General features: G+C 66.7%; 51 protein-coding genes (1 of these 51 only partly in view). 24 read left to right on the plus strand and 27 right to left on the minus strand.

Annotation, left to right across the window (positions count from 1 at the left end; all coding sequences use genetic code 11):
- The first annotated feature begins 62 nt into the window (after positions 1 to 62).
- Together KH389_RS02925 and speA are read left to right on the plus strand one after the other, a co-directional pair.
- Complete coding sequence (locus KH389_RS02925; RefSeq protein ID WP_043860455.1) at positions 63 to 434, plus strand: translation initiation factor Sui1; 372 nt, start codon at positions 63 to 65, stop codon at positions 432 to 434.
- A 149-nt stretch (positions 435 to 583) separates the two neighbouring features.
- Positions 584 to 2497 (plus strand): arginine decarboxylase, encoded by a 1914-nt coding sequence (gene speA, locus KH389_RS02930; protein WP_043860454.1) that lies wholly within the window; start codon positions 584 to 586, stop codon positions 2495 to 2497.
- A gap of 100 nt (positions 2498 to 2597) precedes the next feature.
- Here the strand turns inward: speA and KH389_RS02935 are convergent, their stop codons facing one another.
- Complete coding sequence (locus tag KH389_RS02935) at positions 2598 to 3938, minus strand: MATE family efflux transporter (protein ID WP_054916714.1); 1341 nt, start codon at positions 3936 to 3938, stop codon at positions 2598 to 2600.
- A gap of 147 nt (positions 3939 to 4085) precedes the next feature.
- Between KH389_RS02935 and KH389_RS02940 the strand changes: the two genes are divergently transcribed.
- Positions 4086 to 9035, plus strand: a complete 4950-nt coding sequence (locus KH389_RS02940; protein WP_054916713.1) for an alpha-2-macroglobulin family protein — start codon at positions 4086 to 4088, stop codon at positions 9033 to 9035.
- 80 nt (positions 9036 to 9115) lie between these two features.
- On the opposite strand, the gene KH389_RS02945 is transcribed toward KH389_RS02940, so the two are convergent.
- Entirely contained in the window at positions 9116 to 9409 is a 294-nt protein-coding gene (locus tag KH389_RS02945; RefSeq protein WP_043860925.1) for a hypothetical protein, read from the minus strand.
- A 104-nt stretch (positions 9410 to 9513) separates the two neighbouring features.
- Between KH389_RS02945 and pbpC the strand changes: the two genes are divergently transcribed.
- The 3 genes from pbpC (at position 9514) to KH389_RS02960 (ending at position 15491) form a co-directional block, all read left to right on the plus strand.
- Entirely contained in the window at positions 9514 to 11856 is a 2343-nt protein-coding gene (gene pbpC / locus KH389_RS02950) for a peptidoglycan glycosyltransferase PbpC (RefSeq protein WP_043860926.1), read from the plus strand.
- Positions 11857 to 12142: 286 nt separating this feature from the next.
- Complete coding sequence (locus KH389_RS02955) at positions 12143 to 13708, plus strand: collagen-like triple helix repeat-containing protein (RefSeq protein WP_338053203.1); 1566 nt, start codon at positions 12143 to 12145, stop codon at positions 13706 to 13708.
- A 109-nt stretch (positions 13709 to 13817) separates the two neighbouring features.
- Positions 13818 to 15491: a ShlB/FhaC/HecB family hemolysin secretion/activation protein gene (locus tag KH389_RS02960; protein ID WP_043860928.1), complete on the plus strand. Its 1674-nt coding sequence runs from the start codon at positions 13818 to 13820 to the stop codon at positions 15489 to 15491.
- Between the two features lie 92 nt (positions 15492 to 15583).
- Here KH389_RS02960 and KH389_RS02965 read toward each other — a convergent pair whose 3' ends face one another.
- Positions 15584 to 15991: a response regulator gene (locus KH389_RS02965; RefSeq protein WP_043860929.1), complete on the minus strand. Its 408-nt coding sequence runs from the start codon at positions 15989 to 15991 to the stop codon at positions 15584 to 15586.
- A gap of 15 nt (positions 15992 to 16006) precedes the next feature.
- Complete coding sequence (locus KH389_RS02970; protein ID WP_043860930.1) at positions 16007 to 16192, minus strand: Flp family type IVb pilin; 186 nt, start codon at positions 16190 to 16192, stop codon at positions 16007 to 16009.
- Positions 16193 to 16516: 324 nt separating this feature from the next.
- On the opposite strand from KH389_RS02970, the gene cpaB reads away from it, so the two are divergent.
- From cpaB to KH389_RS03010, 8 genes are read left to right on the plus strand one after another with little or no spacing between them, the layout of a single operon-like run.
- Positions 16517 to 17458 carry a Flp pilus assembly protein CpaB gene (gene cpaB / locus KH389_RS02975; protein WP_054916709.1) on the plus strand — a complete coding sequence of 314 codons (942 nt, stop codon included), beginning with the start codon at positions 16517 to 16519 and terminating at the stop codon, positions 17456 to 17458.
- A 21-nt stretch (positions 17459 to 17479) separates the two neighbouring features.
- Positions 17480 to 18775, plus strand: coding sequence for a type II and III secretion system protein family protein (locus KH389_RS02980; RefSeq protein ID WP_054916708.1), 1296 nt, complete (start codon positions 17480 to 17482; stop codon positions 18773 to 18775).
- Positions 18772 to 19962: a CpaE/TadZ family protein gene (locus tag KH389_RS02985; protein ID WP_043860933.1), complete on the plus strand. Its 1191-nt coding sequence runs from the start codon at positions 18772 to 18774 to the stop codon at positions 19960 to 19962. The genes KH389_RS02980 and KH389_RS02985 overlap by 4 nt, the downstream gene beginning before the upstream one ends.
- Positions 19963 to 21237, plus strand: a complete 1275-nt coding sequence (locus KH389_RS02990) for a TadA family conjugal transfer-associated ATPase (protein WP_043860934.1) — start codon at positions 19963 to 19965, stop codon at positions 21235 to 21237.
- Positions 21238 to 21272: 35 nt separating this feature from the next.
- On the plus strand, positions 21273 to 22121 hold the full coding sequence (locus tag KH389_RS02995; RefSeq protein ID WP_213607490.1) for a type II secretion system F family protein: 849 nt from the start codon (positions 21273 to 21275) through the stop codon (positions 22119 to 22121).
- 1 nt (position 22122) lies between these two features.
- Positions 22123 to 23007: a type II secretion system F family protein gene (locus tag KH389_RS03000; protein ID WP_078481558.1), complete on the plus strand. Its 885-nt coding sequence runs from the start codon at positions 22123 to 22125 to the stop codon at positions 23005 to 23007.
- Between the two features lie 14 nt (positions 23008 to 23021).
- The gene (locus tag KH389_RS03005) at positions 23022 to 23705 is read left to right on the plus strand and encodes a tetratricopeptide repeat protein (protein ID WP_213606858.1); all 684 of its coding nucleotides are present in this window, start codon (positions 23022 to 23024) and stop codon (positions 23703 to 23705) included.
- Positions 23702 to 23959, plus strand: coding sequence for a DUF3613 domain-containing protein (locus KH389_RS03010; RefSeq protein WP_213606859.1), 258 nt, complete (start codon positions 23702 to 23704; stop codon positions 23957 to 23959). Before KH389_RS03005 ends, KH389_RS03010 begins: the two co-directional genes overlap by 4 nt.
- A gap of 240 nt (positions 23960 to 24199) precedes the next feature.
- Here the strand turns inward: KH389_RS03010 and KH389_RS03015 are convergent, their stop codons facing one another.
- Entirely contained in the window at positions 24200 to 24979 is a 780-nt protein-coding gene (locus KH389_RS03015) for a response regulator transcription factor (RefSeq protein WP_043860938.1), read from the minus strand.
- Between the two features lie 134 nt (positions 24980 to 25113).
- Positions 25114 to 25584, minus strand: coding sequence for an A24 family peptidase (locus KH389_RS03020; protein WP_043860939.1), 471 nt, complete (start codon positions 25582 to 25584; stop codon positions 25114 to 25116).
- A 75-nt stretch (positions 25585 to 25659) separates the two neighbouring features.
- On the opposite strand from KH389_RS03020, the gene KH389_RS03025 reads away from it, so the two are divergent.
- Together KH389_RS03025 and KH389_RS03030 are read left to right on the plus strand one after the other, a co-directional pair.
- A complete protein-coding gene (locus KH389_RS03025) occupies positions 25660 to 26103 on the plus strand; it encodes a TadE/TadG family type IV pilus assembly protein (RefSeq protein ID WP_043860940.1) in 444 nt (147 codons plus the stop codon).
- Positions 26100 to 28775 (plus strand): PAS domain-containing sensor histidine kinase, encoded by a 2676-nt coding sequence (locus KH389_RS03030; protein WP_213606860.1) that lies wholly within the window; start codon positions 26100 to 26102, stop codon positions 28773 to 28775. Before KH389_RS03025 ends, KH389_RS03030 begins: the two co-directional genes overlap by 4 nt.
- Here the strand turns inward: KH389_RS03030 and KH389_RS03035 are convergent.
- The 9 genes from KH389_RS03035 to KH389_RS03075 form a co-directional block, all read right to left on the minus strand.
- Entirely contained in the window at positions 28760 to 30709 is a 1950-nt protein-coding gene (locus KH389_RS03035) for a pilus assembly protein TadG-related protein (RefSeq protein ID WP_244988676.1), read from the minus strand. The two genes, KH389_RS03030 and KH389_RS03035, sit on opposite strands and share 16 nt — an antisense overlap.
- A 105-nt stretch (positions 30710 to 30814) precedes the next feature.
- Positions 30815 to 31384 carry a DUF4136 domain-containing protein gene (locus KH389_RS03040; RefSeq protein WP_054916641.1) on the minus strand — a complete coding sequence of 190 codons (570 nt, stop codon included), beginning with the start codon at positions 31382 to 31384 and terminating at the stop codon, positions 30815 to 30817.
- Positions 31385 to 31403: 19 nt separating this feature from the next.
- The gene (locus KH389_RS03045) at positions 31404 to 32033 is read right to left on the minus strand and encodes a DUF4136 domain-containing protein (protein WP_058540783.1); all 630 of its coding nucleotides are present in this window, start codon (positions 32031 to 32033) and stop codon (positions 31404 to 31406) included.
- A 30-nt stretch (positions 32034 to 32063) separates the two neighbouring features.
- Entirely contained in the window at positions 32064 to 32813 is a 750-nt protein-coding gene (locus KH389_RS03050; protein WP_100632880.1) for a methyltransferase domain-containing protein, read from the minus strand.
- Positions 32810 to 33115 carry a MazG-like family protein gene (locus KH389_RS03055; RefSeq protein WP_043860945.1) on the minus strand — a complete coding sequence of 102 codons (306 nt, stop codon included), beginning with the start codon at positions 33113 to 33115 and terminating at the stop codon, positions 32810 to 32812. Before KH389_RS03055 ends, KH389_RS03050 begins: the two co-directional genes overlap by 4 nt.
- A 122-nt stretch (positions 33116 to 33237) precedes the next feature.
- Entirely contained in the window at positions 33238 to 33828 is a 591-nt protein-coding gene (locus KH389_RS03060) for a LysE family translocator (RefSeq protein ID WP_104572955.1), read from the minus strand.
- Positions 33829 to 33877: 49 nt separating this feature from the next.
- A complete protein-coding gene (locus KH389_RS03065; RefSeq protein ID WP_213606861.1) occupies positions 33878 to 34711 on the minus strand; it encodes an AraC family transcriptional regulator in 834 nt (277 codons plus the stop codon).
- Positions 34712 to 34751: 40 nt separating this feature from the next.
- Positions 34752 to 35624, minus strand: coding sequence for a MaoC family dehydratase (locus KH389_RS03070; protein WP_088514183.1), 873 nt, complete (start codon positions 35622 to 35624; stop codon positions 34752 to 34754).
- A 2-nt stretch (positions 35625 to 35626) separates the two neighbouring features.
- Positions 35627 to 36979 (minus strand): 3-oxoacyl-ACP reductase, encoded by a 1353-nt coding sequence (locus tag KH389_RS03075; protein ID WP_058540781.1) that lies wholly within the window; start codon positions 36977 to 36979, stop codon positions 35627 to 35629.
- A gap of 124 nt (positions 36980 to 37103) precedes the next feature.
- Here KH389_RS03075 and KH389_RS03080 point away from each other — a divergent pair, with 124 nt between their 5' ends.
- The gene (locus tag KH389_RS03080) at positions 37104 to 38381 is read left to right on the plus strand and encodes an acetyl-CoA C-acetyltransferase (RefSeq protein WP_043860950.1); all 1278 of its coding nucleotides are present in this window, start codon (positions 37104 to 37106) and stop codon (positions 38379 to 38381) included.
- Here the strand turns inward: KH389_RS03080 and KH389_RS03085 are convergent.
- Entirely contained in the window at positions 38368 to 39384 is a 1017-nt protein-coding gene (locus tag KH389_RS03085; RefSeq protein WP_213606863.1) for a bile acid:sodium symporter family protein, read from the minus strand. The two genes, KH389_RS03080 and KH389_RS03085, sit on opposite strands and share 14 nt — an antisense overlap.
- An 85-nt stretch (positions 39385 to 39469) precedes the next feature.
- Here KH389_RS03085 and KH389_RS03090 point away from each other — a divergent pair, with 85 nt between their 5' ends.
- On the plus strand, positions 39470 to 40261 hold the full coding sequence (locus tag KH389_RS03090) for an AraC family transcriptional regulator (protein ID WP_088514185.1): 792 nt from the start codon (positions 39470 to 39472) through the stop codon (positions 40259 to 40261).
- Positions 40262 to 40453: 192 nt separating this feature from the next.
- Entirely contained in the window at positions 40454 to 41347 is an 894-nt protein-coding gene (locus KH389_RS03095) for a PA4780 family RIO1-like protein kinase (protein WP_043860953.1), read from the plus strand.
- A 4-nt stretch (positions 41348 to 41351) separates the two neighbouring features.
- Here KH389_RS03095 and cueR read toward each other — a convergent pair whose 3' ends face one another.
- Genes cueR through KH389_RS03110 form a run of 3 tightly spaced genes read right to left on the minus strand, consistent with a single transcriptional unit; the run spans position 41352 to position 44593 of the window.
- A complete protein-coding gene (gene cueR / locus KH389_RS03100) occupies positions 41352 to 41753 on the minus strand; it encodes a Cu(I)-responsive transcriptional regulator (RefSeq protein WP_043860954.1) in 402 nt (133 codons plus the stop codon).
- Positions 41750 to 44152, minus strand: a complete 2403-nt coding sequence (locus tag KH389_RS03105) for a heavy metal translocating P-type ATPase (RefSeq protein ID WP_058540777.1) — start codon at positions 44150 to 44152, stop codon at positions 41750 to 41752. The genes cueR and KH389_RS03105 overlap by 4 nt, the downstream gene beginning before the upstream one ends.
- Before the next feature lie 54 nt (positions 44153 to 44206).
- Entirely contained in the window at positions 44207 to 44593 is a 387-nt protein-coding gene (locus tag KH389_RS03110) for a hypothetical protein (protein WP_213606865.1), read from the minus strand.
- A gap of 136 nt (positions 44594 to 44729) precedes the next feature.
- Here KH389_RS03110 and KH389_RS03115 point away from each other — a divergent pair, with 136 nt between their 5' ends.
- Positions 44730 to 44930 (plus strand): heavy-metal-associated domain-containing protein, encoded by a 201-nt coding sequence (locus KH389_RS03115; protein WP_213606867.1) that lies wholly within the window; start codon positions 44730 to 44732, stop codon positions 44928 to 44930.
- 252 nt (positions 44931 to 45182) lie between these two features.
- Positions 45183 to 46364: a multidrug effflux MFS transporter gene (locus tag KH389_RS03120; protein WP_043860958.1), complete on the plus strand. Its 1182-nt coding sequence runs from the start codon at positions 45183 to 45185 to the stop codon at positions 46362 to 46364.
- Here KH389_RS03120 and KH389_RS03125 read toward each other — a convergent pair.
- Both KH389_RS03125 and KH389_RS03130 read right to left on the minus strand, forming a co-directional pair.
- Positions 46348 to 46512 (minus strand): sensor domain-containing protein, encoded by a 165-nt coding sequence (locus tag KH389_RS03125; protein ID WP_116052671.1) that lies wholly within the window; start codon positions 46510 to 46512, stop codon positions 46348 to 46350. The genes KH389_RS03120 and KH389_RS03125 overlap by 17 nt on opposite strands.
- Positions 46513 to 46626: 114 nt before the next feature.
- Entirely contained in the window at positions 46627 to 47640 is a 1014-nt protein-coding gene (locus tag KH389_RS03130) for a zinc-binding alcohol dehydrogenase family protein (protein WP_043860959.1), read from the minus strand.
- A 112-nt stretch (positions 47641 to 47752) separates the two neighbouring features.
- Here KH389_RS03130 and KH389_RS03135 point away from each other — a divergent pair, with 112 nt between their 5' ends.
- Together KH389_RS03135 and KH389_RS03140 are read left to right on the plus strand one after the other, a co-directional pair.
- Positions 47753 to 48673: a LysR family transcriptional regulator gene (locus tag KH389_RS03135; protein ID WP_043860960.1), complete on the plus strand. Its 921-nt coding sequence runs from the start codon at positions 47753 to 47755 to the stop codon at positions 48671 to 48673.
- Positions 48674 to 49029: 356 nt separating this feature from the next.
- Positions 49030 to 49758, plus strand: a complete 729-nt coding sequence (locus tag KH389_RS03140) for an ArsR/SmtB family transcription factor (RefSeq protein ID WP_043860961.1) — start codon at positions 49030 to 49032, stop codon at positions 49756 to 49758.
- A 58-nt stretch (positions 49759 to 49816) separates the two neighbouring features.
- On the opposite strand, the gene KH389_RS03145 is transcribed toward KH389_RS03140, so the two are convergent.
- Positions 49817 to 50770: an adenosine deaminase gene (locus KH389_RS03145; protein ID WP_054916632.1), complete on the minus strand. Its 954-nt coding sequence runs from the start codon at positions 50768 to 50770 to the stop codon at positions 49817 to 49819.
- 146 nt (positions 50771 to 50916) lie between these two features.
- Between KH389_RS03145 and KH389_RS03150 the strand changes: the two genes are divergently transcribed.
- Positions 50917 to 52002, plus strand: a complete 1086-nt coding sequence (locus tag KH389_RS03150; protein WP_043860963.1) for a calcium:cation antiporter — start codon at positions 50917 to 50919, stop codon at positions 52000 to 52002.
- Positions 52003 to 52006: 4 nt separating this feature from the next.
- Here the strand turns inward: KH389_RS03150 and KH389_RS03155 are convergent, their stop codons facing one another.
- The 5 genes from KH389_RS03155 to KH389_RS03175 form a co-directional block, all read right to left on the minus strand.
- Entirely contained in the window at positions 52007 to 53362 is a 1356-nt protein-coding gene (locus tag KH389_RS03155; protein ID WP_213606869.1) for an 8-oxoguanine deaminase, read from the minus strand.
- Positions 53363 to 53477: 115 nt separating this feature from the next.
- A complete protein-coding gene (locus tag KH389_RS03160; protein WP_043860965.1) occupies positions 53478 to 54164 on the minus strand; it encodes an SDR family oxidoreductase in 687 nt (228 codons plus the stop codon).
- Between the two features lie 361 nt (positions 54165 to 54525).
- Positions 54526 to 55110 carry an IMPACT family protein gene (locus tag KH389_RS03165; RefSeq protein WP_043860966.1) on the minus strand — a complete coding sequence of 195 codons (585 nt, stop codon included), beginning with the start codon at positions 55108 to 55110 and terminating at the stop codon, positions 54526 to 54528.
- Positions 55111 to 55119: 9 nt separating this feature from the next.
- Positions 55120 to 55779 carry a TetR/AcrR family transcriptional regulator gene (locus KH389_RS03170; RefSeq protein WP_043860967.1) on the minus strand — a complete coding sequence of 220 codons (660 nt, stop codon included), beginning with the start codon at positions 55777 to 55779 and terminating at the stop codon, positions 55120 to 55122.
- Positions 55780 to 55879: 100 nt separating this feature from the next.
- Positions 55880 to 56172, minus strand: partial view of a LysR family transcriptional regulator gene (locus KH389_RS03175; RefSeq protein WP_043860968.1) — the 3' portion only. The gene runs 625 nt beyond the window's last position; only the last 293 of its 918 coding nucleotides appear in the window; its start codon lies beyond the right edge, outside the window; the stop codon is at positions 55880 to 55882.

Here is a 56172-nt window from a genome sequence, read left to right on the forward strand (position 1 = left end):
CGCGGTCGGTACCTCGCCCCGGGGCATCGACCAGTTTTTGTCCTCAACGCAGAGGATCAAAAGTGGCCAAGAAAGCCGCATCATTCGCCGCCCTCGGTGGCCTGGTGTTCTCCACCGATGCAGGCCGGCATTGCCCGGACTGCAGCAAACCCGTCGATGCCTGCATCTGCAAGCAGACACTCATCCCCGAAGGCGACGGCATTGCCCGTGTGCGTCGTGAAAGCAAAGGCCGTGGCGGCAAGACGGTGACCACCATCAGTGGCGTACCGCTCCCCCTGGATCAACTCAAGGAACTGGCCACCACGCTCAAGCGGCGTTGTGGTACGGGCGGCGCGTTGAAAGACGGCGTCATCGAGATCCAGGGCGACCACGTCGAGTTGTTGCTGGCCGAGCTGATCAAGCAAGGCTTCAAGGCGAAAAAGTCCGGCGGCTGATGGCCGCTGCGAGGTTTTTCCTGCAGCACTTCTAAACTCGTTCCCTGGGCAGGGGTCTATGCCTGAACAGGGAGAATCGTCATCTTCATTTTCTACACTGGCCAGCACGCCCTGGCCGGTGTTCACGACTTTCTTTATAGGGGACTTCGATGTCCGTACGACGCACACGCAAAGACGATGGCAGCCAATGGACCGTGGCCGACAGCCGCAGTGTTTACGGCATTCGCCATTGGGGCGCGGGTTACTTCGCGATCAACGAGGCCGGGCGCGTCGAAGTACGCCCCAACGGGCCGGACAGTGCGCCGATCGACCTGTACGAGCAGGTCGACGAGCTGCGCCAGAGCGGCCTGTCGCTGCCGCTGCTGGTACGTTTCCCCGACATCCTGCAACACCGCGTGCGCCAGCTGACCGGCGCATTCGACGCCAACATCGCGCGCCTGGAGTACCAGAGCCAGTACACCGCGCTGTACCCGATCAAGGTCAACCAGCAGGAAGCGGTGGTGGAGAACATCATCGCCACGCAGAACGTGTCCATCGGCCTTGAGGCCGGCTCCAAGCCCGAGCTGCTGGCGGTGCTGGCGCTGGCGCCCAAGGGCGGCACCATCGTCTGCAACGGCTACAAGGACCGCGAGTTCATCCGCCTGGCGCTGATGGGGCAGAAACTGGGTCACAACGTGTTCATCGTGATCGAGAAAGAATCCGAAGTGGCACTGGTGATCGAGGAAGCCGCCGACCTCAAGGTCAAGCCGCAGGTCGGCCTGCGCGTGCGCCTGTCGTCGCTGGCTTCGAGCAAGTGGGCCGATACCGGCGGCGAGAAGTCCAAGTTCGGCCTGTCGGCTGCGCAGCTGATTTCGGTAGTGCAGCGCTTTCGCGATGCCGGCCTGGACCAGGGCATTCGCCTGCTGCACTTTCACATGGGCTCGCAGATCGCCAACCTGGCGGACTACCAGCACGGCTTCAAGGAAGCCATCCGCTACTACGGCGAGCTGCGTGCGCTGGGCCTGCCAGTGGACCACATCGACGTGGGCGGCGGCCTGGGCGTGGACTACGACGGCACCCACTCGCGCAATGCCAGCTCGATCAACTACGACATGGACGACTACGCCGGCGTGGTGGTGGGCATGCTCAAGGAGTTCTGCGACGCGCAGGGCCTGCCGCACCCGCACATCTTCTCCGAGAGCGGCCGCGCGCTGACCGCGCACCACGCGATGCTGGTGGTGCAGGTAACCGACGTCGAGAAGCACAACGACGAAGTACCCGAGATCGAGGACAAGCAGAGCCTGCCCGAAACCGTGCAGTGGCTGGCCGACCTGCTGGGCCCGACCGACATCGAGATGGTCACCGAGACCTACTGGCGTGCCACCCACTACATGAGCGACGTGGCCGCGCAATACGCCGACGGCAAGATCACCCTCGCGCAGAAGGCCCTGGCCGAGCAGTGCTACTTTGCCGTGTGCCGCCGGTTGCACAACTCGCTCAAGGCGCGCCAGCGCTCGCACCGCCAGGTGCTGGACGAGCTCAACGACAAGCTGGCCGACAAGTACATCTGCAACTTCTCGGTGTTCCAGAGCCTGCCCGACACCTGGGCCATCGGCCAGGTGCTGCCGATCCTGCCGCTGCATCGCCTGGGCGAAGAGCCGCTGCGCCGTGCGGTGCTGCAGGACCTGACCTGCGACTCGGACGGCAAGATCAACCAGTACGTCGACGAGCAGAGCATCGAGACCAGCCTGCCGGTACACGCCATCAACGAGGGCGAGGACTACCTGCTGGGGATCTTCCTGGTGGGCGCGTACCAGGAAATCCTCGGGGACATGCACAACCTGTTCGGTGACACCGACTCGGTGAACATCTACCAGAACCCCAACGGCAGCGTGTACCACGCCGGCATCGAGACCCACGACACCATCGAGGACATGCTGCGCTACGTGCACCTGTCGCCCGAAGAGCTGATGACCCACTACCGCGACAAATGCGCCAGCGCGAAGATCACGGCGCGTGAGCGTACCCAGTTCCTGGATGCCTTGCGCCTCGGGCTGACCCGCTCGTCCTACCTGTCCTCCTGACCGTAATCGCGGGTCAAGCCCGCTCCCACAGGTTTTTCATCATCCTTGAAGCTGATGCAGTACCTGTGGGAGCGGGCTTGACCCGCGATAGGGCCGGCACTTACACCACAAACCACCCGTCACGCCGCTGCAACCGCCACCCCATCACCCCCAGCGTCACCGCCCGCAGCCCCATGAACAGCAGAAAGCCCAGCCACAGCCCGTGGTTGCCCAGCCCGCTGGCCGCATAGGCGAACGGCAGTGCTATCGCCACGCTCAGCAGCATGCCGTTGCGCATCTCCCGTGCCCTTGTCGCGCCGATGAACAACCCGTCGAGCAGGTAGCTCCACACCGCCACCAGTGGCAGCAGCGCCAGGTATGGCAGGTACTCGAACGCCGTCTCGCGCACGCTGGGGATATCCGTCTGCAACTGGATGAACCAGTGCCCGCCCAGCAGGAACACCCCGGCAAACCCCAGGCTGACGATCAACGACCAGCCACACGCCACCGTCATCGAACGGCGCAATGCGCCGCGGTCCCCGGCGCCGATCGCATGCCCGCACAGTGCCTCCACCGCATGCGCCAGGCCGTCCAGTGCATACGCGGTCAGCAGCAGGCCGTTGAGCAGCAGCGCATTGGCCGCCACCGTCGCCTCGCCCAGGCGCGCACCCTGCACGGTGATCAGGAAGAACACCCCCTGCAACGCCAGGCTGCGAATGAAGATGTCGCGGTTCACGCTCAGCAGCGGGCGCCAGCTCTGCCAGCGCCTGAGCAGCGCCCAGGCCACCTGCCCGGGGTAGGCGCGCAGGGCCGGGCGCGTGAGCGCCAGGCCGAGCAGCGCGGCCGACCATTCGGCGATCACCGACGCCCGCGCCGAGCCCAGCACACCCCAGTCCAGCCCCAGCACGAACCACAGGTTGAGCACGATGTTGAGCAGGTTGGTGGTCAGCAGGATCGCCAGCGGGGCACGGGCGTTCTGCGTACCCAGAAACCACCCCACCAGGGCAAAGCTGGCCAGCGCTGCCGGCAGGCCGAGCAAGCGCGTGTGGAAGAACGCCAGGGTGTTTTCCTGCAGCGCGGCACTCGGTTGCATCAGGCCCAGTGCCAGGTGGCTGAAGGGAATCGCCAGTGCCCCCAGCAGCACGGCGAACAGCAACGCCAGCAGCAGCCCCTGCACCAGCACCTGGCGCAGCGCGGCGCCGTCGGCGCGCCCGGCCGCCTGGGCGGCAAAGCCGGTGGAGCCCATGCGCAGGAAGCCCATCAGAAACGCCAGGAAGGTATACAGGCTGGCGCCCACCGCCACGGCGCCGAGCTGGTGCGCGTGGGGCAGGTGGCCGATCACGGCGCTGTCCACCAGCGCCACCATGGGCACGGAAATGTTGGAAAGAATCATCGGCGCGGCCAGCGCCCAGACCCTGTGGTGGGTCGGGCGGTCGCGCCAGTCGCTGAGTAGTCGGGACATGCAGGCTCCTTGAGAACCGGCATTGTAGCCGCCCCCGGCACTAAAACTGGTGAACGCTGTCTCACGCCGGGCGCCTCGATCAGCGATGCCCGCGAGCTTGCTATATAGTGCTCGTCTCAGACCCTGCTACCGGAAGAGTTACCCTCCATGCTCAACAAAGGATTGTGGCTGGCGTGCGCCATGGCGCTGCTCAGTGCTTGCGACTCGTCTACTGATAAACCGGCCCCGGCCCCCGCGCCAACGGAACAGGCCGCCCCGGTAGCCCCGGCGCCGGCCCCCGCCGAACCGGCCGCGCCCGCAGCTGCACCGGCCCCGGCGGCGACCCCGGCGCCCACCCAGGCGAGCCTGGGCGAGCGCTACGCCGGTCGCGAGCTGACGGTGGTAGACGTTTCCGAAGTGCAAGTCGACGGTGCCAGCGCCTTGTCGGTGACCTTCTCGGTGCCGTTGGACAAGGACCAGAACCTTGCCGAGCGCGTGCACCTGGTGGACACCACCCGGGGCAAGCTCGACGGCGCGTGGGAGCTCAGCGAAAACCAGATGGAGCTGCGCCTGCGCCACCTGGAGCCGCAGCGCAAGCTGGTGCTGACCGTGGATGCCGGCCTGCTCGGGGTGAACGGCAAGAAGCTCCCCAGCGAGTACGTCAGCCGCCTCGAAACCCGCGACATGCAGCCCACCGTGGGCTTCGCCAGCCGCGGCTCGCTGCTGCCCACGCGCCTGGCCGAAGGCCTGCCGGTGATCGCGCTGAACATCGACAAGGTGGACGTCGAGTTCTTCCGCATCAAGCCCGAGTCGATGTCCAGCTTCCTGGCCAGCTGGGGCCGCAACACCTCGCTCGAGTACTACAACTCCGAAGAGCTGTTGAGCAAGGCCGACCTGGTGTATGCCGGCCGCTTCGACCTGAACCCGGTGCGCAACACCCGCGAAACCCTGTTGCTACCGATTGCCGGGATCAAGCCGTTGCAGGAACCTGGGGTGTACCTGGCGGTGATGCGCGCCTCGGGCCGCTACAACTATTCGCAGCCGGCCACCCTGTTCACCCTGAGTGACATCGGGCTGTCGGCGCATCGCTACACCAACCGCCTGGACGTGTTCACCCAGGCGCTGGACGGCGGCAAGGCCCTGGACGGGGTCAACCTCGAACTGCTCGACCGGGAAGGCAAGCTGCTGGCCCAGGCCAAGACCGACGGCGATGGCCATGCGCAATTGCCGATGCCGCCCAAGGCCGATGTACTGCTGGCCAAGCAGGGCGTGCACACCACCTTGCTGCGCCTGAACAGCGCCGCGCTCGACCTCTCCGAATTCGCGCTGACCGGGCCGCAGGCCAACCCGCTGCAGTTTTTCGTGTTCGGCCCGCGCGACCTCTATCGCCCGGGTGAAACCGTGCTGCTCAACGGCCTGCTGCGCGACCAGGACGGCAAGCCGGTGAAAGCCCAGCCGGTCAGTGTCGAGGTGCGTCGTCCGGATGAACAGGTCAGCCGCAAGTTCGTGTGGGAGGCCGATGCCAACGGCTTCTACCAGTACCAGTTGCAACTGGCCAGCGAAGCCCCGACCGGGCGCTGGCAGCTGGTGTTCGACCTGGGCGGCGGCAAGAAGCAGGTGTTCGAGTTCCTTGTCGAAGACTTCATGCCCGAGCGCCTGGCCCTGGAACTCAAGGGCAGCGCGACCCCGCTGAGCCCGGGCGAAACCGCTGAAATCCATGTCAATGGCCGCTACCTCTACGGCGCCCCGGCCTCGGGCAACCGCCTCAGCGGCCAGGCCTACGTGCGCCCGCTGCGCGAAGCGGTGCCGGCCTTGCCGGGCTATCAGTTCGGCTCGATCACCGAGGAAGACCTGAGCCACGACCTGGAACTGGACGAAACCACCCTGGACGCGTCGGGCGATGCCACGCTGCAGATCGAAAGCCGCTGGTCCGAGGCGCATTCGCCGCTGCAACTGAGCGTGCAGGCCAGCCTGCAGGAGTCCGGTGGCCGGCCGATCACCCGGCGCCTGGAGCAGCCGATCTGGCCGGCCGAGCGCATGCCCGGCCTGCGTGGGCTGTTCGACGGTGAAGAAGTCGACGGCAACACCCCGGTCGAGTTCGAACTGCTGATGGCCGACCGTGATGGCCACAAACTGGCCGCCGACAACCTCAAGGTGCGCCTGATTCAGGAGCGCCGCGACTACTACTGGAACTATTCCTCCAGCGATGGCTGGGATTACAACTACAACGAGAAATTCCTGCTGCAGTCCGAGCAGCCGGTCAGCATCAAGGCCGGCAGCACTGCCAAGCTGAGCTTCCCGGTGGAATGGGGCCCGTACCGTGTCGAGGTCGAAGACCCGAGCACCGGCGTGACCAGCAGCGTGCGCTTCTGGGCTGGCTGGCGTGCCCAGGACAACACCGACGGCGGCGCCGTGCGCCCCGACCAGGTCAAGCTGGCGCTGGACAAGCCGGCCTACGCCGATGGCGCCACCGCGCAGATCACCGTGACCCCGCCGGCTGCCGGCAAGGGCTACCTGATCGTCGAGGGCAATGACGGCCCGCTGTGGTGGGAAGAAATCGACGTGCCTGCCGAAGGCAAGACCTACGCGGTCAAGCTCGACCCCAAATGGGCCCGCCACGACCTGTACGTCAGCGCCCTGGTGATCCGCCCCGGCGAGCGCAAGGCCAATGCCACGCCCAAACGTGCCGTGGGCGTGCTGCACCTGCCGCTGGATCGCGCCGAGCGCAAGCTGGCGCTGACCCTCAAGGCCCCGGAAAAGATGCGTCCCAAGCAGCCGCTCACCGTCAAGGTGCAGGCGCGCAATGCCGATGGCAGCATCCCCAAGCAGGTGCAGGTGCTGCTGGCTGCGGTGGACGTGGGCATTCTCAACATCACCAGCTACGCCACCCCCGACCCGTTCACCGGCATGTTCGGCCGCAAGGCCTACGGCGCCGACCAGCTGGATATCTACGGCCAGCTGATCGAAGCCGGGCAGGGCCGCCTGGCCAGCCTGGCATTCGGCGGTGACGCAGCCATGGCCAAGGGCGGCAAGCGTCCCAGCACCAGTGTGACCATCGTGGCCCTGCAGAGCGCCCCGGTGACCCTGGACGCCAAGGGCGAAGGTCAGGCGACGGTGGACATCCCCGACTTCAACGGCGAGCTTCGGGTGATGGCCCAGGCCTGGACCGACGAGCGCTTCGGCATGGCCGAGGCCAAGACCGTGGTCGCCGCGCCGCTGATCGCCGAACTGTCGGCCCCGCGTTTTCTGGCCGGCGGCGACCGTACCGAGCTGGCGCTGGACCTGTCCAACCTGTCGGGCAAGGCGCAGAAGTTCACGGTCAAGGTGACCACCGAGGGCCAGTTGAACCTGCTGACCCCGTCCGAGCAGCCACTGAGCCTGCGTGACGGCCAGCGCGTGACCTCGCTGCTGGGCGTGCAGGCCGTGGGTGGCCTGGGCCAGGGCAAGGTCAAGGTGCAGGTCAGCGGCCTGGTGCTGCCGGGCGAACCGAACACCGCCTTCACCCGCGAGTGGACCCTGGGCATTCGCCCGGCCTACCCGGCGCAGCTCAGGCACTACCGCGCCGCGCTCAAGGACCAGCCATGGACCTTGCCCGCCGAGGACCTGGCCGCGTTCGAACCCCAGGGCCTGGAGGCGATGCTGTCGCTGTCGAGCCGCCCGCCGCTGAACATCGCCGAGCAGATCCGTGCCCTCGAGGCCTACCCCTATGGCTGCCTGGAGCAGACCACCAGCGGGCTGTACCCGTCGCTGTACGCCGATGCCGAGACGCTCAAGCGCCTGGGCATCAAGGGTGAAGAGCCCAAGGTGCGCCAGCGCAAGATCGAGATGGGCATCGAGCACCTGCTCGGCATGCAGCGCTACAACGGTAGCTTCGGCCTGTGGAGCGCGGACGACAGCGAGGAGTACTGGCTGACCGCCTATGTCACCGACTTCCTGCAGCGTGCCCGCGAGCAAGGCTATGCGGTGCCGCCCGAGGCGCTGAAAAAGGCCAACGAACGCCTGCTGCGCTACCTGCAGGAACGCAACCTGATCGAGCCGTACTACACCAGCAACGCCGAGCACAGCCGCTTCGCGGTACAGGCGTATGCGGCGCTGGTGCTGGCGCGTACCCAGCAGGCCCCGCTGGGTGCCCTGCGCAGCCTGTTCGAGCGCCGCGCCGATGCACGCTCGGGCCTGCCGCTGGTACAGCTGTCGATCGCACTGGACAAGATGGGCGACAAGCCGCGCTCGGCGCAGGCCCTGCAGGCGGGCCTGGCGGTCAAGCGCCAGGACGTGTGGCTGAGCGACTATGGCAGCCCGGTACGTGACGAGGCGCTGATCCTGGCCCTGCTCGAAGAGAACAAGCTGGCCACCGACCAGCTCGACCAGCGGCTGTTCGAGCTGTCGGACAAGATGGCCAGCAGCTCGTACCTGTCCACCCAGGAACGCAATGCGCTGTTCATGGCCGGGCGTGGCATGCTCAAGCAGCCTGAAGGCCGCTGGAGTGCACGCCTGGACAGCGCGGGCGAGCTACGCGACCTGGGCCCGACCCAGGCCGGGCTCAAGCTGGAGGGGCCGTTGCTGGCCTCGCCGCTGACCGTGACCAACACCAGCGACAAGACCGTGTACCAGCAGTTGACCGTGTCGGGTTACCCGCGCTTCGCACCCCGTGCGGTGGGCACCAACATGAGCATCTACCGCGAGTACCTGGGCATGAATGGCCGGGCACTGAACATCAAGTCGCTCAAGAGTGGCGACCTGGTGCTGGTGCACATTGGTATCCGCGCCAACGAGCGGGTGCCGGACGCGCTGATCGTCGACCTGCTGCCGGCGGGCCTGGAGCTGGAAAACCAGAACCTGGCGCAAAGTGCGGCCAGCCTGGACAACGCCAGCAGTGCAGTGAAGGAATGGCGTGAAGCGATGCAGAACGCCAACGTGGTGCACCAGGAGTTTCGCGATGACCGCTACGTGGCGGCGATGAACGTCGACCCGTACGGCGTGACGCACCTGCTGTACCTGGCCCGTGCGGTCACGCCGGGCACCTACCGCGTGCCGCCGGTGCAGGTGGAGTCGATGTACCGGCCCAACTGGCAGGCGGTGGGCGAGAGCCCGGGTGACATGGTGATTCTGGGGCGCTAGTCAGGCCCCATCGCGGGTCAAGCCCGCTCCCACAAGGGTCGCAGTAATCCCTGTGGGAGCGGGCTTGACCCGCGATGCTGTCACCGCACCACCCAGCTCAACACCCACAACCCCAGCATCAGCCAGATGATCCCCATGATGATCGAGGCGCGCATGAACGCGCGCACCGCCGAGTACAGCAACAGCAGGCCGATCACCAGCATCAGGATGCTGACCAGCGAGGTGTCCATGCCCAGTGTGCGTGCCAGGCCGTCGATGAAGTTGCCGCCGGCATTGGCCAGCAGATTGAACAACCCGCTCAGGGCATCCACCACGAAGCGGATCACCGCGCCGAGCGCTTGCCCCAGCCATTCGAAAAAACCTTCTACATGCATAATCGCTTCCTGATCGACGCTACGGCGCAGTCGCCGTGCCCAGAGCTTTGGCCATCATCCTGCCGGCTCGGTTCCTCACCCACGCAAAAAGGTGTCCGCGCCTGATGTTCAGCTTAGCCCGACCCCGCTCGCGCATCGCCCGGCTGCTGTGCGCCGCCTTTGCCTGCGTGCTGTTGCTGTGGCTGGCTGATCGCCTGTGGCCATTGCCGATGCCGGCCGACGATCTGGCGCGGGTGGTGCTGGCCGAAGACGGCACGCCGCTGTGGCGCTTTGCCGATGCCGAGGGCGTGTGGCGCTACCCGGTCACCCTCGATCAGGTGTCGCCTTACTACCTCGAAGCCTTGCTCACCTACGAGGACCGCTGGTTCTACCGGCACCCCGGGGTCAACCCGCTGGCCCTGGGCCGTGCCGCCTGGCAGAACCTCACGGGCGGGCGCGTGCTGTCGGGCGGCAGCACGCTGTCGATGCAGGTGGCGCGCCTGCTCGACCCGCACTCGCGCACGCTGCCGGGCAAGTTGCGCCAGGTGTGGCGCACCGCCCAGCTGGAATGGCACCTGTCCAAACGCCAGATCCTGGAGCTGTACCTCAACCGCGCACCGTTCGGCGGCACCCTGCAGGGTGTGGCGGCGGCCAGCTGGGCGTACCTGGGCAAGTCGCCCTTGCAACTGACCCCGGCCGAGGCCGCGCTGCTGGCGGTGCTGCCCCAGGCGCCCAGCCGTCTGCGCCCCGACCGCCACCCGGAGCGCGCGCGCCTGGCCCGGGACAAGGTGCTGCAACGCCTGGGCGAGTACCAGGTGTGGCCGCAGCAGCGCATCGCCGAAGCGCAGGAAGAACCGCTGCTGCTGGCACCACGCCAGGAGCCGGCGTTGGCTCCGCTGCTGGCTCGCCGGCTGAACCGTGCCGACAGCCCGCCGCTGATCCACACCACCCTCGACGCTGCGCTGCAACGGCGCCTGGAAGACCTGCTGCTGGGCTGGCGCGCACGCCTGCCCGAGCGCACTTCGGCGGCGATCCTGGTGGTGGAGTCGCAGACCATGGCAGTGCGCGCCTACCTGGGGTCGGTGGACCTTGGCGATGAGCGCCGTTTCGGCCACGTCGACATGATCACTGCCCTGCGTTCGCCGGGCTCGACCCTCAAGCCGTTCCTGTACGGCATGGCCATGGATGACGGCCTGATCCATTCGGAGTCGTTGCTGCAGGATGTGCCACGCCGCTATGGCGACTATCGCCCCGGCAATTTCTCGATGGGTTTCAGTGGCCCGGTGGCGGCCAGCTCGGCATTGGCGTTGTCGCTCAACCTGCCGGCGGTGCAGTTGCTCGAAGCCTACGGGCCCAAGCGCTTTGCCGCGCAGATGCGCATGGGCGGCATGCCGCTGAGCCTGCCGACGGCGGCCGAGCCGAACCTGTCGCTGATCCTGGGCGGCGCCGGCAGCCGCCTCGAAGACCTGGTCAGTGGCTACAGTGCGTTCGCCCGCGACGGCATGAGCGCGCCGCTGCGCCTGCAACCGGATGCGCCGCTGGTCGAGCGCCGGCTGCTGTCGCCGGGCTCGGCGTGGATCATCCGGCGCATCCTCAGTGGCCAGGCGCGTCCCGACCGCGACCCGCACGCCGAACTGGTGCAGCGCCCGCAGCTGGCCTGGAAGACCGGCACCAGCTACGGCTTTCGCGATGCCTGGTCGATCGGCGTGGGGCCGCGCTACCTGATCGGCATCTGGATCGGCCGCCCCGACGGCACCCCGGTGCCGGGGCAGTTCGGCCTGGCCTCGGCCGCGCCGCTGATGCTGCAGGTGCATGACGTGCTGAGCAACCGCGACAGCCAGCGCGGCATTGCCGCCCCGGTGCCGGCAGTGCCGGGCAACGTCGGGGTGGCCGCGATCTGCTGGCCGCTGGGCCAGCCGATGGCACGTACCGACCCCAACTGCCGGCGCCAGCGCTTTGCCTGGACCCTGGACAACACCACGCCGCCGACCCTGCTCGCGCAGGACCAGCCCCTGGGTGTCGGCCTGCTGGAGAAGGTGTGGGTGAATGCCCGGGGCCTGCGGGTGGATGCAGCCTGTGCGGGGGCCGCGCCGCGCGACATCGCGCTGTGGCCGGCACCACTGGACCCGTGGTTGCCGCGCCTGGAGCGGCGCGAGGCGCGTTTGCCGGCCATCGACCCGAGCTGCCCGCCGCAGGTACCGGCCAGTGCCGCGCCGTTGTCGGTGGTGGGGATACGCCCGGGCGACCAGTTGCGCCGTCCCGCCACCAGCCGCGATGCCCTGCACCTGAGCGTTTCGGCGCTGGGTGGCGAAGGCCAGCGCTGGTGGTTCCTCAACGGCGCACCCCTGGGCGAGACCACAGCCCAGGCGGCGCTGGCCGTGAACCTGGAGGAGGTGGGGCGCTACGAGCTCAGCGTGCTGGATGCCAGCGGGCAGACCGCGCGGGTCGAGTTCCAGGTCAACGACTGACCCGGCACCCGTAAGATGGATATAACGCGAAAGGGGAAGGGCTGCCAAAGCACCTTCCCCTTGCTTTCAAGTGCCTGAAGCAAAAGGGCTTTTGCTGGTGCTGCGACTGTATATATCGGGTTAATACCAAGCTCAGAATTGTTCCCATTGCGCCTGCGCGCTCAGATAGCTGCAACGGACGTGGAGTGGCCGGAAACCCGGTGCTTCACACCTATAAAAGCAGCGGCAGCAGTAGCAGGGAGTCGCCATGAAAACTCAAGCGTGGATCAAAGCAAGTACGGCAGTGATGTTGATCTTGACCGTGAGCCTGGCCGGTTGCAGCAGCGGCGGTGGCGGTCACAAGAGTCACGTAAGCAGTTCCACACCCGATTCGGGTACCGATGGCGGCAGTGGTGGTGGCGGTACCGGCGGCGGTACTGACGGTGGTGGCGGCACAGGTGGTGGCGGTACGGACGGCGGCGGTGGTACTGGCGGTGGCGGTACGGACGGCGGTGGTGGTACTGGCGGTGGCGGTACGGACGGCGGTGGTGGCACCGGCGGTGGCGGTACGGATGGCGGCGGTGGCAACAACGGCGGTGGCGGTAACAATGGCGGCGGTGGCAACAATGGTGGTGGCGGCAACAACGGTGGTGGCACGACCTCGACCACGGTCGTCGGCCAGGTGGTGGCCCAGGTTGGCAGCGGCGTGTCGGGCGTGGGCACGGGCGTGTCCGGCGTGGGCAACGCCGTCAGCGGCGTACCGGTAGTGGGCAGCACCGGTGCCGGCGACCTGGTGACGGCCACCGGCAACGCCGTCACCAGCATCGGCGATGGCCTGGGCAAGGGCCTGGGTACGCTTGGCACTGGCAGCAATGCCCTGGGCGAGACGGTCAAGGGCGTGGGCAACGGGGTGTCGGATATCGGCGGCGGGGTCAAGTCGGTGGCCAGCAGCCAGTTGATCGAACAGATACCCGTGGTCAACGGTGTGGTGGACAAGGTCGGCGACGTGGTGGTGATGCTTGGCGATACCCTCAGCACCCAGAGCACCACCGGCAAGCTGGGCAACCTGAACCAGCAATTGAGCAACCAGGTGGTCAAGGTGGTGTCGCTGGTGGAAGGCGCCACCGGCAAGGTGGGTGATGCCACCGGGGTGGGTGCACCGGTCAGCGGCCTGTTGAACAAGGTTGGCAGCGCAGTCGACGGGGTGGGCGACAAGGTCGCCAGTGCCGGCAACGGCAACCCGCTGACCACCGCCGTCGGCGGGCTGGTAAGCCATGTCGGCACGGCGGTCGGCACCAGCGGTGGCCTGGTCAACACCGGCACCGGCAGCGGTGGCAGCGCCCCCGGTGCGGGGCTGCTGGAAACCGCCGGTGGCGCCGTGGCGGGCCTGGGCAGCGGGCTCGGCGCCGGCAGCAGCAACGGCCTGCTCGACGCCGCAGGCAGCACGGTCAACAAGGTGGGCCAGACCGTGGCCTCGCTGGGGCCGGTACTGGGCGGCAATGGCGTGGCCAGCGTGCCGGCCGGGGTGCCCACCGCTGCGTTGGGCAACAGCGTGGGCGCCGGCCTCACCCCGGTGGTGAGCGGTGTGACCAGCGTTACCCAGCAGGTAGGCGCTGCAACCGGCATCGGTGCGCCGGTCAACGGCCTGGTCACCCAGGTGGGCAGCGCAGTCAGCGGGGTGGGCAATCAGATTGCCGCAGCCGGCAACAACCCGGTCACCACCCAGTTGGGGGCGACGGTCAATGCCGTGGGCGGCACCGTGGGCCAGGTCGGTACCCTGGTCAACGGCAACGGGCAAGGGGGCGGCGGCGTGGGCGGTCTGCTCGATGGCCTGACCACGGGCCTGAAAGGCGGCCTCGGGGGTAACAAGTAACTAAATGGCCATCATCGATTAGACGATTTTACGGGCAACACCTACGCTTGAGGCTGACGAGGGAACCGTCTTTGGTTCCCTCGTATTTTTCAGGATCATGGAGTGTCCTATGCGATCGATGTTCGTCGCGTTATTGGGTCTGTCCTGGGTGGCTTCGCTGCATGCCGAGCCCCTGCCGAGCTTCCTCAACAGCAACGAGACCGAGCGCAAGCTGCCAGCGCCCAACCTGCCCGCCGATGCCTTTCGCCCCGTCACTCCCCAACTGAACCTGCCCGCACCGGATGCCGGCCAGCAGCCACAGCCGCTGCTGATGGGCACGCGGGTGCGCGTGCAGCGGGTGCGCATCGAAGGCGGCACCATCTACCCGCTCAGCGAACTGCGCGACAACTACCAGGGCCTGCTCGACCGCGAGGTGACCCTGGGCGAGCTGATCGAGGCCACCCGCCGCCTCACCCAGCGCTACCAGCAGGATGGCTACCTGTTGTCGTATGCCTACCTGCCGCCGCAGGACTTTGCTGAAGGCCGTCTGCGCGTGGTGCTGGTGGAAGGCTACATACGTGATTACGAACTGCAGGGCGATGTGGGGCCGGTGTCGGCCTACCTCGACAAGCTGGTGGGCAAGCTCAAGGCCGAGCGCCCGCTCACCCGCAAGACCTTCGAACGCTACACCGCGCTGATGAGCCGGGTGCCGGGCCTGACCTTGCAGGCCCAGGTGCCGCCGCCGGGCACCACCGACGGCGCCACGCGGCTGATCGCGCAGGCCTCGCGCAAGCCGTTCACCAGTACCTTGAGCCTCACCGACGGCAGCCGCGACGACACCCAGGCGCTGCTCGGCCTGAACAGCAACGCCCAGACCGCGGTGGCCGAGCAGTTGAGCTTCAGCGCGCTGTTCCCGCCGGGGCAGGATGACGAACGCTACTACCGTCTCGACTACTCGCAGTACGTGGACGCCGAAGGCACCCAGCTCAATCTTTCGGCCTCGACCTACCGCAGCAACCCGGCGGCGCGGGTGCGCCTGGAGAACGGCATAGACCTCAAGCAGCACCGCGAGAACGACCGTTACTCCATCGGCCTGAGCCAGGCGCTGATTGCCTCGAGCAACGAATGGCTGAACGTGGCAGCGCGCTTCTATGCGGTGAACGACAGCACCGACTACCGGGTGGTCGGCCTGCCATTGAAGGTCAGTACCCGCACCGATGTGCGCGCCTTTGCCTTCGAGGCAGACTGGAGCAAGTCGGACGCGCAGCAGCTGCGCATCCTCAGTGCCGGTGTGTACCAGGGCCTCGATCACTTCGGTGCCAAGACCGACAGCGACTACGACCTGGACTTTTTGCGCCTGCGCCTGTCGGGGGTGCAGAGTGACCGGTTCTTGCAGAACTGGCAGGGGGTGGCATCGGCGGCGCTGTACTGGACCGACGACAGCCTGCCCGACAGCGAGCGCGCGGTGTTCGGCGGGCAGAACTTCGGCCGCGGCTACCCCAGCGATCAGGCTTCCGGCGACAAGGGCTGGGGTGCGGCATACGAGGTCAACTACAGTTTCAAGCGCGATGGCAGCTGGCTCAAGGTACTGCAGCCGTACGTGGTGGTGGACGCCGCGCGTACCTGGTTCAACGAGCTGGCGGTGCGTGATTCACGATTGTCGTCGGCGGCGCTGGGGCTGCGCTTTGGCGATGCGCGCTACTACAACATCTCGCTGGAGGCGGCCAAGCCGATGTCGGATATCGCGCTGGACAGCTTCAATCGGCGGCCACGGTATACGTTGAGTTTCAGTTACCAGCTGTGACGACCGATTGCGGGTCAAGCCCGCTCCCACAAGGTATGCGCACTACCGGTGGGAGCGGGCTTGACCCGCGATGGCCGCGTGGCGGCCAGGCGTTACTGAACCAGTTGCAGGCGGGGCTTGGGGAACAGGTTGTCCAGGGTTTCCAGCAGGCGCAGGTGGTAGATCGGCTTGCGGAACAGGTCGAGTACCTGCAGGCGCAGCAGATCGCTGACCGCATCCATGTCGGCATGCCCCGAGGTGACGATCACCGGCAGGTGCTGACGCGCCGTGTGCTCGCGCAGGCGCCTGATCAGCGAGATGCCGCTCTCTTCCGGCATGTTCAGGTCGGTGATCACCAGGGCAATGTCGGGATGTCGCGTCAACTGCTGCAGGGCGAGCTTGACCGAGGTTGCCGTGTGACAACAGAAGCCCTCGCCCTCCAGCAGCTCGGCCAGCTCCAGCAGTGCGTCTTCTTCGTCATCCACCAGCAGCAGCTGTTGACGTGAGTGGGAAGCCGGCATGTTCAGGTCCTGTCATCAGGCTGAGGGCAGGGCGGCGACGATGTCGTCGAAGACCTTTTTCACCCCGCCCCCCACATCGGTCGAGACCCCGATGATCACCACGGCCACCATGGCGGCCACGATGGCATATTCGATACCGGACGCGCCGTCCTTGCGATGGAAGAACAGCTTGCAGTGCTTGAGGATGCGGGAAAGGACCATGGTACTTCTCCTTGCGCCACAGGCGCGGGTAATGGGGCCCGGAAACGGTGATTCCCCTTTGCCATCACAGCATCGTCAAGCGGTTCGAAACCGGCAAATGTAAGAAGGCATTAATACCAAAGTAAGGGTGTCAATGCTGGCGCCAATAAGCTGTTGTTTTCAGGGGGTGTCGGGTTTCGGACCGAAAAAAAACTGACGGGTAATGGCGTTTTGTCCTAGCTGCGCTACCGTCAAATAGCGAAATAGTTACTTGCAACTTCATGTTTGCGGGCCAGTTCGCACACCGCGCGGCCGAAGGGATGTTCAGGCAGAGGGAGCGCCGACATGAGCAGTCGCATCACCATGATCCTTGCCGTGCTGTTCCTGATCGGTGCCGTGCTGGCAGGTTACTGGGGGCTGGTGCTCAGCCGTGCATCCGAGGCACCGGAGCCCCCGCAAGCGGCGGCGCCAGGGCCGGCCGGCCCGGCCCAGCCGGTGGACCAGGCCACGGAGGCTGGCACCGACGCATTGCGCAAGCCCGTGCTGGTGCTGCGCCGCGACGTACCCGCCTACACCGTGCTGACAGCCGAGGATCTGAGTGTCGAGCGCCTGCTGGTGGCCCCGGCCGGCAGCTTCCAGCGCCCCGAGCAGGTGCTGGGCCGCACCAGCTGGCGGGCCCTGCCTGCAGGTACCTGGCTGGAGGAGAGCAGTTTCGAGGCCGGTGGGCCGCTGGCGCGCATGATCCACCCCGGCGAGCGCGCCCTGGCGGTGGCGGTGGACGAAGTGGTCGGCGCCGCCGGACAACTGCGCCCCGGCGACTACGTGGATGTGCTGCTGTACCTGCGCGAAGACAACCTCAACCCGCAGGCCTCGGCCCAGGTGGCCGTGCCGGCCTTGCGCCTGCTCAGCGTGGGCGAGCAACTGGGGCTGGCCAACGATGGCCGCCCGCCGGAGGCCGACACCGATGCCAAGGCGGCCCAGGAACAGCGTCGCGCCATGGCGCGCACCGTGGTGCTGGCGGTACCTGAAGCCCTGGCCAGCCGCCTGTTGCTGGCCGCCCAGGCAGGCAGCCTGCGCCTGGCGGTACGCAGCGCCGAAGAGAAACGCCTGGCCAGCTACTGGGCCGACCCACAGGCCGCTGCACCGCAACTGGACAACGCCAACCGCGACCTCTTTCGCTTCAGTCAACTGGCCATGACCCCGGCCGCCGCCCCGGTTGCAGGCCAGGCGCCCAGGCACCAGATGCAGATCATTCGAGGCCCCCAGGCTTCAACGCCCACCCCCTGATCGAAGCAAGGATGCCCGTTGATGAGCAGTCGTTCCGAGCTGATGTTCAAGCGTTCCATCCTGACCCTGTTGTTGCTGGGGGGGCCGGCTGCCCATGCCCTGGCGGCGCCGTCGGGTTGTGCCGGGCTGAGCCCGGTGCCGGCCAGCATCGAGCTGGACCAGGGCCTGCAGCAGGAGATCCGCCTGCCGGTGCCGATCACCCGGGCGGCGGTTGGCGACCCCAACATCGCCGATGTGCAGGCCAGTGGCGAGCGCGGCGTGGTGGTCAGCGCCGTGGGCCCCGGTGCCACCAGCCTGATGCTGTGGACCGCATGCGCCAGCGTGCCGCGCCAGAGCATGCTGTTCATCAAGGGCCGGGCCACTGCCGAGATGGCCGACAGCGCCTTGCCGCCCAGCCTCGACCCCTTGCTGCCGAGCCAGGTGCAGGCCGATATCCGCTTTGTCGAGGTCAGCCGCACCAAGCTCAAGGAGGCCGGTACGCGGCTGTTCTTCAAGGGCTCCAACAACTCGCTGTTCGGTTCGCCGGGCAGCGTGCCCAACACCACGGTGTCGCCGGGCTACGTGCCGGGTGCGGTGACCAGCCCCGATGGTGGCGGCGTTGGCGGGCTGGTCAAGGTGCGCCCGAGCATCCCGTTGAACAACGATGTGTTCAATATCGTGTGGGGCGGCGGCAGCAGCCGCTTCCTGGCGGCCATCGATGCGCTGGAGAGCAGCGGCTTCGCCTACACCCTGGCGCGCCCCAGCCTGGTGGTACTCAGCGGCCTGACCGCGAGCTTTCTGGCCGGCGGCGAAATCCCCATTCCGGTACCCAGCACCGGCAGCGACACGGTGACCATCGAGTACAAGGAGTTCGGCATTCGCCTGGCGTTGTCACCCACGGTGGTCAGCCGCGACCGCATCACCCTCAAGGTGGCGCCGGAGGTCAGCGAGCTGGACTACAACAACGCAGTGCGCATCGCCGGCGTCACCGTGCCGGGCCTGACGGTGCGGCGCACCGACACCAGCGTGTCGCTGGCCGATGGCGAGAGCTTCATCATCAGCGGCCTGATCAGCAGCAGTGCGCGCTCGGCGGTGGACAAGTTTCCGGGCCTGGGCGACGTGCCGATCCTGGGCGCGTTCTTTCGCCAGTCGTCGATCAGCCGTGAGGAGACCGAGCTGCTGATGATCGTGACCCCGCGCCTGGTGCAGCCGCTGGCGGCCAATGCCAAGTTGCCCGAGTTGCCCGGCGAGCGCCTGCGCACCTACGACCCGAGCTGGGGGCGTCTGTTCTTTCTCGAGAACGGCAACTTCGAACAGCGCAGTGGATTGAGCCAATGAGCCAGAGCCTGAGCCAGACCTTCCTTGCGATCACCCGTGACGACGGTGACCTGCAGTGGCTGAAAACCGCCCTGGCGCCGCTGGGCCAGGTGGTGGGGGCCGGCAGCGGCAGCCTCGACGAACTGCTCGCACTGGTGGATGTGACCTTCGCCAACCTGGTGTTCGTGGGCCTGGACCGCGAGCAGGTGGTGAGCCAGTGCGCGCTGATCGAAGGGGTGCTGGAGGCCAAGCCGATGCTGGCGATCGTTGCCCTGGGCGATGGCATGGACAACCAGCTGGTGCTCAATGCGATGCGCGCCGGTGCGCGGGACTTCGTCGCCTACGGCTCGCGCTCAAGCGAAGTGGCCGGGTTGGTGCGCCGCCTGAGCAAGCGCCTGCCACCGGTGACCAGCAACCCGCACCTGGGCGGCCTGACGGTGCTGTACGGCACCCAGTGCGCCAGCGACGGCGCCCTGCTCACCAGTCACCTGGCGCGGGTGGTGCAGGGCAGTGGTCAGCAGACCCTGTTGCTGGACCTGGGCCTGCCCCGTGGCGACAGCCTGGCGCTGCTGGGGCTGGAGGCCTCGTTTCACTTCGGTGATGCGCTGCGCCACCTGCGCCGCCTGGATGCCACCCTGATCGACAGCGCGTTCGCCCGCGAACCCTCGGGCCTGCGCCTGCTGGCCTATACCGACAGCGACGAGGCACTGGAGCGCACCAGCGCGGCCGAGCTGTACATGCTGCTCAGCGCGCTGCGCCAGCACTTCCAGCACATCGTGGTGAACCTGGCCGGGCAGCCCGACAGTGAGCCCTTGCGCACCTTCGTCAGCCATTGCGACAAGCTGATCTGGTACACCGACCAGAACGTGCTGGACTGCCGGCGCAACCTGGAGGTGCTGACCCTATGGCGCGAAAAGGGCATGAAACTGGAACACGCGAGCCTGCTGGTGGACCGCTACCTGCGCAGCGTGGCGCCCGACTCCGACGCGCTGGGCAAGCGCTATGGCCTGCCGGTGCTGGTGGTGCTGCCCTACAGCCCCGAGGTGCGCCTGAACGCCAAGAACCAGGGGCTGTCGCTGTTCGAGGTGGCCCCGCGCGAGGCCTTGACCCAGGCGCTCAAGGCCTTGGGCGAGCGGCTGGCACGACGTTCGGAAAGCCTGCAACCGAAGGCGGGCAACTGGATGAAGCGCCTGTGGGGGCACAAGTAGATGAGCGGCGACGAGCTGTTCGGCGGCCCGCGGCAAAACCCGGGCAGCGACCCGCAGGGGCTCAAGCGGGCCTTGCACCGGCACATCATCGATGCCATCGAGGACACCGGCCTCAACCTGCTGGAGGGCGCCCGCCCGGCGCTGGCGCAGTTCGTGGTGGAGCAGGTGGGCGACTACATCGCGCGCCAGCACCTGGCCGTGTCGCGCTACGAGATGGAGCGCCTGGCCGAGGAGATCGTCGACGAGCTCACCGGCTTCGGCCCGCTTGAGGTACTGCTGCGCGATGCGGGCGTCACCGAGATCCTGGTCAACGGCCCGCACCGGGTGTTCATCGAGCGCGCGGGCGTGCTGCAGCAGACCGACCTGCGCTTTATCGACGCGCATCACGTGGAGCGTGTGATGCAGCGCATCCTCGCGCCGTTGGGGCGGCGCCTGGACGAGTCGTCGCCGATGGTCGATGCGCGCATGCCCGACGGCAGCCGGGTGAATGCGATCATCCCGCCGGTGGCGCTGGACGGGCCGTGCCTGTCGATCCGCAAGTTTCGCAAGGACATGCTCAAGAGCGCCGACCTGCTGGCCACCCGGGCCATCGACCAGGCAATCCTCGACTTTTTGCAACGTGCGGTGGGCAAGCGCTGCAACATCCTGGTCAGCGGCGGCACCGGCACCGGCAAGACCACCTTGCTGAACATTCTCAGCCAGTTGATCAGCCCCCGTGAACGCCTGGTGACCATCGAGGACGTGGCCGAGCTGCAGCTGGATCACCCGCACGTGGTACGCCTGGAAACCCGCCCGCCCAATGCCGAGGGGCATGGCGAGATCAAGGCCAGCGAGCTTATTCGCAACGCCCTGCGCATGCGTCCGGACCGCATCATCCTGGGCGAGATCCGCGGGGTCGAGGTGCTCGATGTACTGACCGCGATGAACACCGGCCACGACGGTTCGATGAGCACGGTGCACGCCAACAACGCGCAGGACGCGCTGCTGCGCCTGGAGACCCTGGTGGGCCTGACCGGTCGCCAGGTGGCCGAGAAGACCTTGCGCCAGATGATCTGCGCCGCGCTCGACGTGGTGATCCAGCTGGCCCGCCTGCCCGATGGCCGTCGCTGCGTGAGTGAGGTGCTGGAGGTGGTGGGGGTGCGCGACGATGTGTATGTCACCAACACGCTGTTTCGCCTCGACCGGCGCGGCGGCGACACCTTCCTGCGCGAGGCGGTCAACCCGGCCAGCGACAAGCTGCGCCGTGACCTCAACGATGCGGAGCCCGGGCCGTGAGCGGCGCGGTGTGGTTGTGGCTGGGGGGCGTGGTCATGCTCGGCATCTCGATGCGCCTGTTCTATACCAGCCTGCACCGCTCGGGCAACGAACGCATTCTGCAGCGCCTGGGCCAGCACCAGCAGGCCGCCGACAACAGCGGGCCACGTGGCCCTGACTGGCTCGAGCTGATGCTGTTGCGTGCAGGTTTCGACCGCCGCAATGACCGGCTGATGGCATGGGGGGCAGGCTGGCTGCTGCTGGCCGTGTGCGCCGGGCTGTACGGCGGCTGGCCTGGCCTGCTGCTGGTGCTGCTGGCGGGGCCGTTGCTGTTGCGCCTGTTCCTGGCCTGGCGCTACCAGCACCGGGTACGCCGCCTTATCGAACAGTTGCCGGTGCTGCTTGACCATTGCGTGCGCAGCCTGAAGGCCGGGCGCACGCTGAGCGATGCGGTGCTGGGGGCCATCGATGCCTCGCGCGAGCCGTTGCTGGGGGCCATGCAGCGAGTCAAGCGCAACGTGCAGTTGGGGGTGAGCCTGGACGATGCGATGTCGGAACTGGCCGAACTGTATGCGCGCGAAGAGCTGCGCCTGTTCGCCCTGGGCCTGCGCATCAACCACCGCTATGGCGGCAATGCCAGCGAGTTGCTGGAGAACCTGATCAAGGTGATTCGCGAGCGCGAGCAGGGCGCGCGGCAGCTGCGCGCGATGACCGGTGAAACCCGCATCACTGCCGTGGTGCTGGCGGTGCTGCCGGTCAGCGTGGCCGGCTACTTCATGTTCAGCAACCCCAATTACCTGCTGACCATGTGGCATGACAGTGTCGGCCAGCGCCTGCTGTTCAGTGCCTTCGTGCTGCAGGCGCTGGGGTGTCTGGCGCTGTGGCGCATGTTGCGGAGTATCTGAGATGGCCTTGTTGCTCAGTGCGGTGTTGTTGTTTGGCGCGTTCGCCCTGCTGCTGGGTCAGTGGCTGCGTCAGCGGCGCAGCCAGCGCCTGGTGGAGCAACGCCTGCAGGGGCGTGCGCCGGACGAGCCGGCACTGCGCGGCTGGTTGCAGCGCATGGGCGACAGCCGGCTGGGGCAACGTTCGCTGAACCTGGACGGCGAGACCCGCCAGTTGCTCGACCGGGTGGGTTGGCGGCGTTCGCGCCAGCGCTCGCTGTTCGCGGCCTGCCAGGTGGGCTTGCCGCTATGCCTGATGGGGGCGGCGGTGCTGGTGCAGGAGGTGTTCTTTCGCGAGAGCCGTTCGCCCTGGTTGTTCCCGCTGATGGGGCTGGGGTTGGGCTACCTGCTGCCCAAGCGGTTGCTGGCGCTGCTGGCGGCACGCCGTCAGCGCCAGGTGGCGCAGGAGGTGTCGACCTTCATACCGCTGCTGCGCATCATGTTCGAGTCGGGCCTGGCGGTGGAGCAGAGCCTGCGCCTGCTGAGCCTGGAGGGGCAGCGCCTGCTGCCGGTGTTGAGCGAGGAGTTGCGGCTGTTGCTGGCACGGGTCGATTCGGGGTTGGCGCTGGCGCCGGAGCTGGAGAAGAGCGCGCAGTTGCTGGGGGTGGAGGCGTTCAGCGACACCTGCATCATCCTGCGCCAGTTGCTGACCCAGGGGGGCGGGGCGATGAAGTCGCTGCTGGCACTCAAGCAACTGCTCGATGACCGGCGCCTGACCACCTTGCAGGAACGGATTTCGAAGATGTCGGGAAAGATGTCGGCAGTGATGATGCTGTTTCTGTTTCCGGCGTTGCTGATCGTACTCGCCGGCCCGGGCTTCACCGCCCTGGCCAGGGCATTCGGGGCTTGAGAGGAGTGGACGCAATGAAGGCATGCATCGCGGCGCTGGGGTTGTTGTTGCTCGGTGGTTGCGCCACGGATGGCTCGGCGCCGTGGCTGGCCATGCCGGGCTCGACGGCCAGTTGTGCCAAGCCCGATTCGAGCCAGGAGCTGTCGCTGAACATGGCCGACGAGATGCTTGCCGACGGGCGCCCGCATGCCAGCCTTGCGCACCTGGAGGCGCTGCCGGCCGATCTGCCCCAGGTGCGGGTGCGCAAGGCCAAGGTGCTGCGCCTGCTTGGACGCAGCGAGGCCGAGCCGCTGTACCGCAGCCTGCTTGGCGGGTGCCTGGCGGCCGAGGGTGAGCATGGGCTGGGGCAGATGGCGGCGGCCCGCGGCGACAACGCGCAGGCGCTGCAGCATCTGCAACGGGCCATGCAACTGGCCCCCACCGACGAGAAGATCCGCAACGACCTGGGGGTGGTGTACCTGAACCAGGGCAAGCTGGAGCAGGCGCGCTTCGAGTTTCTGACCGCAATCGAACTCAAGGACAGCGACCGTCTGGCGGCGGTCAACCTGGTGACCTTGCTGCTGTACCAGGACAAATGGCAGCAGGCGGCCGACCTGGTGAGCCGGCTGGGCCTGAGTGCGGCGCAATTCAACGAAGCGCAGGCGCGCGCCCAACAACTCAAACCTGGCAGTGTGGCTGCCGTGCAGAGGTCGTCATGAACAGTCGGATACTGGTGATGCTGGTAGTGCTGCCGGGCCTGGCCCAGGCGATCGAGCCCGGGCCTTCGTCCAGGGCACAGTCGGCCACCGAGGCGTGGTTGCAGATGCAGGCCAGCGGCGCGCAGGCCTCCAAGACCCCGCAGAGCGCCACGCCCAAGGAGCGCGACCAGAGCATGCAACGCTGGCTGGATACCTACAAATACGTGATTCCGGATTTCTTCCGGTGGGAGAAGACCAGCAATAGCGACAAGTGAGAGCGCATTGCACCAGCGGTGGGAGCAGCCCTGTATCTGAGCGGATTCATCCGCGATCTGGCGCACAGCGGCAGCCAGGCCTGCGCCCCGGTCTGCCTGATACACCGTGCACTCGAACTTAGCGACCGCTTCACGCTCGATTCGCTGGCAAGCCAGCTCCCACGGCCTTCGGCCAGAAGCAGTCCTTGCACAGAGCGAAAACCCGTGAGAGCGGGTGACTCCGCTCCCACAAGAATTCGATCAATGCGCCGTGATGCGCTGACGCAGCGCCGAGGGGTTGGGCGCCAGCGCCAGGGCCAGCTGGGTGCGGTTGTGCATGTGGGTCAGGCGCAGCACCTGCGACACATACAGCTTCACCGTGTTCTCGGTAATGCCCAGCTCGCAGGCGATCTGATAGTTGGTCTGGCCCTTGCCCACCAGCCGCGCGACGTCCAGCTGGCGCGGTGACAGCTGGTCGAAGATCGCCGGCATGCTCTCGGCTGCCGTTGCATCCTCGCCACCCAGGCCCGTGCCCACCACCTGCTCGCGGGCCTTGCCAAGGTCCTGGTAGAGGTCGTCGATGGATTCGGCCAGGTACTGCAGCTTCTGGTTGAGGTGGCCCAGGTGCTGGAAGTTCTTCTGCCGCTCCAGCAACGCGGTCTCCTGGCGCTTGAGCCCTTCGAGCAATTCGGGGAGGTCCACCGGCTTCTGGTAGTAGTCGGCGAACCCTTCGCGCAGCGCCTTGATCACATCCTGCTTCTCGGCCCGCCCGGTGAGCATGATTGCCTCGAAGATCCGCTGCTTGCCGGCAATGGCCTTGAGCGCCTTGACCAGCTCGATGCCGTCACGCTCGGGCATGTGCAGGTCGCACAGCACCAGGCCGATTGCCGGGTCTTCGGTAAACCGCTCGATGGCCTGCTGGCTGCTGTGGCACGGTACGCACCGGTACCCGCTGCCCTCGATGAATTCACACAGCTCTTCGACGATCAACGGCTGGTCGTCGACGATCAACACCTTGAATGGACTCACTGGCTTGTTCACACGCAACTCCCTGCTGACGTGCCCTTCCTGGTACGGCCATGACGCTTGTGGTATCGAGGGGCAGTGACTAGAAAAATAGACGCAGTTGGCGGCTATGTACAACGTATGTACAGCAGGTTAGACGGGTTGTTCGATCAATGGATCCATACCGCAGCCAATAAAAAACCGGCCAGCACGAAGGGGGCGAAGGGCTGTTTTTTTGACGCTTCTTCGATCACCTGCCTGAAGCGTTGCTTAACCTTCTGACTCAGAAGGGACCACAGCCAGCGGCGGCTGAGCAACCAGATCACCACCGCCACCCCGGCACCGATGAAGGTGCCCAGCAGGTACATCCGATCAGTGGCAAGCGCCAACGCACCCAGCAGTTTCACATCGGCGGCGCCCAGGCGCCCGAGCATGTAGCCGGGCAGGGTCAGCAGCATCACGATCAGCAGCGCCCAGCCGCCCTCGCTGGCATCGGCGCCGATCCAGGTGTGCCCGGTGATGAAGAGATAGGCCAGGGCGCAGGCTGCGGCGCCAAGGGTCAAGGTGTTGTTGATCTGCCTTTCTCGGGCATCCTGTTCGGCACACAATGCGAGCCACAGCAGCAGGACGATGCTTTGCATAGGCGAAATGCCATCCCTTGGTCGTGATTGATTCTATGCTTGATTGCGGGTGTCATTGTCAGGGTAGACGCGATCATGAAAGCAGGCCTTGCAAGACGGCAAAAAGGTGCGGCGGCGATCGAATTCGCCGCCGTGTTCGTGGTGTTCTTCGCGGTGTTCTACGGGGTGGTCAGCTACGCCCTGCCACTGCTGATGCTGCAGTCGTTCCACCAGGCCAGCAGCGAGGCGGTGCGTCGCTGCATGGCGCTGGACCCGACCAGCGCCACCTACCGCACCGATGTGCCGGCACTGGCCCGCGAGGTACTGGCCCAGCAGTTGGCGTGGATGCCGGGAACGCTGAAGTTCCAGCCCGGCACCGACGCGGTCGTGACCCTGAGCAACACCAACCTGCTGACCGTGCGCATCAACTACGCCAAGGCCCGGCTCACGACGGTGCTGCCGGTGCTCGACCTGCCGGTGGTGGGCGAGGTGCCACGCCTGCCGGCAACCCTTGGCGCCACCGCGAGCCTTCAGCTTTGAGCGGTGGCCACGGCCTGTTCGATCGCTGGCGCGGGCGCCCGGCCGCCGCGGTGGCCGCACCGCAGGCCTCGGTACCGGCGGCGGTGGGCCTGCAGCTGTGGCTCGATGACAAGGGCCGCGTGCTGCGCCTGGGCGGCCCGCTGCGCAGTGCCCTGGCGCTGCCCGCGCAGTCTGCTGCGCGGGTGCAGGATTACGTGCAGGCGCACAGCCTGCTGGTGCTCGAAGGCGAGCCCGCCGACTGGCAGGCACAACCGCTGGACCTGGACTTCAGAACCGCCAATGGCAGCACCCTGCACACCCGCGGCTGGTTGCTGGCCCAGGGCGAGGACTGGCTGTTGCAGTTGTTCGATGTGGGCGATCTGCTGCAGCAGCGTCAGCAGGGCCAGGATGCCCGACGCCAGCAGCAACTGGCCCGCCAGGTCGGCGCAGCACTGCGCGATTGCAGCCTGGAGCGCCTGCCCCGGGTGGCCGCCGAGCAGTTGCAGCGCCTGGCCTGGCACTGGCGCATGGGCTGGGCGGCGCTGCTGCTGCGCACCCCCGGCGGCTGGCAGACCTTCGCGCGGGACGCATCGAGCGTGCCCTGGGCCGACGATGCACGCCTGAGCGCGGTGCTCGACCGCCTGCCGTCGGGGCGCGTGCTGTGCAGCGCCGAGTTTCCGGCCTTGCAGGTGCTCTGCCCGACTCACGCGCTGTATGTGGTTGGCCATGCGCAGCAGCATCAGGCCCAGGCCTGGCTGCTGTGCGCGGACGAGGGCGGGCAGGCCCGGCCCGAGGCGGCCCCCCTGCTGCTCGATGCCATGGCCGAGCCGCTGCTGGCGCGCCTGGCCGGCGACCGCCTGCAGGCCAGCCAGCAGCGCCTGGACAATGTACAGGGGTTGCTCGGTGCGGGCTGGTGGGAGTGGTCGCTGCACGAGCCCTACCTGCACCTGGCACCGGGGCTGGCGGCCAGTTTCGGCGTGAGTGCGCAACTGGCGCTGCCGGCCTGGTGGGCGCTGCTGCACCCGGCCGACCGGGAGGCGGCGCAACTGGCGTTCGAGGCGCTGCAGCGCGAGGGCTGCAGCCTGCAACTGTGCGTGCGCCTGCAGGCCGCGTCGCTGCGCTGGTACCGCATCTGTGGCGATGTGCACGGGCAGGGGCAGCAGCGACGTCTGCAGGGTTTCATGCTCGACATCAGCGATATCAAGGCCCAGGAGCAGCAGGCCAGGGCCGCGCACGCACGGCTGGACAACCTGATCGCCAGCTCGCCGGCAGTGATCTATATCCAGCGCTATGACGCCGGCGCGCTGCAGGCCGAATTCTTCAGTGCCAGCCTGCAGCCGCTGCTTGGCTGGACGCCCGCTGCCGACCTGCAACCGGCGCACTGGGTACATCCCGACGACCAGGCGCTGTGGCTGCAACGTACCCGCGACCTGCTGCGCGAGGGCCAGGTGCGCAGCCGCTACCGCCTGCGCGATGCGCAGGGCATCTACCACTGGGTGCTGGATGAAGCGCGCCTGCTGCGTGACGACCTGGGCCTGCCGGTGGAGGCCGTGGGTATCTGGCTCGACGTGACCGAGGCGACCCTGGCCGCCGAGCGGGTGCGCGAGAGCGAGGAACGTTACCGGGTGCTGGTGGAGGACTCGCCGGCGATGATCTGCCGCTACCGGCCCGACCTGACTGTGTTGTTCGGCAACCGCCCGCTGGCCGACTACCTGGAGTGCCGACCTGACCAGTTGCCCGGGAGCGACCTGGGGCAGTGGATGTCGCCAGCCCAGCGCGAGGCGTTCTCGCAGCGCCTGGCCGGCCTGACCCCGCAGCAGCCGGTGAGCAGTGCCGAAATCTGCCTGGAGCTGCCGGGGCGCGAACATGCCTGGTGGGTGTGGTCCGACCGCGGCCTGTTCGATGAACAGGGCCGTCTGCTGGAGGTACAGGCGGTGGGGCGCGACAACACCGCGCTGCGGCGCAGCCAGCAGCAGCTGTTGCAGAGCGCGAAGATGGCCACCCTGGGCGAAATGGCCACCGGCCTCGCCCACGAGATCAATCAGCCGTTGAACGTGATGCGCATGGCGGTGGTCAACGCGCTCAAGCGCCTGGAGAACGGCGACGTGCAGGTGGAATACCTGCAGGACAAGCTCAGGCGCATCGATGCGCAGGTGCTGCGGGCCTCGAAGGTGGTGGACCACATGCGCGTGTTCGGGCGGCGTTCGGAGGTCGAACAGCAACTGTTCGAGCCCTGGCAGGCGGTTGAGGGTGCCGTGTCGTTGCTGGCCGACGGCCTGGCCGGCAAGGGCGTGGCGCTGAACCTGGGCCCGGCGCTGAGCGGCTGCCCTGTGCGCGGCCATGCCGATCAGCTGGAGCAGGTGCTGATCAACCTGGTGGTGAATGCCCGCGACGCCTTGCTGGGCCGACGTGAGGCTGACCCGCAGTTGCGCCCCTGGATCGCGGTGGAGGCCGAGCCGGTGGCGGATGGGGTGCGCCTGCAGGTGCGCGACAATGCCGGCGGCATCGACCCGCGCCTGCTGGAGCGGATTTTCGAGCCGTTCTTCACCACCAAGCCCAGCGGCGTGGGTACCGGGCTGGGCCTGTCGGTGAGTGGCGGGATCATCGAGGGCATGGGCGGGTTGCTCAGCGCACACAATGGCGCCGAGGGCGCGTGTTTCGTGATCGAGCTGCCGGTTCAGAGCATCAGCTGAGCGCGGTTGCCGTCACAGGTGAGGTTGGCACCGACCTCGACGTTCACCAGGTCCAGCCCCAGTGCCTTGAGCAGTGTGTTGACCAGCGGGTCGACCAACTTGCCGAGCAGGTTTCTGATCACTGGCTGCAGCAGCGCCTTGACGTCATCGAGCAGGTTGCCGGCCACCACCAGCACGTTGCCGAGCAGGTTGCCGTTGAGCGGGCGGTACACCTGCAGCTCGATGCCATTGATGGTGTTGTTCAGGCTCTGCACGATATCGCTGGCCGAGGTGGCCATGTAGGCCGGTGGCAGGTCGATGTCCGGTGGCGCGCTGGCGTTGCGAAACAGCAGGTCGGTGGCAGGCCCGGTGGAGTTGCTGCCCAGCAGCGGCGCATTGACCTTGAGCCCTACGCCACCGCCAGCGAAGGCGGTGCGCGCGCCGCAGGTGGACGGCAGTATCAGGAAGCGCGTGCAGTATTTGCTGCCGATGTCGATCAGCGGCAGCGGCGAAATGGCGGTGTTGCCCGTGCTGAAAAAGGCCTGGGGATCGCTGAACATGCCCACCGAAACGTTGAGCGCCGAACTGCGGGTGCTGGCGGTCAGGGTCTTGTCCGGCTTGCAGCTGTAGCGGGTGACCTGGCTGCTGGCGCTGGCGACTTCCAGGCCGATGTCCAGGTGCACCACCCCAGGCAGCAAACGGACGTCGCTGACCTTGCACGGGATCGCCAGCAGGCAGAACACCGACTCCAGCGTGGCCACCAGATTGAGGCTGAGCAGGTTGCTGACCACGTTGGTCAGCGGTTCGGCCAGGTCGAGCACGGCGTTGAGCAGGCCGGTGATGCTGTTGAGCAGCGGCAGCTCCAGGCTGACCAGCGCACGGACCTGGGCGGTGTGCACCTTGATGGTGTCGTGTTGCGGGTTGCCCACGGCGGAGAACTGTTCGGGTTCTATGACCTTGAGGCGCAGGTTGGCCTTGACCAGCGGCGGGATGTTGAGCGGCACCTCGGCGGTGGCCGCGGTGTTCTTGTTGGCCAGCATCACCGAGGCCTTGAGCAGTTGCAGCAGTTGCATCTGGGCATCCAGGCCGGACTGGACCGCGCCGTTCTGGATATCGAGGATATCGCCCAGCTTGATCAGCGGGTTGTTGCCGGCACCGAGTACCAGCTTGCCGAGGTCGGTCACCACCTGGGCCGCCGCGCCGCCGCGCCGGGCGAGGTCGACGGCGACATCGAGCAGGTCGGTCAGGTGCAGCTGTTTGCCCAGCAGTTCATCGTAATTGCCCACCTGCACCCCGGCCTTGATGGCCAGGGCATCGAGAAAGCTCAGCAGGTCGACGTTGACGTCGGCGATGCCCTGCCAGCCCAGTACGTCGAGGTTGACGTTGCCGCCAAGGGCCTTGAACAGGGCGTTGAGCACATCGGACTTGCGTGTGTCGATGGTCAGCAGGGTGCTCTTGAGACGCAGCATCGCCTGTGGCGGCTTGGGCAGCGAGGCCACCGCACTGGCGTGCAGGGTGGTGGTGGCCGGCACGGCGCCGCCGCTCAGCAGGGCCTGTACACCGGCGGCAATGCTGGTGGCCACGGCGCTGCTGGCACTGACCCGGATCGCTTCGCTCTTGCTCGGGTTGACGGTATAGGTGCGCCGGCTGCCGGCACCGGTCTGCAAGGTGCCGCAGGTGGTGGCCAGGGTATGCTTGGCGCCGGGCGCGAAGCCGTTGCGTGCGGCGCTGGCCTGGGCCACGGTCGCCGCCTGCGGGCCGCTGCCGGTGCACACCGCACTTTGCCCAGCCGCTTCGAGGGCGGCCATGTCGACCACCCGCTGCAGCGAACGCTGTTCCAGATAGAGCCGTCCGCTATCGATCACCAACAGGGCGAACACCAGCGCCAGGGCCAGTGTCAGGGCGGCCATCAGGCCGATCGCGCCACGCTGCCGGGTTGGGAATCGGGTAGCCACGAGCACTCCTTTGCCGGCACCAGGCCGTGCGCGAACGCATGCGTCAAAGAAGTGTAGTCAAGATAATGGCCAGTCGCCTTGAGGTGGCGACCGGCCATCTCCGGCTCAGTGCGGCGGGTAGTTGGCCAGTACCTTGGCCACGGTATTCTGGATCGCGGTGTTGCGCTCGGCGGGGCCGGGCGGGTAGTTGTTCATGATCTGCTCGGCGCTGCCGCGCCATACCAGCTTGCCGTCGCGGCTGTCGAACAGGTCGACCTGGATGGTGGCAACCTTGTAGTCGACGCTGCGGGTCTCGTTGTAGGCCGGGCCGCCCCAGTAGCCACCCCAGTAACCGCCCCAGGCACCGCCGTAGTTGGTGGTGATCTGCTGCTGGCGGTTTTCGACGATCAGGTAGGTCTGCACCTTGAGGTCACCCCTGGCGTTGCCCTGGGCCGGGCGCAGGCCACGCTGGTCGAGCTGTTCGCTGACGGCCTGGCGGATGCGCTGCTCGGTGAGGTCGCTCTTGATTCGCGGGTCGTCCGGGCGATATTGCAGGGCCGGCTCCTGCCAGCTCCAGCTGCGGTAGGCCGCAAAGTCGCGGCTGGCATCGAAGTCCTGGGTGACGTTGTTGCTCTGGCAGGCGCCGAGCAGCGCCAGCAGGGCCAACAGGGGGAGTAGAGCGAGACGGCGCAGCATGATGATTCTCCGGTTGCCTTCAGCTTGGGGGGTAGCCATCCAGGGCCTTGTGCACGGCATCGCGCAGGGCGCGGGCGCGCTCGCTCGGTGAGCCCTGGCTGGTGGTTTCTGCGCTGGCGCTCCAGACCGGCTGGCCGCTGCCGGCATCGAACAGGTCCAGGCGCACCACCATCACGTCGACCTGGTAGGTGCGTATGATCGGCACGCTGCCATACACACCATAGCCGTTGCGATAGCCGCCGTAGCGGTTGTAGCCGATGCCCCCGTAGCCGTAGTTGTCATAGGGGTAGTAATCGTCGCGTACCTGGCGCAGGCGCCGTTCCATGCGCAGGTCGGCACTGACCAGCAGGTCGCTGCGGGTGTTGCGCGCAGGCCGCAGGCCGCGCTGGTCGAGGGCGGCGCTGACTGCGTCGGCAAGCTCGGCCGGGTCGCTGGAGGCGCTGCCGGCCGGGAGCTGGCCGTTGCGCCATGACCAGCTGCGGTAACGACCATAGTCACGGGCTGGTGCCGGGTAGGCGCTGGCGTCGAAGGTGGTGGCCGCCTGGGGCGGGGCCGGCGGCAGCGGTCGGGAGCTGGCCACATACGGGTTGCTGCCCTGGCAGGCGGCCAGGGCCAGGCACAGCAGGCCCAGGATCAAACGGTACGGCATGGCAGTCTCCCGGCAGGCACGGCTCGGTACTCAGCGTGGGTGGCACATCCAGTGCAGGTAGCGGCCCAGGCCGGCAAAGGCCGGGTGGCGGCGGTGCGCCAGTTCCATTTCGAGCAGGTCGAGCAGTTCTGCCTTGGCCTGGAACTCGACGGGCATGTAGTCGTGGAACACCCGTACACCGCTCTCGCTGTGTATATCCCACAGACCTTCAAGGTGCGCCCGGAGTTCGCGCGGATCAAGTGGTTTTTGCGGGGTCAGGCTCTGCTTTTCACCGGCCAGGCTGGCCCCGCGCAGTTTGCGGAAATGGCCCTTGAGCAGGTTGCGATACACCAGTGCGTCGCGGTTGTAGAAGGCCAGCGACAGCAGGCCGTCGGTGCGGGTGAGCTGGTGCAGCACCGGCAGGATGGTCTCGGGTTCGGCCAGCCATTCGAGCACGGCGTGGCACAGCACCAGGTCGTAGGGTTCGGTGAGCTGGCCAAGCAGTTCCTGCCAGGGCGCCTGGATGAAAGTGGCTGGCTGGCCGGCGGCGGCGAAGCGTTCGCGGGCGCCCTCGAGCATCGGCGCGGCGGGTTCGGCCAGGGTCACCTGGTGGCCACGCTCGGCCAGCCACAGGGCCATGTGGCCCAGGCCCGCGCCGATGTCGAGCACGCGCAGGGGGCGGTCGGGCAGGGCTTCGGCGAGGTCGGCCTGGAGCACCGCGAGGCGGATGGCGCCCTTGGCGCCGCCGTAGATCTTTTCGGCGAAGCGGGTCGCCAGTGCGTCGAAGTGGCGGTCTTTCATCGGGCGAAGCGCCGTTCGCTGTCGGCCAGCTTGCTGCGCACCACCTGGTCCATGTCCAGGCCCAGTTCGCTGCACAGCAGCAACAGGTAGAGCACCACGTCGCCGACTTCCTGGCCGGCGTGTTCGAGCTGCTCGGGGGACAGCTGGCGCGACTGGTCCTCGCTGAGCCACTGGAAGATCTCCACCAGCTCGGCCATTTCCACGCTGGCGGCCATGGCCAGGTTCTTGGGGCTGTGGAAGCCGCGCCAGTCGTTGTTGTCGCGGATGGTGTGCAGGCGGGTGGTGAGTTCTTGCAGGTTCATGGGTGGGGGCTCTCCTCGTGCGGCGTAGCTTAGCGCGGGTCGGCGGGTTTTTCAGGGGATTGTGCTGGCCTGTTCGCCGGCAACGCCGGTTCCTGCAAGCCCTGTGTCAGGTGCATGGGGCCTCACTGCCAGAGGCTGGCCCAGGCCGACACCAGCAACAGCAGCGCCAGCCCCTGGTTGACCCGGCGCAGCACCACCGGCGAACCGCTCAGGCGCCGCGCCCCGCTGCCGAGCAAGGCCCAGCCACCCAGGCACGGCAGCGCGATCACGAAGAACACCAGGCTCAGGTGCGTCACCTGCAGCAGGCGGTCGCTGGCTGCGGCATCGATGAACACGCTGGCCACCGCCAGCGCCATCATCCACGTCTTGGGGTTGATCACCTGCAACGCCGCCGCGCCCCACAGGCCGAGCCTGGCCGACGTCGCGCCCGATTGCTGCACCTGCACTGGGCTGCGAAAGATCTTCCAGGCCAGCCAGGTCAGCCAGGCCACGCCCAGCCCGTTGAGCAGCGGCTGCACCGCCGGGGCCCGGAACAGTGCCTCGCCCATGCCACTGCCCACCAGCCAGACGATCAGCGCGGCCCCTGCACCGGCCCCCAGGATGATTGGCAATGCAGCGCGCAGGCCATGGCTGGCGCTGTTGCTCAGTACCAGGAAATTGGTCGGCCCGGGGGTGATGGACGCAACGAAGGCAAACAGCATGAAGGCCAGCATGGGCAGGCTCCTTGGTAGAGGGGCTTGCATGCTCGCGTGTTGGCGCGCGTCAGTCTGGAAGCTTTGTGCAGCGCCTGCGGTACTGTGCCGGGGTCATGCCATAGGCGCGCAGGAACCAGCGTCCCAGGTGGCTCTGGTCGGCAAAGCCCAGCGCTGGCGCCACCTGTGCCGGGCTCGACCCTGCCGCCAGCAGCCGGCGTGCATGGGCCAGGCGCAGTTGCACCAGGTAGGCGTGGGGCGCCAGGCCGAACGCGGCCTTGAAGGCGCGGCTCAGGCGAAAGCGGTCGATGTTGCACGCCGCCGCCAGTTGTTCGAGGCCGATGTCGTGGTGCAGGTGTGCATGCAGGTAGTCGCGCGCCCTTTGTGCCACCAGCGGCAGGCGCGGGTCGGGGTCGAGCCGGCGGCGCCATTGCAGATGCCCGCTCAGGTGCTCCAGCAACTGGTCCAGTGCCGCCTGGCGCACCATGCGCAGCTCCGGCTCGTGCAGCGACTGGAAGGCGCACGCGGTGGCCGCTGCCAGGCGCGGGTCGCTGGCCAGGGTGTGGGCAAAACCGGGTTGGCTGGCGGGCGGGGCATGCTCGGTGAAGCCGCGCAGCTCGCACTCCAGCCATTGCGGGTCGAGGTAGAGCATGCGGTAGGTGAAGCCCTCGGGGCTGGGCGCATCGCCGTCGTGCAACTCGCCGGGTTCGAGCAGAAACACCTTGCCCGGTGTGCTCTGGTGGCGGGCGCGGCGACAGGTGAACTGCTGGACGCCCTGTTCGGTCACGCCCACCAGGTAGCTGTCGTGCCAGTGCGGATCATAGGCATGCCCGCGAAAATGCGCGCGCAGGGTCTCGATGCCGGTATCGGGCTCCTGGCGCAGGTCTATCCAGTTGCTGTTCATCGTGTGCTACCGGCAAAGAAAACCGTTATCGCCCGGTCCGTCAGGCAGGTCTAGAAGATTCGTGCAGCGTGTGCCAACTGCCGGTCATGTGCACCAGGTCGCCATGGCCTACCAGGCGGAACTGGCCGTCGGGTGCGACTGCGCTGCCCTCCAGCACCACTTCGCTGGGCAGGCGCACAGGCTTGTGAAAGGCCACGTCCACCTCGTAGCCGCTGAGCGGCAGGTGCCCGCGCAGCGCGGCCAGCGCCATGGCCTTGCTCCACATGCCATGGGCGATGGCCTGGGGAAACCCGAACAGGCGAGCGCTGAGCGCACTCAGGTGGATGGGGTTGTAGTCGCCGCAGACCTTGGCGTAGCGCCGGCCGATGTCGCTGTCGGCATACCAGCGGGTCAGCTCGCCCAGAGGCAGCGGTTCAGGGGTGTCGACGGCGGGTGGCTCGCCTTCGAGCTTGACGCCGCGACACAGCATGCGACTGCGCTCGTGCCAGAGCAGCCCCAGGCTGTCTTCGGCTTCGGTCATCAGGTCGAAGGTCGCGCCCTTGGCGTGGGGCTGCAGGTTGTCGACGAACACGCTGAAGCGCAGCGTGCCGATGCCACCCAGCGGGCGCACCACGCGGATGCGGTTGTTCAGGTGCACCAGGCCCAGCAGCGGGAACGGGAAGTCGTCGGCGGTCAGCAGTTGCAGTTGCAGGGCGAACGCCATCACATGGGGGAAGGTCGGCGGCAGGTGGCTGTCGTCGCCGAAGTGGCAGAGCTTGCGGTAGGCCTGCAGGCGCTGTGGATTCACGCCGATGGCGCAGTGCAGGCCGCTGGCGGGCAGGCTGTCGCCGGTGATGCTGCGCTTGCGCGCAGCCTTCAGGTACAGCCCGCTCAGCCCTTGCGTGCGGTGCAGATCGTGCCAGTGTCGGTCCATGCTCATGCCCCCATCACGGCCTGGCCGCATACGCGCAGCACCTGGCCGTTGACCGCGCCACTGCCGGGCTGTCCCAGCCAGGCCACGGCTTCGGCAACGTCCTGCGGCAGGCCGCCCTGGCCCAGGGAGCTCATGCGTCGCCCGGCTTCGCGCAGGGCGAAGGGGATGGCCGCCGTCATGCGTGTTTCGATGAAGCCGGGGGCCACCGCATTGATGCTGGCACCCCGCTTGGCCAGCAGCGGCGCCCAGGCCTGGGCCAGGCCGATCAGGCCGGCCTTGCTGGCGGCATAGTTGGCCTGCCCGCGGTTGCCGGCGATACCGCTGATCGAGGCCAGCAGCACGATGCGTGCGTTGTCGTGCAGCGCGCCGCCGTCGAGCAGCGCCTGGGTCAGCACCTGGGGGGCCTTGAGGTTGACCGCGAGCACGGCGTCCCAGTATTCGGGGGTCATGTTGGCCAGGGTCTTGTCGCGGGTGATGCCGGCGTTGTGCACGACGATGTCGATGCCCTCGGGGAGCGCTTCGAGCAGGTGCGCCGATGCATCGCTGGCGCAGATGTCCAGCGCCACGCTGCGCCCACCCAGGCGCGCGGCCAGGGCGTCGAGGTCGGCCTTGGCCTGGGGCACGTCGAGCAGCACCACCTCGGCGCCGTCACGGGCCAGGGTTTCGGCGATGGCGGCGCCGATGCCGCGGGCCGCACCGGTGACCAGCGCCTTGCGCCCGGCCAGCGGGCGCGACCAGTCCTGTACCTGGGTGGCGCAGGCGGTCAGGCGCAGCACCTGGCCGCTGATGAAGGCGCTCTTGGGCGAGAGGAAGAAGCGCAGCGCGCCTTCGAGCTGGTCCTGCGCGGCCGGGTCCACATACAGCAGTTGCAGGGTGGCGCCGTTGCGCAGTTCCTTGGCCAGCGAACGGCTGAAACCTTCCAGGGCCCGCTGCGCCACGCTGGCCAGCGGGTCGTCCAGCGATTCGGGCGCGCGCCCCAGGATCACGATGTGCGCACTGGCAGCCAGGCTGCGCAGCAGCGGCTGGAAGAACTCGCGCAGTTGCTTGAGCTGGTCGCTGTCGGTCAGGTGGCTGGCGTCGAACACCACGGCCTTGAGCTTGGGCCCCAGGCCCGCGACCCAGGCCGGCAGTTCGAGGCTTTCATCGGCATAGCTGTAGACCTCGTCGGTCAGGCGCCTGGCAAAGGCGGCCACGTTCGTCACCAGCGGCCCGCCGCCGAGCAGCAGGGCGCCTTCGACCGGGCGCAGCCTGCCGGCTTCCCAGCGCTCCAGGCGGGCGGGGGTGGGCAGGCCGACGGCACCGGCCACGCGCCGACCGAATGAAGAGTTGGCGAAGTCGATATAGCGGTCGCTCATGTGAACGTCTCCCGGAAATTAAGCACCAAAGTGTGGACCATGTTTCGCCTTCGGTCGTTCGACTGGCGAAAAAACACCTACGCTATAGCGGGTCTATCCCGTCTCGGAATAAGGAAGTCTGTGCATGCGCGCTTTACGTCGGGTCGCGATCATCGGCGGCAATCGAATCCCGTTCGCCCGCTCCAACGGGCCCTACGCCACGGCCAGCAACCAGGCGATGCTGACTGCGGCAATCGAAGGGCTGGTTGAGCGTTTCGGCCTGCATGGCCTGCAACTGGGCGAAGTGGCGGCGGGCGCGGTGCTCAAGCACTCGCGCGACATGAACCTGACCCGCGAATGCGTGCTGGGCTCGCGGCTGTCGCCGCAGACCCCGGCCTATGACCTGCAGCAGGCCTGCGCCACGGGGCTGGAAACCGCGCTGATGGTGGCCAACAAGATCGCCCTGGGGCAGATCGACAGCGGCATTGCCGGCGGCGTGGACACCACCTCCGATGCGCCGATTGCGGTCAACGAGGGGCTGCGCAAGTTGCTGCTGCAGGCCAATCGGGCCAAGACCACGGGCGACAAGCTCAAGGTGTTCCTGCAACTGAGGCCCTGGCACCTCAAGCCCGAGCTGCCGCGCAATGGCGAGCCGCGTACCGGGCTGTCGATGGGCGAGCACTGCGAGCTGATGGCGCAGACCTGGCAGATAGGGCGTGCCGAGCAGGACGAGCTGGCCTTGCGCAGCCACCAGAACCTGGCCCGGGCGTTTGCCGAAGGCTGGCAGGATGACCTGCTCACGCCCTTCCTGGGCCTGACCCGCGATCACAACCTGCGCCCGGACCTGACCCTGGAGAAACTTGCCAGCCTCAAGCCGGTGTTCGAGCGCAGCGCCAAGGGCACGCTGACGGCGGGCAACTCCACGCCACTGACCGATGGCGCTTCGGTGGTACTGCTGGCCAGCGAAGAGTGGGCCCGCGAGCGCGGCCTGCCGATCAAGGCGTATTTTCTCGATGGTCAGAATGCTGCGGTGGATTTCGTCAAAGGCCAGGAGGGGCTGCTGATGGCGCCGGCCTATGCGGTACCTCGACTGCTGGAGCGCAACGGCCTGACCCTTCAGGACTTCGACTTCTACGAGATCCACGAAGCCTTCGCCGCCCAGGTGCTGTGCACGCTGAAGGCCTGGGAAGACGCCGACTACTGCCAGAGCCGGCTGGGCCTGAGCGAGCCGTTGGGTGCCATCGACCGCGACAGGCTCAACGTCAAGGGCAGTTCGCTGGCTGCAGGGCACCCGTTCGCCGCTACCGGCGGGCGCATTCTGGCCAACCTGGCCAAGCTGCTGGACGAGGCCGGCCAGGGCCGCGGGCTGATTTCGATCTGCGCCGCGGGCGGGCAGGGCGTGACCGCGATCATCGAGCGCTGACCAGCGGCGCCTCCTTGGCCAGGGGCGCCGGGCGGTTGGCGTAGTGTTCGGCCATGATCGAGCACACGATCAACTGCAGCGGGTGATAGATCATGATCGGCAGCAGAATCAGCCCCAGCCCGGGATGGGCGCCGAAGATCAATGCGGCCATCGGTGCGCCGGCGGCCAGGGATTTCTTGCTGGCGCAGAACACTGCGGCGATCTCGTCGGCCTGGCTGAACCTGAGCAGCCGCGCGCTGCGGGTGGTCAGCCACAGGATCAGCGCCAGCAGCAACGCGCTGCCCAGAACGGCGGTGAGCAGTACCGAGCCACCCTGCTGCTGCCACAGCCCCGAGATCATCGAGTTGCAGAACGCCGCGTACACCAGTAGCAGGATCACCACCTTGTCCATCACGTTGGTGTAGCGCTTGTGGCGGGCAAAGAAGCGGCCCAGCCACGGGCGCAGCAACTGCCCCAGCACCAGCGGCAGCAGGAGCATGGCGCACAGGTCGAGCAGGGTGGCGCCCAGGTCGATGCCATCGCTGCCGTTGCCCACCACCAGGCTCACCAGCCACGGGGTCAGGAAGATGCCCAGCACGCTGGACAGGCTGGCGTTGAGGATCGCGGCGGGCACGTTGCCGCCGGCGCTGCCGGTCAGCGCCACCGACGAGGAGATGGTCGAGGGCAGGGCGCACAGGTACAGAAAGCCCAGCATCAGCAGCGCTGGCACATGGCTGCCCAGCACGCTGTTGCCCAGCCACCACAGCAGCGGGAACACCACGAAGGTGAAGCCCTGCACCATCAGGTGCAGGCGCCAGTTCTTCAGGCCATGGCGGAACTGTTCGCTGGACAGGTTGATGCCGTGCAGGAAGAACACCACGAACACACCGATGTTGATCACGTATTCGGCGTGCATCGAGCCGCCGCTGGCACCGAAGTGCGGGAACAGCCAGGCGAGGAAGGTGGCGAGAAACATGCCGCACAGGAACCAGTCGGTTACCACGCGCTTGAGGTGAGCTTGCATAGGCGGGCCTGCGAATCATCTTGTAATAACGAAGCGGCAGGCTAACCTGTGGCCATTCTTCCGTCTCGCGACACAAGGCCAAGCGATGCCGAGTAACGGACAAAATCTGCTGCCACGCCCAATCCCGCTGCTCGATGCCCTGCCGCGGCCACTGTATGCGCGTGCCGAAAGCCTGGGGGCCGGCTCGTGGACGCCGCGTCATCGACACGACTGGATACAGTTTTCCTATGCGATCAGCGGGGTGCTGGGGGTGTACACCGCCGAGGGCAGTTTTTTTGCGCCGCCGCAGTGGGGCGTGTGGATACCGGCCGGGGTGGAGCATGAGGTGATTACCTCGACCCGTGCCGAAATGCGCAGCCTGTATGTGCGTCAGGCCGATGCGGCGTGGGCCGGGCCGCGCTGCCGGGTGCTGGAGGTGACGCCGCTGGCCCGTGAGCTGATCAAGCAGTTCTGCCTGTTCCCGGTGGATTACGCCGAAGGCGAGAGCCCCGAGGCCCATCTGGTGCAGGTGCTGCTGGAGCAGTTGCAGGGGCTGCCCGAGGTGGGTTTTTCGTTGCCGCTGCCGCAGCACCCGCGCCTGCTCGAGGTGTGCAATGCATTGCTCGCGCACCCGGAGCAGGACGCCGGCCTGGCCTACTGGGCCGAGCGCCTGGGGCGTTCGCAGAAGACCCTGATGCGGTTGTTTCAGCGCGAGACGGGGCTGAGCTTTCGCGGGTGGCGCCAGCGCATGCGCCTGCTGTCGTCGCTGCAGGCGCTGGAGCAGGGGCAGAGCGTGACCCAGGCGGCGCTGGGTTGCGGCTATGAGTCGACGTCGGCGTTCATCGTGGCGTTCAAGGGCTTGTTCGGGGCAACGCCGGGGGAACTGTTCAGGCAGTGAGTGTCTGCCATGTCCGGGAAGCCAGGGGGCACTCGGTGCAGGCGGGATTAAATTATTTGGACATTATCGGGTCCACTTCCTTTGAGGGCCTTGTTGTATCGTGAGCGCGCATCTGGCTCATGGCTGTGAGACGATGGCCGGCAACCCGTGATACCCGTGTGTTTGGCAAAACAGGACCCAGAACAAAAGCCGATGAAGACTCCAAAACGCATAGAACCACTGATAGAAGACGGGCTGGTCGATGAAGTCATCCGACCCCTGATGAGTGGCAAGGAAGCCGCGGTGTACGTGGTGCGGTGCGGTACCGAGCTGCGCTGCGCCAAGGTCTACAAAGAGGCCAACAAGCGCAGCTTCCGTCAGGCCGCCGAATACCAGGAGGGCCGCAAGGTGCGCAACAGCCGCCAGGCGCGGGCCATGGCCAAGGGCTCCAAGTATGGGCGCAAAGAGGCCGAGGAGGCCTGGCAGAATGCCGAGGTGGCAGCCCTGTTTCGCCTGGCCAGTGCCGGCGTGCGGGTACCCAAGCCGTTCGACTTTCTCGATGGCGTGCTGTTGATGGAGCTGGTGTCCGATGCCCATGGCGATGCGGCGCCACGCCTGAACGACGTGCACCTGGAGGCCGATCAGGCCCGCGAGTACCACGACTTCGTGATCCGCCAGATCGTGCTGATGCTGTGCACCGGCCTGGTGCATGGCGACCTGTCGGAATTCAACGTGCTGCTCGGCCCTGACGGCCCGGTGATCATCGACCTGCCCCAGGCGGTGGATGCGGCCGGCAACAACCATGCGTTCAGCATGCTCGAGCGCGACGTGGGGAACATGGCCGGGTACTTCGGCCAGTTTGCCCCGGAGCTCAAGGCCACCCGCTACGCCAAGGAAATGTGGGCGTTGTACGAGGCCGGCGAGCTGACTCCGGAAAGCCCGCTGAGCGGGCAGTTCGCGGAGGACGAGCACAGCGCCGATGTCGACGGGGTGATGCGCGAGATCGAAGCGGCGCGCCTGGACGAGGCGCGCCGGCAGGCTGCACGCGCCGAGGCGGAGAACGGCCCGGCCAAGGCCGAGGAACCGCCACCGCCATGGATGCAGTAATGCGCTAGTGACAGCAGCTGCCGGCTGCCAGGTCCTTGAGGATCGGGCAGTCGGGGCGATCGTCCCCCTGGCAGTGGGCGACCAGCTCGCTCAGCGTATCGCGCAGGCTCACCAACTCGTCGATGCGCCGGTTCAGGTCAGCGATATGCTCGTTGGCCAGGGCTTTCACGTCGGCGCTGGCGCGCTGGCGGTCCTGCCACAAGGTCAGCAGTTTGGCCACTTCCTCCAATGAAAACCCCAGGTCTCGCGAGCGCTTGATGAATGCCAGCGCGTGCAGGTCGTCCTGCTGGTAGAGGCGGTAGCCACTGTCGCTGCGCGAGGCCGGCTTGAGCAGGCCGATGGACTCGTAGTAGCGGATCATCTTGGCGCTCAGGCCGGTACGTTTGGCGGCTTGTCCGATGTTCATGGGGCATCGTCCTGTGGCGGCGTTTGCGGTTTCCAGGTTTTGAGCAGCAAGGCGTTGCTGACCACGCTGACGCTCGACAGGGCCATGGCCGCACCGGCCAGCACCGGGTTGAGCAGGCCGAAGGCCGCCAGCGGAATACCGATCAGGTTATAGATGAAGGCCCAGAACAGGTTCTGGCGGATCTTGGCGTAGGTCTTGCGGCTGATCTCCAGGGCGGCCGGTACCAGGCGCGGGTCGCCGCGCATCAGGGTGATGCCGGCGGCCTGCATGGCCACATCGGTGCCGCCACCCATGGCGATGCCGATGTCGGCGGCGGCCAGGGCCGGCGCGTCGTTGATGCCGTCACCCACCATCGCTACCACACCCGATTTCTTCAGTTCGAGAACAGTGGCGGCCTTGTCGGCTGGCAGCACCTCGGCGTACACGTCATTGATGCCAAGGGCCTGGGCCACCACCTTGGCGCTACCGCGGTTGTCGCCGGTCAGCAGGTGGCTGCTGATGCCCTGTTGGCTCAGCTGGCGTACGGCGGCGTCTGCGCCAGGCTTGAGGCTGTCGCCGAAGGCGAACAGGCCCAGCACCCGTGGTTGCGCACCGCGCTCGATCAGCCACGACAAGGTGCGCCCCTCGGCCTCCCAGGCCTGGGCGCTGGTGGCGAGTTCACCCGGTTGCAGGCCGCTTTCTTCCAGCAGGCGACGGTTGCCCAGGGCCAGATCGCGGCCATTGAGGTGGCCGGCGATGCCGCGGCCGGTCAGCGATTGGCTGTCGTCGATGTCGGGTACGGTCAGGCCCTGCTCCTGGCAGGCATCCAGTACCGCCTTGGCCAGCGGGTGTTCGCTGCCGCGTTGCAGGGCGCCGGCCAGTTGCAGCAGTTCGCCTGCCTCGATGCCCTGGGCCTTGCTGTGAACGATGCGCGGGCTGCCGGAAGTGAGGGTGCCGGTCTTGTCGAACACCACGCGGTTGACTGCATGGGCACGCTCCAGCGCTTCGGCGTCCTTGATCAGGATGCCGTGGCGCGCGGCCACGCCGGTACCGGCCATGATCGCGGTGGGTGTGGCCAGGCCCAGGGCACAGGGGCAGGCGATGACCAGCACGGCCACGGCATTGATCAGCGCGGTTTCGATTGGCGCGCCGGCCAGCCACCAGCCGACCAGGGTTGCCAGGGCCAGCACCAGCACGGCTGGCACGAACACCTGGCTGACCCGGTCGACCAGTTTCTGGATGGGGGCCTTGGCGGCCTGGGCGTCTTCGACCAGGCGGATGATGCGCGCCAGCACGGTTTCAGTACCCAGGGCCAGCACACTTACCAGCAGGCGGCCTTCGCCGTTGATGGCGCCGCCGGTCACGCGGTCGCCCGGCTGCTTGGGCACGGGCAGGCTTTCGCCGCTGATCAGGGCTTCGTCGGCATGGCTCTGGCCCTCGATCACCTCACCGTCCACCGGGAAGCGTTCGCCAGGCAGCACGCGCACCAGGTCATGCAGGCGCAGGGCGCTGATGGGTACGTCGCGCTCCTGGCCGTCGATCACCTGCAGGGCGCGCTCAGGGCGCAGGGCTTCGAGGGCGCGGATGGCACTGGCGGTCTGGCGCTTGGCGCGGCTTTCCAGGTACTTGCCCAGCAGCACCAGGGCGATGACCACCGCCGAGGCTTCGAAATACAGGTGCGGCATGCTGCCTGCGGTGGCCCGCGCCCATTCGTACAGGCTCAGGCCGTAACCGGCGCTGGTGCCCAGGGCTACCAGCAGGTCCATGTTGCCGGCCCCGGCGCGTACCGCCTTCCAGGCCGCGACATAGAAGCGTGCGCCCAGGATGAACTGCACGGGGGTGGCCAGTACGAACTGTGCCCAGGCCGGCAGCATCCAGTGGATGCCGAAGGGCTGCAGCAGCATCGGCAGCACCAGCGGCAGGGCCAGCAGTATGGCCAGGCCGACCGACCAGCGCTCCTTGCGCAGGCGTCGCTCGGCGTCGGCCTGGTCGGCCTTGCCCGCTTGCGGCAGGCTGGCCGTGTAACCTGCCTGGGTCACCGCGTCGATCAGCAGCGCGCTGTCGACCTGCCCCAGCAGCTCGATGTGCGCGCGCTCGTTGGCCAGGTTGACGCTGACCCGCTGTACGCCGGGCACCTTGTTCAAGGCCCGCTCCACGCGCCCGGCACAGCTGGCGCAGGTCATGCCGCCAATCTGCAGTTCGAGGCTCTGGGCGGGCACGCTGTAACCGGCCTGGCTGACGGCGTCGACCAGTGCCGGCAGGGCGTCGGCAGGGGCTTGCACCCGGGCGTGTTCGGTGGCGAGGTTGACGCTGACGTGTTCGGCGCCGGCGACTTTGCGCAGGGCGCGCTCGACACGACCGGCGCAGCTGGCGCAGGTCATGCCTTGAATCGGCAGATCGAAGGTGGTTGATGCGGACATGGGGCTCTCCTCCTTGGACAGGCGCCAAGCATCAACCTTACCCCATTGGCAAGGTCAATAGCCCAGAGCGGCCTTCTTCAGGCTGAGGCCATTGTTGTCCATGACGATGCGGTACTTGTTGACCTGGCCCGCCAGTACGTTGATTCGTGTGCTGCGCTGGTTCTCGATGCCGTTGTTGCAACCCGGTGCCTGCCCGGGAAGCAGGCGCAGGCGCACGTTCACCGGGCCGCTCGGCAGGTTGAACGAGGTGGAGTGTTCCTGGAACAGTCGCGCCGACAGCTGGTCGTTGAGGTAGATGCCGATCTCGCAGGACGTGGCGACCTCCAGACGCTCGCGGGAAATGATCAACACGCTGTAGTCCGACGGCCCTTCGGCGCTGGCCAGGGGCACGATGCCGCACAACCCGAGCAAACCGATAAGGCCCAATGCTGCCCTGCCCATGAATGAATCTCCTGCTGATCGTTCGACAAGGGCGCAGCTTGGCCGAGCTTGGCGCGGATTTCCAGTTCGGCATGCACTTGACCTTGCCCCGATGGCAAGCTTGAGACTGCGCTCAAATCCCAAGGAGGTAGTTCCCATGCAAGTATTCACTGTTCAAGGCATGACCTGTGGCCACTGTGTGAAGGCCGTGACCCGTGCGGTACAGAGCCAGGATTCACAGGCCATCGTAGAGGTGGACCTGGCCAGCAAGCAGGTGCGCGTCGACAGTTCGCTGCAGGCGCCGCAGATCGTGCAGGCGATTGTCGATGAGGGTTACAAGGCCGAGCTTGTGGCCTGAACAAGCCGGTAGCCGCTTCGCCTGTAGGAGCCAGCCTTGCTGGCGAACCGGCGCGAAGCGGCTACCGACCCTGCATGGGCGGTGTGTCTGCTGCACTGTGCATTCCGGTGTGCGAGCGCTGCGCGCTCGGTCGACGGCAAGGCCGGCTCCAACAAGGGGCGCACGTGCCAGCGAATTCGGCAAAAGATTCGCGGCTTATCCATGGCAGCCCGGTTAGACTAAGGCACTTGCTTAGCCTGCTATGGATTCCCGATGAACCTGCGCACCATCCTGATCCTCGGCGCACTCAGTGCGTTCGGGCCGTTGGCGATCGATTTCTACTTGCCCGGCTTCCCGGCAATGGCCCTGGCCTTTGCGACCGACGAAAAACACATCCAGACCACCCTGGCTGCCTATTTCCTGGGCCTGTCGCTGGGGCAGCTGGCCTATGGCCCGGTGGCCGACCGCTTCGGTCGACGCATTCCGCTGCTGGTCGGGGTGACCCTGTTTACCCTGGCGTCGCTGGCCTGTGCCTTTGCACCGAGCCTGGACGCCCTGATCGCCGCGCGTTTTGTACAGGCCCTGGGTGGTTGCGCAGGGATGGTGCTGTCGCGGGCCATCGTCAGCGACAAGTGTGATGCGGTGGCTTCGGCCAAGGTGTTCTCGCAACTGATGCTGGTGATGGGCCTGGCGCCGATCCTCGCCCCGATGCTGGGCGGGGTGCTGGTCAACCTGTATGGCTGGCAGTCGATCTTCCTCGTGCTCACCCTGTTCAGCGCCGGCTGTACGCTGGCCGTTGCCCTGGGCCTGCCGGAGAGCCTGCCTTCCAGCCAACCACGCCAGCCGCTGTCGGGAGCGTTGCGCCAATACGGGCGCCTGCTCAAGGACCGCGTGTTCATGGGGCATGCACTGACCGGCGGCATCGCGATTGCCGGCATGTTCGCCTATATCGCCGGGTCGCCCTTCGTGTTCATCAAGCTTTATGGCGTACCGGCCGAACATTACGGCTGGCTGTTCGGCAGCAATGCGGCGGGCTTCATCCTGGTGGCGCAGGTGAATGCGCGATTGCTGGCCAAGCGTGGGCCTGCCTTTTTGCTGGCCCGCACGGTGTGGGTATACCTGGCGGCCGGGCTGGTGCTGCTGGGAATCAGCGCGCTGCATACGCAGGCGCTGTGGCCGTTGCTGGTGCCGCTGTTCGTGTGCATTGCCAGCCTTGGCTGCATCATCCCCAACGCCTCGGCCTGCGCCATGAGCGGGCAGGGTGCCCGCGCCGGCAGTGCCTCGGCGTTGCTGGGGTGCGTGCAGTTCAGCGTGGCGGCGGGTGCGGCTGCCCTGGTGGGAGTGCTGCATGACGGCAGCGCGCTGCCGATGGCGCTGGTCATCAGCCTGTGCGGTGCGGCGGCGGTGGGCGTGGCTATGTTGACCCGACGCCTGCAGCTCAGCCGACCTGCTTGAGCGGGTGCGGGGCCCGCAAGCGTTGTTGCAGGGTGTCGACAAAGGCGCGAGCCTCGGCCTCGCTGCGAAAGCTGACCACATGCTGGTCGAGCTGAACCTGCCACGGGCACCCGGGTTTGCGGGCTGATGCACTGACGATAATCTTCATCGCTGCCTACCTGTGTGGTTGGGTAAATGCAGCAGCATTGTAGCGCCGCGACCGGGCCCCGGCATGACCGGCGTCAGTGTACTGACTGACGGTCATGCCGGGGCCCGGAGGGGCTCAGAACCCTTCCAGCACGATCTTGCCCTTGGCTGCACCGCTTTCGAGCAGCGCGTGGGCCCGGCGCAGGTTGGCTGCGTTGATCGGGCCGAAATGCTCGCCCAGGGTGGTCTTGAGGGTGCCTGCGTCGATCAGCTCGGCCACGCGGTTGAGCAGCGTGTGCTGCGCCTGCATGTCGGCGGTTTCGAACAGCGAGCGGGTGTACATGAATTCCCAGTGCAGCGACAGGCTCTTGCGCTTGAGCTTGGTCACGTCCAACTGCTTGGGGTCGTCGATCAGCGCCAGCTTGCCCTGCGGGGCGAGTGCCTCGACCAGCTGATCCAGGTGCTGGTCGGTCTGGGTGAGGCTGGCAACGTGGGTAACGCTATCGATACCCTGCGCCTTCAGGGCCTGGGCCAGGGGCTGACGGTGATCGACTACCACATCGGCGCCCAGTTCCCTTACCCAGGCCTGGGTTTCGGGGCGTGAAGCGCTGGCGATGACCTTGAGCCCGGTCAGTTGGCTGGCCAGTTGAGTCAGGATCGAACCGACGCCGCCGGCGCCACCGACGATCAGCAGGCTCTGGCCCAGGTCGGCCTTGCCTTCGGCGATCTGCAGGCGTTCGAACAGCAGCTCCCAGGCGGTAATGGCGGTCAGCGGCAATGCGGCGGCTTCGGCGAAACCCAGAGTTCGGGGCATGTGCCCGACGATGCGCTCGTCGACCACGTGCAGCTCGCTGTTGCCCCCGGCGCGGGCGATGGAGCCTGCGTAGTAGACCTTGTCGCCAGGCTGGAACAGGCTGACCTCGCTGCCCACCGCCTTGACCACACCGGCAACGTCCCACCCCAGCACCTTGGCCACGCCGGCCTCGGGCTGCACGTTCTGGCGCACCTTGGTGTCGACCGGGTTGACCGAGATGGCGTGCACCTGCACCAGCAGGTCGCGCGGGCCAGGCTGCGGGGCGGGCAGCTCGATGTCCTGCAGCGCGGCGGGGTCGGCAATCGGCAACGATTGATAGTAGGCAATGGCTTTCATGAAGAGGTCCTTGAGGGGGGGGAGTGCCGCCATCATCAGTGCTTTCACTTGGGGTTAAAACCCGATAAAACGGCAGATACTTTCAATTTTTTTTTGATAATGAGGCCGACAAGTGCTGCGTACCGATGATCTGCAACTGTTCGTGCGCGCCGCGGAACTGGGCAGCCTGTCGGCCGCTGCGCGCCAGCTCGACCTTTCGCCGGCAGTGGCGAGCGCAGCGCTCAAGCGCCTTGAGGCGCAATTGAAGGTGCGCCTGCTGGCCCGTTCGACGCGCAGTCTGCGCCTGACCGCTGAAGGCGAGGGGTTCCTCAACCACGCCCGGGTAGCCTTGGCCAGCCTCGAGGAGGGACGGCGGGCGTTGGCTCAGGGCCAGGCCGAGGTGAGCGGCGTGCTGCAGTTGTCGGCACCGTCGGATTTCGGACGCAATGTGCTGTTGCCCTGGTTGGACCAGTTGCAGCAGGCGCACCCGTTGCTGAACGTGCGCCTGCTGCTGGGCGATCGCAATGCCGACCTGTTTCGCCAGCCGGTGGATGTGGCGCTGCGCTACGGCACCCCCGAAGACTCGAGCCTGGTGGCGTTGCCCCTGTGCCCCGACAACCGCCGGGTGCTGTGCGCCGCACCTGATTATCTGGCGCGCCATGGCCAACCGGCGACGGTTGCACAGCTGGCCGAGCACAACTGCCTGCTGTACCAGTTGGGTGGCCGTGTGCATGACCAGTGGCGCTTCAGTGACGGGGCCGCGACACAGACGGTGCTGGTGCGTGGCGACCGCTTTTGCGACGACGCCGACGTGGTACGGCGCTGGGCCGTGGCAGGTGTGGGCATTGCCTACAAGTCATGGCTGGATGTGGCAGCCGATGTGAAGGCCGGGCGCCTCGAAGTGCTGCTGCCCGGGGTGCGGGGTGAAGCTGCGCCGCTGAATCTGCTGTGCACCCACCGGGCGCAGCTCGGCAAGCCGGTGCAGTTGCTGCGCGACGAACTCAAGGCCAGATGCCGGCACCTGCTGGAGCCGCTGCTGGCGATGACCGGCTAGGCAGGGCCGCCTGTCGGGCGCTGGATCAGGGTCATACGTTTCATTTTAGGTTGAATGACTTGTTTACCTTGGATGTAGGGCGTTGCGCGCTCATCGGCCCTTGAGCGCAACCCTCGCTCTGCAGGGAAAGCCGCCCCCATGCGGCTGTGGTGCCAGGGGCGGAAGGCCCGTCACCCGAAAGTGACCTTTGCAGAAGACCACATGGTTGCCCAAAACGGGCAATTTTGCCGGAGATAGAGGCCGTTTAAGTGCTTACAGGCCGGCATATACTTGCCCCCGCAGTCGTTACCAGCAAGAGACGTTTCCATTGCAGGGGCGGGCAAGTTACGTCTTCGGAATCCGCAGGGAGTGCAGATATGAAACCTGTAGCAAGTATCAGTGTGATCGCCAGCCTGCTGGCTGACCCCAAGCGCAGCGCCATGCTGTGGGCCTTGATCGACGGTCTGGCCCGCCCCTCCGACGAGTTGGCCAGGATGACCGGCCTGACACCTTCTTCCACCTGCGCTCACCTTGGGCGCCTGCTGGCAGGGGGGTTGCTGAAGATAGAGGCGCGCGGGCGCAAACGGTATTTTCGGCTGGCAGCCCCGGAGGTGGGCGCCGCTGTGGAGGCGCTGGCCAGTGTGCCGGTGCGCGAGCATTTTCGTCAGGGCGTGCGTGTCAGCCGGGAGGCGCCGGGGATCCCGCTGGCGATGCGCCGCGCACGCTTGTGCCGTGACCACCTGGGCGGTGAGCTGGCGGCCGACCTTTACCAGCGCTTGCAGGAGGCCAAGTGGCTGGAGCTCTGCGACCGCCAGTTGGAGGTCAGCTCGCTGGGGCGCCTGCACTTTGCCGACTTTGGCATCTTCGTCGAGGCATTGGCACTGCGCGAGGGCAGAGCCTGCAGCGCGTGCAGTTGCTGCAGCGAGTGGAGCGAGCAGCGCCCGCACCTGGGCGGGGCTCTGGGCAGCAGCCTGCTCAGGCTTTTCGTGCAGTCGGGCTGGGTGCGCATGAACGGTGACTCGCGCGCCTTGCACGTCACCCCCGCCGGGTTGCGTGAAATCCCGCTGATTGCACAGTCGCCCATGCCGTTGGCGGTGGGGGAGTAGCCGCAGGTGGCGGGCAAGGCCGACCCACCGGTGATGGGTCGACCTGCCCGCGCAGAGGTCAGGGCTTGAGCAGGCGCGCATCCAGGCTGTTCTGCGCCAGACGCCTGGCCTGGTCCTGGGTCATGCCGAGGTGGGTATGCAGGGCATGGAAGTTCTCGGTCACGTAGCCACCGAAATAGGCTGGGTCGTCCGAGTTCACCGTGACCTTCACGCCACGCTCGAGCATCTCGAGGATGTTGTGTTCGCGCATGTGGTCGAACACGCACAGCTTGGTGTTGGACAGAGGGCAGACGGTCAGCGGGATCTGTTCGTCGATGATGCGCTGCATCAGGCGCTCGTCCTCGATGGCGCGCACGCCGTGGTCGATACGCTGGATCTTGAGCAGGTCCAGGGCTTCCCAGATGTACTCGGGCGGGCCTTCCTCGCCGGCGTGCGCGACCGTCAGGAAGCCTTCGCTACGGGCGCGGTCGAACACGCGCTGGAACTTGCTGGGCGGGTGGCCTTGCTCCGAGCTGTCCAGCCCCACGGCGATGAAGGCATCGCGAAAGGGCAGGGCCTGATCGAGGGTGGCGTGGGCCTCGTCTTCGCTCAGGTGGCGCAGGAAGCTCAGGATCAGGCCACTGCTGATGCCCAGCTTGCGCTGGCCATCCTTGAGGGCTGCGCTGATGCCGGCCAGTACCACCTCGAACGGGATGCCCCGGTCGGTATGGGTCTGGGGGTCGAAGAACGGTTCGGTGTGGATCACGTTCTGTGCCTTGCAGCGCAGCAGGTAGGCCCAGGTAAGATCGTAGAAGTCCTGCTCGGTGCGCAGCACGTCGGCGCCCTGGTAGTACAGGTCGAGGAACTCCTGCAGGTTGTTGAACGCATAGGCCGCGCGCAGGGCCTCCACATCGTTCCAGGGCAGGGCGATGCCATTGCGTTCGGCCAGAGCGAACAGCAGTTCGGGCTCGAGCGATCCCTCCAGGTGCAGGTGCAATTCTGCCTTGGGCAGCGCGTTAAGCCAGTCGTACATAGCGTGTTCTCATCAAGGTGCGGTTGCGCGCCATTCTACAGCGGTTGACGAGGGGCGGCGCGAAACCTGGCCGGATGGTCCGGCAGCAGGAAACCTTCCACAGCAGCTACAGTCTCTAGCCACACCCCTTCTGTTCAAGGCCACCGATGCTCAAGCTACTGACCCAGGAAAAGCTCTTGCTGCTGGCCGTGGTGACCGCCCTGCTGGCCTGGCCATTGGAGCCGCTGTTGCTGGGGCATGGCCATGGCGTGGCGTTGTTGGCCGGGTTCGCGCTGGTGGGGGCGATCGTGTGCGCCTCGATGCGGGTTGCACAGCATGCCGAGCTGCTGGCGGAAAAGGTCGGCGACCCCTACGGCACCATGATCCTGACCCTGTCGGCGGTCTTGGTGGAGGTGGTGATCCTGGCCATCATGATGAGCAATGAGGCTTCGCCGACGCTGGTGCGCGATACCATCTACTCGGCGGTGATGCTCGATATCAACGGGATCCTGGGCCTGGCCGCGTTGATGGGCGGGCTCAAGCACGGCGAGCAGAGCTACAACGACGATTCGGCACGCACCTACAGCGTGATGATCATGACCGCGATGGGCGTATCGATGGTGGTGCCCGAGTTCATCCCCGAAGCCCAGTGGCATCTGTATTCGGCCTTCACCATCGGCGCGATGGTGGTGCTGTATACGCTGTTTCTGCGCATGCAGGTGGGGCCGCACAGCTACTTTTTCAGCTACAGCTACCCGCAGAAGAAACGCCGCGACCCGGTGGCAGGGACGCCGGGCGGCCACAAGGCGCGATCGATCGCGATTCTGATTTCGGGGGTGGTGGTGATCGGCCTGCTGGCCGAAGTCATGTCCAAGACCCTGGACTATGGCCTGGAGGGCAGCGGAGCACCGCCGGTACTGACGGCAATCGTGGTAGCGGCCATCTCTGCCGCGCCCGAGATTCTCACCGCATTGCGCGCGGCGCTGGCCAACCGCATGCAATCGGTGGTCAACATCGCCCTGGGGGCCTCGCTGTCGACGGTGATCCTCACCGTGCCGCTGATGGAGGCCATGGCCCTGTACACCGGTCAGCCGTTCCAGATGGCCATGACCCCGGTGCAGACGGTGATGATCTTCATCACGCTGATCGTCAGCGCCATCAACCTGAACGATGGCGAAACCAACGCGATCGAGGGCATGACCCACTTCGTGCTGTTCGCCACGTTCATCATGCTGGCGCTGCTGGGCCTGTAGCTGCCTAGCCGGCGATCAGTTGCGCGGCGGCCTGGCGGTGATCGGCGATCAGGCCCTTCACGTCCAGCCCTTCGATCTGGCCATCGATCACTCGCCACCGGCCGCCGACCATCACTCGATCGGCCCGGTCGGCACCGCACAGCAGCAGGGCCGAGAGCGGATCATGGCTGCCGGAAAAACGCAGTTCATCCAGCTTGAACAGGGCCAGGTCGGCCTGCTTGCCCACGGCCAGCTCGCCGATGTCGTCGCGCCCCAGCAGTTGCGCCGAACCTCGTGTGGCCCAGCCCAGCACGCGCTCGGGGGTGATGGCCTCGGCACCGTAGCGCAGGCGCTGCAGGTACAGGGCCTGGCGGGTTTCGAGGATCATGTTGGACGCATCGTTGGAGGCCGAGCCATCCACACCCAGGCCCACTGGCGCACCCGCGTCGGTCAGATCCACGGTGGGGCAGATGCCCGATGCCAGGCGCATGTTGGAGCTGGGGCAATGGCAGATGCCGGTGCCGGCAGCGCCCAGGCGGGCAATCTCGTCGGGGTTGAAGTGGATGCCGTGGGCCAGCCAGGTGCGCGGGCCGAGCCAGCCGACACTGTCCAGATAGTCGACCGTACGCAGGCCAAAGCGCTGCAGGCAGAAGTCCTCCTCGTCGAGGGTTTCGGCCAGATGCGTGTGCAGGCGCACGTCCAGCTCTTGGGCCAGGGTCGCGCTGGCGCGCATGATTTCGGGCGTGACCGAGAACGGTGAGCAGGGGGCCAGGGCGATCTGGAACTGCGCGCCCGCGTCACGCTCGTGGTAACTGTGGATAAGTCGTTGGCTGTCGGCCAGGATCACCTCGCCCTGCTGCACCGTCTGCTGCGGTGGCAGGCCACCATCGGCTTCACCCAGGCTCATGGAACCGCGGGTGAGCATGGCGCGCATGCCGAGTTTGCGCACACTCTCCACTTGTACGTCGATGGCGTTTTCCAGGCCGTCGGGGAACAGGTAGTGGTGGTCGGCAGCGGTGGTGCAGCCCGACAGCAGCAGTTCGGCCAGGGCTACCTGGGTCGCCAGCTCCAGCTTGGCCGGGGTGAGCCGGGCCCACACCGGGTACAGCGTCTTGAGCCAGGGGAACAGCGGCTGGTTGACCACCGGAGCCCAGGCACGGGTAAGGGTCTGGTAGAAGTGGTGGTGGGTGTTGATCAGGCCTGGCAGTACCACGTGCTCACGGGCATCGAAGGTCTGCTGGCAAGGTGTGGCGGGGGTTTGGCCGAGGCCGAGGACTTCGCGGATGATGCCGCCTTCGAGCACCAGGCCGCCACGGGCGTCGAGGGTGTTGGCGGTAAAGATGGCAAGCGGGTTTTTCAACCAGATACGGGTCGCAGGCATGGTGCCGGCTCCTCTGAAAGTGGGTTCAGGTTAGCCAGCTCAGTGTTGCCCTGTCTGCTGATCCAGGTCCGCCGCGGTGGGCGAAGGGCCGAGTCTACACCCACCGCGCGTCAGATCACCAGATCAGTTTTTCGCCCTTGTAGTTGATGAAATGCAGGCCACCCTTGCCGCTGTTGAGGGTGACCTGTTCAACCATCCCGCCCGTGCTGGTAGGCACGTCGATTTCAGCGCCTTCGCCGCCCATGTCGGTCTGGACCCAGCCCGGGTGCATGGCCAGCACGGTCAGGCCGGTGTCGCCCAGCTGCACGACGAAGCTGTTGATCATGGAATTGAGTGCCGCCTTGCTGGCCTTGTACAGGGCCAGGTCGGGCGCGTCGGGGATGCTCACGCTGCCCAGCACCGAGCTCATGAAGGCGATGACCCCACCCTTGTCGTTGAGCTGCGGGCTCAAGCGCTGCGCCACGCGAATCGGCGCGACGCTGTTGGTCATGAATAGTTCGCCGATATCCGCCAGTTGTACCCGCTCCGGGTTCTGGTCATCAGGGCCCTTGACCCCCGCATTGACGAACAGCAGGTCGAAGGTCTGACCCTTGAGGCGCGCCTGCAGTGCATCGAGCTGATCGGTGCTGTTCATTTCCAGGGTCTCGACCTGTACGCCCGGCACCGCGGCCAGCGCAGGGGCCCTGGCAGGGTCCCGAACGGTGGCGGTCACGTTCCAGCCCTGCTCGCGCAGGCGCTGCACAAGGCCAAGGCCCAGGCCACGGGATGCGCCAATGATCAGTGCGGTTTTGGGGGCGGTCATGGGATAACTCCGTACAGGTGGGCAGAGGATACGCAGCGTAGCATGGCCTGGAGGCTGCTCATAAAATGATCAATCGACGCTGAGCATTGGCCGGCAGGCCTTTGGCGCAGGCGCTCACGGTTTATCCACAGCTTGCTCCACAGTATTTGTGTGCAAGCGCCAGGCACGGTTTTGTGGACATGGAGGCGGCCCTCGAGGACACCTGGCTGGGGATAAGTCACTGATTCGACGCCGCTTGATGGCCAGTCATCAAATCTTGATCAAAATATGATCGTTTCTCTGCGAGCCTTGATCCAGAAGGGCTGCAGCCGAGTGCTAAGAGGTTATCCACAGCCGGGCCCACAGTGGATGTGGGCAAGTGTCAGCGCCGTTCGAGCAGAATGCGCCCGCGGCTCAGGTCGGCCAGTTGTCGTTGCACCGGTTCGATCTGCTCCTCGCCAAGCGCCAGCAACAGGTCGACACCGTTGGCGGTGAACTGCTCGTCCATCACCAGGCCGTCGGCTTCGGCGACGCGTAGCTTGAGCAGGGCCAGTTCGCTGAATGCGCAACTGCAGTGCAGCTCGACACGGCTTACCAGCAGGCGCTTTTCGGCCTGTTGCAGGCACTTGTTGGCGCCACCGCCATAGGCCCGGGCCAGGCCACCGGTGCCCAGCTGAATGCCGCCGTACCAGCGAATCACCAGCACCACTACCTGGTCGCAGTCCTGCGCCTCGATGGCCGCCAGGATCGGGCGCCCGGCCGTACCGCCGGGTTCGCCGTCGTCGCTGCTGCGGTACTGCGCCCCCAGTTTCCAGGCCCAGCAGTTGTGGGTGGCGGCCAGGTCGCTGTGCCGTTCGATGAAGGCCTGGGCCTCGGCCGGGCTGCTGATGGGGCCGGCCAGGGTGATGAAGCGGCTCTTGCGGATCTCTTCGCGAAACTCGCAAGTGTCCAACAGGGTAAAAGGCATAAGCAGGGTTCAGTTCGGTGGGGTTAGGCCACAGCCTTTGAGGATGATGTGGATAAGGTTGTTGCTGGCGTCTTCCATGTCCTGCTTGGTCAGGCGGCTGCGGCCTGTTACCTGGCAGATCTGTGTGGAGAAGTCGGCATAGTGCTGGGTGCTGCCCCAGAGCAGGAAGATCAGGTGCACCGGGTCGAGGCGGTCCATCTTGCCGGCATTCATCCAGCTTTCGAACACGGCGGCCCGGCCCTTGAACCAGTCGCGGTAGTCCTGGCTGAAGTAGTCGGTCAGGCACTGGCCGCCGCTGATGATCTCCATGGCGAAGATCCGCGAGGCCTGCGGGTTGCGCCGCGAGAATTCCATCTTGGCGCGAATGTAGCGGCTCAGCGCCTCGGCCGGGTCGTCGTCGGCACTCAGGGTGTTGAAGGTGCTGTCCCACAACTCGATGATGTTGCTCAGCACCGCCACGTACAGGCCCAGCTTGTTGGTGAAGTAATAGTGCAGGTTGGCCTTGGGCAGCCCGGCGTTCAGCGCGATGGTGTTCATGCTGGTGCCCTTGAAGCCGTGACGGGCGAACTCGTCTTCGGCAGCCTGGATGATGGCCTGCTCGTTCTTCTGGCGGATACGGCCGGCAGGCCTGGCAGCCTGGAGGCGGTGTGCGGGGACTTCGAAGGTCATGGGCGATTCCGGACAGAGCGGGGTAGTGTGGCACATGCACTGATAACCCAGCCGTGGCAGGCGGGCAAGCGCTCATCGGCGAAAAAGCCGATAAACCGCATCAGCGGGTGGCCGCCAGGCTGTCCAGGAAGCTCTCGAGCACCAGGTGCGGGCGCCGTCCCTTGCGGGTAACCCAGCACAGGCTCAGGTCATAGAAGCGTTCGTCGGGTTTGAGGGCGCGCAGGCGCCCCTGCTGTACCCAGGCGTTGGCGTAGTGGTCGGGCAGGTAGCCGATGTAGCGCCCGGTAAGAATCAGGAACGCCATGCCTTCGCGGTCCGAGGCGCTGGCGGTGCAGTGCAGGTCCTGATACTGGGCCTGGATCTCGGCCGGCAGGCGGAAGGTGGGGGCGATCG

The sequence above is a fragment of the Pseudomonas qingdaonensis genome, assembly GCF_018398475.1.
GTDB classification, from domain to species: Bacteria; Pseudomonadota; Gammaproteobacteria; order Pseudomonadales; family Pseudomonadaceae; genus Aquipseudomonas; species Aquipseudomonas palmensis.

Bases quoted from the DNA above. Each gene is read 5' to 3' on its own strand.
- KH389_RS03025 (WP_043860940.1), top strand. From the start codon at position 25,660: ATGAAAGCAGGCCTTGCAAGACGGCAAAAAGGTGCGGCGGCGATCGAA.
- KH389_RS02980 (WP_054916708.1), top strand. From the start codon at position 17,480: ATGAGCAGTCGTTCCGAGCTGATGTTCAAGCGTTCCATCCTGACCCTG.
- KH389_RS02990 (WP_043860934.1), top strand. From the start codon at position 19,963: ATGAGCGGCGACGAGCTGTTCGGCGGCCCGCGGCAAAACCCGGGCAGC.
- KH389_RS03000 (WP_078481558.1), top strand. From the start codon at position 22,123: ATGGCCTTGTTGCTCAGTGCGGTGTTGTTGTTTGGCGCGTTCGCCCTG.
- KH389_RS03125 (WP_116052671.1), bottom strand. From the start codon at position 46,512: ATGAAGATTATCGTCAGTGCATCAGCCCGCAAACCCGGGTGCCCGTGG.
- KH389_RS02945 (WP_043860925.1), bottom strand. From the start codon at position 9,409: ATGCATGTAGAAGGTTTTTTCGAATGGCTGGGGCAAGCGCTCGGCGCG.
- KH389_RS02960 (WP_043860928.1), top strand. From the start codon at position 13,818: ATGCGATCGATGTTCGTCGCGTTATTGGGTCTGTCCTGGGTGGCTTCG.
- KH389_RS03075 (WP_058540781.1), bottom strand. From the start codon at position 36,979: ATGAGCGACCGCTATATCGACTTCGCCAACTCTTCATTCGGTCGGCGC.
- KH389_RS03140 (WP_043860961.1), top strand. From the start codon at position 49,030: ATGAAACCTGTAGCAAGTATCAGTGTGATCGCCAGCCTGCTGGCTGAC.
- KH389_RS03170 (WP_043860967.1), bottom strand. From the start codon at position 55,779: ATGACCTTCGAAGTCCCCGCACACCGCCTCCAGGCTGCCAGGCCTGCC.
- cueR (WP_043860954.1), bottom strand. From the start codon at position 41,753: ATGAACATCGGACAAGCCGCCAAACGTACCGGCCTGAGCGCCAAGATG.
- KH389_RS03010 (WP_213606859.1), top strand. From the start codon at position 23,702: ATGAACAGTCGGATACTGGTGATGCTGGTAGTGCTGCCGGGCCTGGCC.
- KH389_RS03045 (WP_058540783.1), bottom strand. From the start codon at position 32,033: ATGCCGTACCGTTTGATCCTGGGCCTGCTGTGCCTGGCCCTGGCCGCC.
- KH389_RS02940 (WP_054916713.1), top strand. From the start codon at position 4,086: ATGCTCAACAAAGGATTGTGGCTGGCGTGCGCCATGGCGCTGCTCAGT.
- KH389_RS03060 (WP_104572955.1), bottom strand. From the start codon at position 33,828: ATGCTGGCCTTCATGCTGTTTGCCTTCGTTGCGTCCATCACCCCCGGG.
- KH389_RS02985 (WP_043860933.1), top strand. From the start codon at position 18,772: ATGAGCCAGAGCCTGAGCCAGACCTTCCTTGCGATCACCCGTGACGAC.
- KH389_RS03050 (WP_100632880.1), bottom strand. From the start codon at position 32,813: ATGAAAGACCGCCACTTCGACGCACTGGCGACCCGCTTCGCCGAAAAG.
- KH389_RS02955 (WP_338053203.1), top strand. From the start codon at position 12,143: ATGTTGATCTTGACCGTGAGCCTGGCCGGTTGCAGCAGCGGCGGTGGC.
- KH389_RS03145 (WP_054916632.1), bottom strand. From the start codon at position 50,770: ATGTACGACTGGCTTAACGCGCTGCCCAAGGCAGAATTGCACCTGCAC.
- KH389_RS03110 (WP_213606865.1), bottom strand. From the start codon at position 44,593: ATGGGCAGGGCAGCATTGGGCCTTATCGGTTTGCTCGGGTTGTGCGGC.
- KH389_RS03040 (WP_054916641.1), bottom strand. From the start codon at position 31,384: ATGCTGCGCCGTCTCGCTCTACTCCCCCTGTTGGCCCTGCTGGCGCTG.
- speA (WP_043860454.1), top strand. From the start codon at position 584: ATGTCCGTACGACGCACACGCAAAGACGATGGCAGCCAATGGACCGTG.
- KH389_RS03165 (WP_043860966.1), bottom strand. From the start codon at position 55,110: ATGCCTTTTACCCTGTTGGACACTTGCGAGTTTCGCGAAGAGATCCGC.
- KH389_RS03055 (WP_043860945.1), bottom strand. From the start codon at position 33,115: ATGAACCTGCAAGAACTCACCACCCGCCTGCACACCATCCGCGACAAC.
- KH389_RS03155 (WP_213606869.1), bottom strand. From the start codon at position 53,362: ATGCCTGCGACCCGTATCTGGTTGAAAAACCCGCTTGCCATCTTTACC.
- KH389_RS03070 (WP_088514183.1), bottom strand. From the start codon at position 35,624: ATGGACCGACACTGGCACGATCTGCACCGCACGCAAGGGCTGAGCGGG.
- KH389_RS02965 (WP_043860929.1), bottom strand. From the start codon at position 15,991: ATGCCGGCTTCCCACTCACGTCAACAGCTGCTGCTGGTGGATGACGAA.
- KH389_RS03080 (WP_043860950.1), top strand. From the start codon at position 37,104: ATGCGCGCTTTACGTCGGGTCGCGATCATCGGCGGCAATCGAATCCCG.
- KH389_RS03095 (WP_043860953.1), top strand. From the start codon at position 40,454: ATGAAGACTCCAAAACGCATAGAACCACTGATAGAAGACGGGCTGGTC.
- KH389_RS02970 (WP_043860930.1), bottom strand. From the start codon at position 16,192: ATGGTCCTTTCCCGCATCCTCAAGCACTGCAAGCTGTTCTTCCATCGC.
- KH389_RS03105 (WP_058540777.1), bottom strand. From the start codon at position 44,152: ATGTCCGCATCAACCACCTTCGATCTGCCGATTCAAGGCATGACCTGC.
- pbpC (WP_043860926.1), top strand. From the start codon at position 9,514: ATGTTCAGCTTAGCCCGACCCCGCTCGCGCATCGCCCGGCTGCTGTGC.
- KH389_RS03130 (WP_043860959.1), bottom strand. From the start codon at position 47,640: ATGAAAGCCATTGCCTACTATCAATCGTTGCCGATTGCCGACCCCGCC.
- KH389_RS02995 (WP_213607490.1), top strand. From the start codon at position 21,273: ATGCTCGGCATCTCGATGCGCCTGTTCTATACCAGCCTGCACCGCTCG.
- KH389_RS03020 (WP_043860939.1), bottom strand. From the start codon at position 25,584: ATGCAAAGCATCGTCCTGCTGCTGTGGCTCGCATTGTGTGCCGAACAG.
- KH389_RS03120 (WP_043860958.1), top strand. From the start codon at position 45,183: ATGAACCTGCGCACCATCCTGATCCTCGGCGCACTCAGTGCGTTCGGG.
- KH389_RS03160 (WP_043860965.1), bottom strand. From the start codon at position 54,164: ATGACCGCCCCCAAAACCGCACTGATCATTGGCGCATCCCGTGGCCTG.
- KH389_RS03005 (WP_213606858.1), top strand. From the start codon at position 23,022: ATGAAGGCATGCATCGCGGCGCTGGGGTTGTTGTTGCTCGGTGGTTGC.
- KH389_RS03085 (WP_213606863.1), bottom strand. From the start codon at position 39,384: ATGCAAGCTCACCTCAAGCGCGTGGTAACCGACTGGTTCCTGTGCGGC.
- KH389_RS03115 (WP_213606867.1), top strand. From the start codon at position 44,730: ATGCAAGTATTCACTGTTCAAGGCATGACCTGTGGCCACTGTGTGAAG.
- KH389_RS02935 (WP_054916714.1), bottom strand. From the start codon at position 3,938: ATGTCCCGACTACTCAGCGACTGGCGCGACCGCCCGACCCACCACAGG.
- KH389_RS03065 (WP_213606861.1), bottom strand. From the start codon at position 34,711: ATGAACAGCAACTGGATAGACCTGCGCCAGGAGCCCGATACCGGCATC.
- KH389_RS03090 (WP_088514185.1), top strand. From the start codon at position 39,470: ATGCCGAGTAACGGACAAAATCTGCTGCCACGCCCAATCCCGCTGCTC.
- cpaB (WP_054916709.1), top strand. From the start codon at position 16,517: ATGAGCAGTCGCATCACCATGATCCTTGCCGTGCTGTTCCTGATCGGT.
- KH389_RS03150 (WP_043860963.1), top strand. From the start codon at position 50,917: ATGCTCAAGCTACTGACCCAGGAAAAGCTCTTGCTGCTGGCCGTGGTG.